Origin of the sequence: Shewanella sp. P1-14-1 (assembly GCF_001401775.1) — a bacterium.
Classification (GTDB): domain Bacteria; phylum Pseudomonadota; class Gammaproteobacteria; order Enterobacterales; family Shewanellaceae; genus Shewanella; species Shewanella japonica.
On record NZ_LKTL01000008.1, the window covers coordinates 1 to 57,671 of the forward strand.

A 57,671-nucleotide genomic window follows, 5' to 3' on the forward strand; every position below is an offset into this window, starting at 1 on the left:
TTAAACAAAATTTGTGGAGGCGCGACCCGGAGTCGAACCGAGGTCGACGGATTTGCAATCCGCAGCATAGCCATTCTGCCATCGCGCCGAAACTTGTTATTGAATTGGAGCGACATATCGGGTTCGAACCGATGACCTATACCTTGGCAAGGTATCGCTCTACCAACTGAGCTAATGTCGCCTTTCAATGCAAGTAATCAATAAGGAGTAATCTCCGTTGTTGATTTCGAAATGGATTTTACCGTTTTACGCATGACTGTCAATGCAGATTTTTTAAATAATAGCAGTTTTGAATTTGTTTGATGTTTAAATCTACGCATTGAGTGAATAATTAACAATACGAATAAAACTCAAACAATAAAAAAGCACTTCAATTGAAGTGCTTTTTTTAAAGTGTCTTTTAGATAATTAAAGACAGATTAAAAATCTTAAGCTTCTGGTAAAGATAACGTCGTTAATCCAAGCATTTTTTGCATAACACCAACAACCTGGCAGCTATAACCAAATTCGTTGTCATACCAAACATATAATATCGCACGTTTGCCATCAGCAATTGTCGCTTGTGAATCAACAACACCAGCATAGCGAGAACCGACTAAATCACTCGAAACAATTTCAGTTGAATCGGTGTAATCTACTTGGTTTTTAAGATCTGAAGTTAACGCAATATCCTTAAGATATTCATTTAATTCTTCGCGATTAGTCTCACCATTTAAATTAACACTGATAATTGCCATTGAGACATTTGGTGTCGGAACGCGAATAGCGTTGCCTGTTAATTTACCTTCCATAACGGGTAATGCTTTTGCAACAGCTTTTGCTGCGCCCGTTTCAGTAATAACCATGTTTAATGGTGCACTGCGGCCTCGACGGTCAGCACTATGGTAATTATCAATTAAGTTTTGGTCATTGGTATAAGAGTGAATCGTTTCTACGTGACCGTTTTCAATACCATACTTATCGTTAACAGCTTTCAGTACTGGCGTAATTGCATTAGTAGTACAGCTTGCTGCTGAAACAATCATGTCTTCAGGTAAAATATCGTTTTCGTTAACACCGTAAACAACATTTTTAATCGCGCCTTTAGCAGGTGCAGTTAATAATACTTTGCTTGCACCTTTGCTCTTAAGGTGAAGACCTAAACCATCTTCGTCTTTCCAAATACCTGTATTATCAACTACTAGCGCATTATTAATACCATATTGTGTGTAGTCGACTTGATCAGGTGAATTGGCATAGATGATTTGAATGTACGTACCATTGGCAATGATAGCGTTGTTCTCTTCATCAACTTCAACAGAACCGTTGAACGGCCCATGAACTGAATCACGACGTAATAAGCTCGCGCGCTTTTCTAAATCGCCTTTTTTACCACCACGTAAAACAATGGCTCGTAAACAAAGTTTATTACTCTTACCTGTTTTTTCGATCATTAATCGTGCTAATAAACGACCAATACGTCCAAAGCCATATAAAACAACGTCTTTTGATTCAACATCATCGCCAAAATTAAGACCTGCTTCCAGCTCACGAGTCATGTAAGCTTGAATTTGAGAAGCGTCTTTATTATCACGCCAGTAATTAATCGCTAGTTTACCGATATCAACTTTACAGTGTTTTACTGACAACTTACTTAATGCTTCAACAAACGGGAAGCTTTCACGTAGACGTAATTTTTCACCAATATGGCGACGAACAAGTCGATGCGCTTTAATAATTTCAATTGTAGATGCGTTTAATAGAGGTTTACCATACACTAAGACTTCAACGCCTTGATTGCGGTATAGTTTTCCTAATAAAGGCTGCATTGCTTCAGCCATTTCGAAACGTTCTTGCCAACTTTGTAGGTGTTTATCAGCGCTCATTAAAAAGATCCTTTATCTCATATTTCAGCTTTTTGTCGCAGAAAGAATTGAGTAACGAAAAGAAAAGACCAATAATCATTATTTGGTAGGGTTAACCCCTTTTGGTCGGCGACATTGTAATGAAATTTATGCGTTTTCGCCAGTAAGAAATTTTTAGTAAACCTGTAATTTTATTAGATAATTTCCTGTTTTGGAGCTAGTTTTGAACAAAAGTTTAGTAATAATTACATCATTTTCAATTTATGCTGCTTTATTCGGCTTATTTGGTTGTGATGTTGGCCGAAATAGTGGCAGCATTTGTAAAAAAAATCCTGAACTTTGTGCCGATTTACACAAGGATAGTTGGTGTTTAGTAGAAAAAGGAGACTTAATCCGTAGTCGTTATCAATTAAAGATCACTGAAAATCCGTCTGGTAAGCAACTATATGATCAATTAATTAAACTTGAATCTTATAGCAACTGCATTGAACTCGCAGCCGGCGTTAAACATATAATAAACACACATCGAACAGAAGACAGAGAACGTGCTTATGCTGTTAGCACTCAAAACTTAGCCCAATTACAAGAGTACACCAAAGACAATCCTGATATTTACCTTGCGTATTATCGTTGGACTAAATTTAATGACTTCCCCTCTCGCGATATTGTTATTAAAGCCGAACAAGCCGGTGAGCTCACTGAAACCTTTATGCTCGCTCAAGTTGCCTCTCACTATATAAAAACAGATGTCGCCAGAGCTAAATTACTTTATTTGCATTTACTCTCCCATGTTAAGGCGAGCAATATTGATTCAGATTGGCTCCTCGCTCTAGCAACCATATATAGAAGAGAACAAAATGTACAAAACGAGTATTTGTTAACTAAGGCGAATACTTTAATAAGTGATAACACTGCCTCAGAAGAAAAATTATTAGCGTTAATAGCAAACAATTCAGACTTAGCGGTGCAACTAGATGCGGAAGCGAAAGAGCTGGTAAAGGACATCAAGCAAGGAAAGTTTGCAAGCAGTCAGATAAAACATCGTTTTGAATAACCAAATGTAAAATTATTAGCTACACTAAAACACAAATCATTTACAGCACTCGCTGTATTGGACTTTCATAAAAAAGCTCAAAACCGCTTTTATTTTGAATTCTGTAAATAAAATACAGACATATTCACGATAAATGTCGCTTTTTGGGCTTTTTTACTTGACGAAATGCTCTAATTTGGTAATTTTACTACCATACGATTTACGTAACAGATTTATAATCACTTGAGGGATATGCGATGACTATCCGTGTTGCAATTAACGGCTATGGCCGTATCGGTAGAAATGTTTTACGTGCGCTTTATGAAAGCGAAAAGGATTATCCAATCGAAATCGTTGCTTTAAACGATTTGGGTGATGCTTCAATTAATGCTCACCTTACTAAATACGACTCAGTTCATGGCCGTTTCAATGCTAAAGTTGATCACGATGACGAAGCTATTTATGTCAACGGCGACAAAATCTTAACTTTCCAAGAACGTGACCCTTCTAAATTACCATGGGCAGAATTAAACGTTGATGTTGTTTATGAATGTACAGGTATTTTCACATCTAAAGACGCTGTTAAACCTCATTTAGATGCGGGTGCTAAAAAGGTCATCATTTCTGCACCAGGTAAACAAGTGGACGCTACCGTTGTTTATGGTGTTAATAATGAAGTATTAACTTCAGATATGACAGTTATCTCAAACGCTTCTTGTACTACCAACTGTCTAGCACCTTTTGCTAAGCCGTTAAACGATTCTATCGGTATTGAGTCTGGTTTAATGACAACTATTCATGCATACACAAACGATCAACGTTTATCAGATGTTTATCACACTGACTTACGTCGTGCTCGTGCCGCTGCAATGTCGATGATCCCGACTCAAACTGGTGCGGCAGCCGCTGTTGGACTTGTTGTTCCTGAACTGCAAGGTAAATTTGACGGTTTAGCCGTTCGTGTACCTACAGTAAACGTGTCATTAGTTGACCTAACGTTTGTTGCAGGTAGAGATACTAGCGTGGAAGAGATTAACGAGATCATCACTAAAGCTGCTCAAGTTGCACCATTGAGTGAAGTGCTTGCTGTCAATGAAGAACCATTAGTCTCTATTGACTTCAATCACAACCCTTACTCATCTAACTTCGATGCAACACAAACTCGTGTTAATGGTCGTTTAGTTAAAGTAATGGCTTGGTACGATAACGAATGGGGTTTCAGTAACCGCATGCTAGATAATACTGTCGCATTAATGAATGCTAAGTAATGATAGATAATAAAAAGCCCTGTTAATACAGGGCTTTTTTGTATCTGAAATAAAATTAAAGTTAGATACTAAGCATTACCTTTAACTTTCATATTCAAGGTTTTTGCAAAATCCAACATTCTATTTAATGGAATAAGCGCTTCATCACGTAGCGCGTCATCAACAAACACTTCATGCTGCGTTTTATCTTCAGCACTTAACGAAGCTTCAATTGCTTGTAAACCATTCATTGCCATCCAAGGACAATGAGCACAACTTTTACAAGTCGCTCCATTACCACCAGTCGGTGCTTCAATTAATGTTTTACCAGGCGCAGCTTGCTGCATTTTGTAGAAAATGCCGCGATCTGTAGCAACAATGAACTCTTGATTAGCCATTGTTTGCGCAGCTTTAATTAACTGGCTGGTTGACCCAACAGCATCTGCTAAAGCAACCACATTTGCTGGTGATTCAGGGTGGACAAGAATTGCTGCGTTGGGATGCTGAATTTTTAGTTCTCTTAACGCTTTTGCTTTAAATTCATCATGGACAATACAATCACCCTGCCACATTAACATGTCAGCGCCGGTTTCTTTGGCAATATAACTACCTAAGTGACGGTCAGGCCCCCAGATAATTTTTTTACCTTCGGCGTCTAAATGTTCAACGATTTCTAAGGCAATACTTGATGTCACGACCCAGTCTGCTCTTGCTTTTACAGCTGCAGATGTATTAGCGTAAACCACAACAGTATGATCAGGATGTGCGTCGCAGAACTCAGAAAATTTATCGATTGGACAGCCGATATCTAGCGAACATGTTGCTTCTAAAGTCGGCATCAAAACTGTTTTTTCAGGGCTTAAGATTTTAGACGTTTCGCCCATAAACTTAACGCCTGCTACGATGAGTTTCTTGGCAGGATGATCACGACCAAAACGAGCCATTTCAAGAGAATCAGATACACACCCTCCTGTTTCTTCTGCCAGAGCTTGTATTTCAGGATCGGTATAATAGTGTGCAACTAAAACAGCATCTTGTTCGATTAATAACTGTTTAATTCTTGCTTTGTAATCTGCTTTTTCAGCGTCTGACAACACAGCAGGTTTAGCAGGAAAAGGATATTCAATAGAGTCAATATTCGGTGCCGAGGTGATCATTATGGTTCCGAGAAGTTACAACGTCCGAGGATTATACAAAAACACTTAACAAAATTAAAGGACGCATTAGCGTCCTTTAATTTGATTATGCTGAAAACAATGATGACTACTTCATCGCTAATAGCATTTCTTGTGGTTGCTCAAGATATTGTTTCCACAAATTACAAAAACGAGCAATGGTGCCACCATCAATAACACGATGATCGCCAGACCAACTCACTTGCATAATCTTACGTGCTTCAACTTCACCTTTAGCATTAAATCGAGGCAATACCTGTAGTTTACCTAAAGCAACAATTGCGACTTCTGGTTTATTGATAATTGGCGTGGCTACTGTGCCACCTAAAGCGCCAATATTAGAAATTGAAATCGTGCCACCTTTTAAATCCGCTGGGCTGACTCGTCCACTTCTAGCGGCGTTAGTTAGTCGCGTGATTTCTGCGGCAACATCAAGAATAGATTTATCTTGTACGTCTTTGACATTTGGTACTAGCAAACCCACTTTTGAATCAACGGCCATACCAATATTATGACTTGCCTTGTATGTTAACTCGCTACAATCTGAATTAACTTGGCTGTTCATCACTGGGAATGAATTGATTGCTAAAGACATTGCCTTCATAAAGAAAGGCATCATGGTTAGTTTTACTTCATCTGATGAATAACGTTCTTTCATCTCAGTACGAAGTGCTACTAATTCTGTTAAATCAAACTCTTCACAATAAGTAAAGTGAGGAATAGTTGAAACTGACTCAACCATCATCTTAGCCATAACCGCTTTTACGCCTTTAATTGGCTCTACTGTATCTGCAGCTTGTTTGACAATAGACTGTGAAACCGTGTCGTTAACAGGTGATTGTGTCGGAGTCGTAACAGGTTGAGCCTGAGCATTCGAAGAACTGCCATTGGCAAAGTTTTCTACATCTTCTTTATATACTCGACCATTCTTACCACTGCCGGGTACATTAGCAATGTTGATATCTAACGTTCTCGCTAAGCGACGAACGGCAGGACTTGCTAATGCTTTTCCTTGTGGTACTGAAGAAGTCGCTGAAGCCACGGCTGTCGTTGCCGTTTCTACTTGCGTAGATTCAACCACTGAGCTTGTTGATTCAACTTCAATAGCAAATAAAGGTTCATGAACTTTAGCAAGTTGACCCTTTCGGTAATGCAGCTTAATAATTTTACCATTTTTAATTGCTGGTATTTGTACTAACGCTTTATCAGTCATGACATCGGCGATGGGTTGATCTTCAACGACTTGATCCCCCTCTTCTACAAGCCACTCAACTAATTCACATTCAACAATACCTTCACCTATATCCGGTAAAAGGAATTCTTCAACAGCTTTACCAGATACGGTTACTGAATCAGTCGTTGAGCTAATTTCTACATTCTGCTGTTCAGTCGATACTTGATCATCGTGATTCTGTGATGAACTTTCTTCTGTTTTCTCGGCTGACGTTGCTTCAATATCAACGGCGTATAAAGGCTCATGTACTTTAGCTATTTCACCTTTTGCATAGTATAACTTAGTCACAACGCCACCATGTGGTGCTGGAATTTGTACTAATGCTTTATCTGTCATAACGTCAGCGATAGGTTGATCTTCAACGATAACATCGCCTTCTTTGACCATCCAATCAACTAACTCACATTCAACTACACCTTCGCCAATGTCAGGCAAAATAAAATCTTTAATCATATCTTGCTCCTAATAATTGACTGAAGCTTTAATAGCTTCATAAGTTTTTAGCTCATCAGGCATGTATTCTTTTTCAAGAATCAAAGGATATGGTGTATCAAGACCACAAACACGGCTGATTGGCGACTCTAGGTGTAAAAAACATTCTTGTTGGATTTGCGCAGCAATCTCACCAGCAAATCCACCTGTTAAAGGTGCTTCGTGGTTAATCAGAAGTCTTCCTGTTTTCTTAACCGATGCAGCTACGGTATCAACATCCCATGGAGACAAAGTACGTAAATCGACAATTTCACAAGAAATACCGTCTTTTTCTGCCATTTTGGCCGCTTTTTCTAAAATTTCCATCTGAGCGCCCCAACCTAATAAGGTTATATCGCTACCTACTTTAACGACTTCAGCTTTACCGAGTTCGATAACAAAATCACCAGCAGGTACTTCGCCAACAGATGCACGATACAAACGTTTAGGTTCAAAAAAGATAACAGGGTTAGGATCGCGAATTGATGCTAACAATAACCCTTTAGCTTGTTCTGGGTTACGGGGTACTACAACCTTTAATCCTGGAGTTTGTGTGAAGTAAGCCTCAGGAGATTGTGAATGATAATGACCACCTGCAATACCACCACCGTAAGGTGTTCTAAAGGTTAAACCACCGACATTAAACTGATTGCCACTGCGGTATCTGAATTTGGCAGTTTCATTTACGATTTGATCAAAGGCTGGAAAAATGTAATCAGCAAATTGAATTTCAGCAACTGCAGTCATGCCGTTTGAGGCTAGACCATTGGCAAAACCTGCAATGCCTTGTTCTGTTAACGGTGTATTGAAACAACGTTCACGACCAAATTTTTCTTGTAAACCAGAAGTTGCACGGAAAACACCACCAAAATGGCCAACATCTTCGCCAAATACTACCATGCACTCATCATCAGTCATTGCGATTGATAACGCATCGTTGATGGCGTGTAACATATTCATTTCAGCCACGATTAAATTCTCCCTGCACTTTTTGGATATGACTTTGGATATTTCTTAATATGTTGTTTTAGCTCTGCCAATTGCTTTTCAAGGGCTGGCGTTGGCTTATCCAATACATCTGTAATCAATGAGTCAAGGTGCGGTAATGGCACTTTCTCTGCGACTTTTACTGCGTTTAACACTTCTTCTCGGTAATGTTCATACTGAGCAGCGTCGTCTTTTTCGTTTAGCCAATCTTTATTGATCATCCAAAGCTTAAAGCGTTTTACGGGATCATGTTGTTCCCACTTGGCTTCTTCTTCTTTAGAGCGATAACCTGAAGGATCATCCGATGATGAATGCGCACCAAGACGATATGTCATCGCTTCAATCAACACTGGTGCATTATGCTCAAGTGCATAAGCTCTAGCTTGTTGTGTTGCAGCTAATACTGCAAGCATGTCATTACCATCAACTCTAATAGTGTGCATACCATAACCAACACCACGACTCGCAATACCATTACCAGCAAATTGCTCTTCGGTTGGAGTTGAAATGGCGTAACCATTGTTACGGCAGAAAAAGATAGTCGGAGACTTAAGCACTGCGGCCATATTTAAGCCAGCATGAAAATCACCTTCTGAAGCTGCACCTTCACCAAAGTAGCAAATTGCTACGTTACGTTTACCTTGTAACTTGAATGCATGAGCAACACCTGTTGCTTGCGGTATTTGCGTCGCTAGAGGTGAAGAAATGGTTTGATAATTAAGTTCATTACTGCCGTAATGAATAGGCATTTGACGCCCTTTGCCTAAATCTTTCTCATTACTGAACATTTGATTCATGAACTGCTCTGTAGTGAAACCACGATAGCGTAAAGAAGCATGCTCACGGTACTGGGCAAGAATTACGTCGCCATCATCAAGCGCAGCTGTACTACCAATAATTGAGGCTTCTTCACCAGTACAGGTCATGTAAAAACTAATCCGACCTTGACGCTGCGCACTTAACATACGTTCGTCTAAAACACGGGTAAATACACAAGTGTCGTAAATACGTTCAGCTAGTGCTTGATCAATGACAGGCATCACCGCATTTTCATATGTGGTACCGTCTGCTTGCAGAATTTTTAAAATAGGAATGTGCAATGACGCTTTGTCTAAGAAGCTGACACGATGCACTGTTTCATTATTCAGCGGTGCGTTGCTCATATTATGCTCTTGTTATCTGAGGCCTTATAAAATAAAGCTTAATTTATTATATGCGAAAGCACATTACGTTAACGTAAACTTACTATCAACTAATGTGCTTTCTTGTTGGTAAATAACCTTGCAAAAAATTTGTATATCTAACTTTACAAGTTATTGAATATCTTCATTGGGCGCTGGTACTAAACATAATACCGTGCGTTGCCCAACAGGTACATTTTCATTTGGAAAAACGATAGCTTCGTAGGGCTCTATAACCTTTATCTGTTGATTATTTTCAATTGCTAAAGTCTGGCCTTGCTCAAAGCCTGTAAAGTTTTCAGTCGTCTTAGAAAATGAAAAAGCAAAATCATCAAAATGCTTATTGATTGAACGTGATACTTTATACAGGTTGAGTTTATTGCTATCGAATACTGCTAATTCTGGTTCTATTTGAGTAATTAGCGCCGCTAACATTTTGTGGGTATTTGCAAATTTATGCATATCATTTTCACCAAATGGCATAACTTTACCTAGCTCAACGGTAAACGCATCAGCTTTAAATTGCTCTGATGAAAAATAACTAAATGTTGTTGTGGGTTCGTGATGAAACAAAATCGTATCTACATCGCAGCCTGCTAAAAACATTATTTGTTTTGCACTGAATGATCTGCCTGGTCTGTAGGGATATATCGCAAACTTTTCATGCTTTGAAGGCTTGATAGCAGTGTGCAAATCGTAATGAATACGCTGCGAGTTATCATTGTCATAGAAAAAATCACTGACGTATTTTTCTAGCGCTTTAGCTCTCACTCGCTCTTTATTTATCAGCCCTTCTCCATCTGAATGAGCACCTGAAAACAAACGGTTCATGTTCTCTTCAACAAAGCGTGTTTGAGTCAATATAGAATCAGGGTTACCAATAATGAATAAAACACGATGCAGCGTTTCTATTTTACAAGTAAGTAAATCACTGATGAGTTTGTTACATATTTCTATAGGCGCGGTTTCATTACCATGAATGGCACATGATAAAACCACATCCTTTGTAGAGCCAGATGCGGGGCTAAAGCTGATTACACCATTATCTAAGATTGTGACTGTTGTTTGATTTGATAATGTGAATGCTTGGCTTTTTAAAGGCTTATCAATATTGGCCAAAGTAAAAGCGAGAAAGTCATGATCGTCCATTAATTGCTGAAACACAAAGACTCCTTGAAAGACGTTTAAACGAATAGGTTTCATAATCGTGTTGATTCTAACACATTCAATGAACGCGAACGTTAAGTGTCATTTAACAAAATGTAAATCTTTGCTTGCATTCCTGCTGTGAACAAATATACTTTTAGCCATCTAGACTTCTTTATGGGTATAACTATGACATTAGCAACATTTGGTGCAGGCTGTTTTTGGGGCGTCGAATACTTCTTTAAACAAGTAGAAGGTGTTTTAGATGCCAAATGCGGTTATATGGGCGGGAATGATCAATACCAAACTTATGCTGAAGTTAAAGCGGGTAGAACTGGCCATGCCGAAGTAGTTCAAGTTGAATTTGACGAAACCATCGTCTCATACGAAACCTTAGTCGCTGTTTTTTGGCAAAATCACAATCCGACGACCTTGAATCAACAAGGTGAAGATATTGGCACACAGTATAGAAGCACTATCTTTTTCCATGATGATCAACAAAAAGAAATAGCTGAGTCAGCAAAACAACAATTAATCGCCAGTGGCAAATGGGGAAACCGTCAAATTGTTACAGAAATTGTACCATTAAAGCGTTTTCACATTGCCGAAGAATACCACCAAAATTATCTAGAAAAGAATGACTTACCGAGCTGCCATATTTCGTTTTAACAAGTAAGCGCTGAAAATAAGTATAAAAAGGCACCACTTTGGTGTCTTTTGTGTACATAGTCGATTAAAGCAATCTATAAGTTAGACCGAACTGCGCTTTACCCGCCCCGTTAAATTCCCTACAATCCATTCAAATTGCTTAGGCATATGAATACGGAGATATAACAATGAGTCAAGCACGTCATATTAACCTACTGATATTAGGTTCTGGCCCTGCTGGTTACACGGCTGCAGTTTATGCTGCACGCGCAAATTTAAAACCAGTTATGATCACTGGTATGCAACAAGGTGGACAGCTTACGACAACGACCGAAGTTGAAAACTGGCCTGGTGACGCGAATGATCTTACTGGCCCTGCATTAATGGAAAGAATGCAGCAGCATGCTGAAAAGTTTGATACAGAGATTATCTTTGACCATATTAACGAAGTTGATTTCAGTGAGCGCCCATTTAAATTAAAAGGTGACAACGGTGAATTCACTTGTGATGCCTTAATTATCGCAACAGGTGCGTCAGCTAAATATCTAGGTTTGCCTTCTGAAGAGGCATTCATGGGACGTGGTGTTTCTGCTTGTGCAACGTGTGACGGATTCTTTTATCGAAATCAAAAAGTGGCCGTTGTAGGTGGTGGTAATACTGCCGTTGAAGAAGCACTATATTTAAGTAATATCGCATCAGAAGTTCATTTGATTCATCGTAGAGATAGTTTCCGCTCTGAAAAAATCTTAATCAACCGATTAATGGATAAAGTAGCGAGTGGCAACATTATTCTACATTTAGATCAAACTCTCGATGAAGTTGTTGGCGATAATATGGGTGTTACGGGTCTAAAGATGAAGAGTACTAAAGATGGTGCGATTTCAGATTTAGACGTTGCGGGTGTATTTATTGCTATTGGTCATAGTCCAAATACCGGTATTTTTGATGGTCAATTAACCATGAATCATGGTTATATTACTGTAAATAGTGGACTACAAGGAAATGCTACCCAAACGAGTATTGAAGGTATTTATGCTTGTGGTGACGTTATGGATCAACATTATCGTCAAGCTATTACATCTGCCGGTTCTGGTTGTATGGCAGCGTTAGATGCTGAACGTTTCTTAGACGCTCAAAAATAAATTGCTATTTTTAGAATAAAGCCAACTATTTAGTTGGCTTTATTTGTGTCTTTTGAATATAAAACAACGTCTACATCGCCTTCCACATCAGGGTGCGACAGTTTTTCAATATATTTCATACCCAGTTTTTTCATTATATTAATTGAAGCTAGGTTTTCTTCATCTGCAATGGCGGAAAAGTGCTTTATGTTTTGCTGAGTTGTAAGCAAATGCTCCATCACAGCTTTTGCACTTTCAGTCGCTATTCCTCTTCCCCATGTTGATTGTTTAAAACGCCAGCCAATTTCTAAATCAGAATATGAAGGAGACAGAGTGAAGAAATGCATAGGTCGAATGAGTATCCAACCAAGAAAAGAACTAGGATGCTCTTTAAGAGATACTTTCCAAAGTCCCCAACCTCGTTCTGGGTTGATGTATTTAGCTAACCTCGGAATATAAATGTCTTCTATTTCTTGCGCTGAAGTGACTTTGCCACCGTTTATGTATTGCATCACAGCAGGGTCTTGATCTAACTCAAACAACAAGTCGCCATCGTTGAGTGTCATTAAACTAATTTGCAATCGTTCAGTGTGTAACTGTTCCATGTAAGTACACCTATTCTCTAAAGTATTAACACAACATTTTATTCGGTGTTTTTACTATCCTATAAGAATTTTGGGCATAAAAAAAGGAACCCGAAGGCTCCTTCTTTAAGCATAATAGCTAATTACTTAGCTAAAGCTTCTTTTGCTTTTTCAACTAAAGTAGTGAAAACTACTTTGTCGAATACAGCGATGTCAGCCAAAATCTTACGATCGATTTCGATTGATGCTTTTTTAAGGCCATTAATGAAACGGCTATAAGAAAGACCATTTTGACGAGAAGCCGCATTGATACGTGCAATCCAAAGTTGACGGAATTGACGTTTCTTCTGACGACGGTCACGGTAAGCATATTGACCAGCTTTAGTTACTGCTTGAACAGCAACGCGGTAAGTACGTGAGCGAGCTCCGTAATAACCTTTGGCTAATTTAAGTACTTTCTTGTGACGAGCACGAGCGGTTACACCACGCTTAACTCTAGGCATTGTTCATATCTCCTTTAATTAAGCGTATGGTAGTTGACGTGCGATTGCTGGCACATCAGACTTTGCAACTAAACATTTAGCACGTAAGTGACGTTTACGCTTAGTGCTCTTCTTTGTCAAAATATGACGTAAGTGTGCTTGTTTACGCTTGAAACCATTAGCGGTTTTTCTGAAGCGCTTTTGAACACCCTTATCTGTTTTCATTTTAGGCATTGCTAAAACTCCGCATTGGGACATTAATAAAACGTAAGGCGAGCAAAACCCTCAAAAGGACTTTGCTACTTTTTAGTGGGTTGCCCTACTATTTCTTTTTAGGTGCGAGGACCATAACTGCTTGTCGACCTTCCATTTTAGGGAAAGATTCAACTACAGCATATGTTTCCAAATCACCTTTGATACGGTTCAAAAGATCCATACCTAGGCTTTGGTGTGCCATTTCGCGACCACGGAAACGCAGCGTAATTTTCGCTTTGTCCCCATCTTCAAGAAAACGAATCAGGTTGCGTAGTTTTACCTGATAGTCGTTTTCATCAGTGCCAGGACGGAATTTTATTTCCTTCAGCTGGACCTGTTTCTGCTTCTTCTTTTGTTCCTTTTGTGCTTTCGCTTTATCAAAAAGGAACTTACCGTAGTCCATTATGCGACAGACAGGTGGCTCAGCATTAGGGCTGATTTCAACTAGGTCTACACCTGCTTCGTCAGCTAATTCCTGTGCCTGTGAAATACTAACGATTCCAACTGCCTCACCATTGATATCCGATAAACGAACTTCTGGTACGCCAGTGATTTCATCGTTAATACGATTAGGGGCTGGCTGTCGCCCTGCTGCTCTCTTGATCTTTATGACCTATTCCTCCAACAATAATAGACTACGGCTAGAAATTTGTTCTTGTATCTTGGCAGCGAAATCATTGATTTTCATCTTACCTAAATCGATACCGTCACGTGTTCTTACCGCAACTTCCTTATTTTCCATTTCTTGATCGCCTACGACCAATAAATAAGGTACACGCTTAAGCGTATGTTCACGTATTTTAAAGCCTATTTTCTCATTCCTCAAGTCTTTAGATGCACGAATGCCACTTTCTTTGAAAGTTTTAACAATTTCGTCAACATAATCAGACTGTTTATCAGTAATATTCATAACAATTACTTGCACAGGTGCAAGCCATGTTGGGAATTTACCTGCATATTCTTCAATAAGAATACCTAAGAAACGTTCAAGAGACCCTAAAATAGCTCTATGGATCATAACTGGTGTCTGGCGAGTGTTATCTTCTGCAACGTAAGTTGCACCAAGACGCGCTGGTAATGCGTAATCTAATTGGACAGTACCACACTGCCAAGCTCGGTCTAAGCAGTCATGTAATGTAAATTCGATTTTCGGGCCGTAGAATGCACCTTCTCCTGGTAACACTTCAAATTCAATGTTATTTGCATCTAAAGCTTGCTTAAGTGCCTCTTCTGCTCTATCCCACATATCATCATCACCGATACGCTTTTCTGGGCGTGTCGATAATTTAACAACGATATTGTTGAAGCCAAAGCTACCATAAGTATCGTAAACCATTTGGATACATTCACTTACCTGCTCTTGAACTTGTTCATCAGTACAGAAAACATGTGCATCATCTTGGGTAAAGCCACGTACGCGCATTAAGCCGTGAAGTGAACCAGATGGTTCATTACGATGACAACAACCAAACTCAGCCATTTTCAATGGTAAGTCGCGGTAAGATTTTAGTCCTTGATTAAAGATTTGAACGTGACCAGGACAGTTCATTGGTTTAATCGCATACTCACGATTTTCACTGTTTGTGGTAAACATCGCGTCAGCATATTTGTCCCAGTGGCCTGAACGTTCCCATAAGTTACGATCCATCATCAACGGACCTTTAACTTCTTGGTAAGTATATTGGCCTAGCTTTTGACGAATAAACTTCTCAAGCTCTAGATATAAACTCCAACCGTCGTTATGCCAGAACACCATACCTGGTGCTTCTTCTTGCATATGGTATAGATCAAGTTGCTTACCAATCTTACGGTGATCACGTTTTGCCGCTTCTTCAAGACGGTTCAAATGCACTTTTAATGCTTTTTTGTCTGCCCAAGCTGTACCATAAACACGCTGCAACATCTTGTTATCAGAGTTACCGCGCCAGTATGCACCTGCAACACTCATTAGTTTAAAGTGATGACAGAATTTCATGTTTGGCACATGCGGACCACGACACATGTCAGTATATTCTTCATGGTGATATAAAGCAGGTGTTGAATCCTTGCTAATATTTTCATCAAGAATTGCAATTTTGTATTCTTCGCCACGTGACTCAAAAGTGTCACGAGCTTCTTGCCAAGAAACAACTTTCTTAACAACACTATAATTTGTTTTTGCTAATGCCAACATACGCTTTTCAAGCGCATCAATATCTTCTTGCGTTAGCTTGTGGTCTAAATCGATGTCGTAGTAAAAACCGTTATCGATAACAGGACCAATCGCCATTTTGGTTTCAGGCCACATTTGCTTAATAGCATGCCCTAATAAATGCGCACAAGAATGGCGAAGGATTTCAACACCTTCTTCGTCTTTAGCCGTAATGATAGACAATTCTGAGTCTGTTGTGATCAAGTCACAAGCGTCTACTAGCTCGCCATTAACGCGGCCAGCGATACAAGCTTTAGCTAAACCAGGACCAATGTCGGCTGCGACATCTAATGTTGATACAGAATCTGCAAACTCGCGTTTGCTGCCATCAGGCAATGTAATAATAGGCATTGTATTTCCTTATCCAGTGGTGACCCACACGTAGGGCCACTTGGTAATAATAAATAAAAAAGAAATGCCACCAAACTACAGACATTACAGGAGCCTGAGTTAATAGCGGCATGAGTTTGCATTCTAATTGAAAAGCCCTTTTGCAATCAAGTAATGCGGAGTAATAGAGCTTGTTATCGATAAATTAATTGATATGAACAGCATAATAGATGATCAATACAAAGAAATGCTGATAGTTAATCCCATACTAAGATTTTATATCCTTACTTAGACACTCAACTATAATTTAATTCTAAAGCGTAATTTTGACCCAATTACACAGGTTTCGGACAATGTTGAATGCTATATAAAGGAGTATGTTATGAATTTAGTCAGCAGAGTGATCAGTTGCCCACATTGTGGACATAATCAGCATGTTCATATAGATACAAGTTGCGGAGATCAAGAATATTATGACGATTGCAGAGTATGCTGTAACCCAATTCACATGACCTTATTAGTGAATGATGCCAATCGCACCATTCAACTATTTATAGATACCGATGATGAGCAACTATATTAATTAACCTACGCTAGTGCTTGGTATAACACTAAACGATGAAGGAAGCTTATCGTTTTGGTTAGACTAACCTAGCGCTTTTTTAGCTAATATACGTTCTACAGTGTCTACAATAACTTGAGTTTGGCTATCGATTTCTATATTGATTCGATCGCCAATAGTAATATCACTCAAATTAGTCAATTTTAATGTTTCGGGGATTAAGTGCAGCTTAAAGCTGTTACCACTTAATTCACCAACGGTTAAACTACAACCATTAACACCTATAAATCCTTTATAAAAAATATAGTCCATCCACCGTGCAGGTACAGTAAGTGTTATGTTGTAATGTTTATCCGTTTGACTAATTTCTGTCACTTCTGCCATTGTGTGTACGTGACCAGACAAAATATGTCCGCCAATCTCTTTACCGAACGTTAATGAGCGCTCAATATTAACTTTGTTACCTGGCTCAACAAAATTCAGGTTTGTCACTTGTAAGGTCTCTTCCATTACATCGAAATAAACACTATTATTCTCAAGTTTAGTGACAGTCAAACAAACTCCATTATTGGCAACACTTGCACCTGTCTCAAGTCCTTGTTGTAGTTCTTCTGGAATATTAACTTCAAATGTTTTTAAACCACTTTGCTCTATAATTGAAACCACTTCACAAGTGGCTTGAACGATACCAGTAAACATATTTTCACTCGTTAGTTATAAGGTTTCTTAATGAATCACACAGGCTTTCAAGCCAAAAAGTTAATCCAATTAGCTTTGCCCGTTTTAATTGCCCAAGTTACACAAACCATGATGGGCTTTATTGACACTGTAATGGCAGGTCGAGTTAGTGCTGTTGATATGGCAGCGGTTGCTATTGGTACTAGTCTTTGGTTACCAGCACTGTTATTTGTGCAAGGACTTATTCTCGCATTTACGCCTGTATTTGCCCATCATCATGGTGCAAATAATCCTAAAGCGATTCAACCTCTCATGTCACAAGCTTTCTATATTGCCATAATTGGTAGTCTGGGTGTGTTGCTGTTCCTCTCATTTGCGCAAACTATTTTCGACATGATGGAATTAGAACCAGAACTTGCTGAGTTAAGTGCTGGATATTTACATGGTTTTATGTGGGGTGTTCCAGCGTTTATTTTGTATCAGATACTCAGAGGTTGCTCTGAAGGTATTTCCTATACACTACCGACTATGATCATCGGCTTTGTTGGTTTAGCTGTGAATATTCCTGCTAACTATATTTTTATTTATGGACATTTTGGTGTTCCAGCGATGGGCGGCGCAGGTTGTGGTATTGCAACAGCACTCGTATTTTGGGCCATGATGATTGCTATGATGATTTACATGCAATTTCATCAAAAATTCGCCGAAATCGAACCTTTTAAACGCCTTAATAAACCTAACTGGAAAACCATTTGGGAAATGTTGAAGCACGGTATGCCGATCGCAATGGCATTATTTTTTGAAGTCAGTTTATTTGCCGTCATAGCATTATTGTTAGCTCCACTAGGTGCAACTGTTGTCGCTGGACATCAGATAGCGCTAAATTTTTCATCTATCGTATTTATGTTGCCATTATCTATTGGTATTGCAGTATCTATCCGCGTGGGTTATTACTTAGGACAAGACAAACTCGACATATCTAACTTAGTTACCAAGATAGGGTTATTCATTGCTTTTTCATTAGCCGTCATTACGGCCGTGATCACAGTGTTATTTAAAACCCAAATTGCCCTACTGTATAATAACAACCCTGAAGTGGTCGCGTTAGCTGGTAGCTTAATGTTCCTAGCGGCACTGTATCAGCTATCTGACTCAATCCAAGTGGTTGCTGCAGGTGCATTACGTGGTTATAAAGATACTCAAAGTGCCTTTTATATTACCCTTGTGTCTTATTGGGCTATCGGAATGACGTTAGGTTACTTATTAGCAAGAACCGATATCATTGTACCAGCCATGGGTGCACACGGTTTTTGGATTGGTCTTATTGCAGGCCTAACTAGTGCTGCAATATTATTTGCCCTGCGTCTAAGATACATACAAAAATCTGGGAAATTTAAAGCAGTCATTGAAGAACGCAGTTAATAGCGACTATCGATTTGAATTAACCAAATAAAATCTTAGTTTTACAGCGGAAATTAAATAAATCTTAGCCTTTGTGCTGTAATAAGATTCAATTTGAACAGCAATTCACCATTCAAACAATTTTTTTGTTTTTTTACTTGCATCAAGCGACGTATACCGTAATATATCGCTCGTTCCAAAGATTACATGAATATGTAGTCTTTAAACGATACAACTGTAGCTCAGCTGGTTAGAGCACCACCTTGACATGGTGGGGGTCGGTGGTTCGAATCCACTCAGTTGTACCATTTAAAAGATATTATACAACTGTAGCTCAGCTGGTTAGAGCACCACCTTGACATGGTGGGGGTCGGTGGTTCGAATCCACTCAGTTGTACCATCTTTAACTTCTAAACCAGCGAAAGCTGGTTTTTTTGTACCACAAAAAAACACCATCAATAATCAATGGTGTTTTGTTGGGGGAGATAAAAATGTTAGTTATGGATTAACTGATACGTCATCTAATAAGTAATCCACTCCTATAGGTAATCCATCAAAATACATAAATAACTCCGCTAATGTACATTCTGGTACCACTAATTCACCGGTGACTTGTTGCCAATCAAGATTATTGATCAATCCAGCACCTACGCCGTTATACAGTTCACTGTCACCTTCACAACGTGATTTAACCGTAATAGAGATATTGTGTTCAATAGTGCTCATGCTGCTGATTTTAGACCAAGCTGTGATTTGATAAGTCTGACCAGCTGTTGCCGTAGGTAATAAATCATATACGGCGCCCTGCCATTCTGCAGTCCTATTTTGAACCAATGCACTAAAATTTCCTGAATGAGCATCGATATCAGTTTGGCTAATATTTGCATCTCCCCATGTTACCCAACCTTGTGTATCCTGTTCAAAATGAGGGTTTGTGATGAGATTATTTGGGTCTTCAAGCAATTCTGTACTGATAGTCACTTCATCTAGATAGATATTTGCATCAATAACAGGTCCATCAAAGTAAACAAATACCTCTTCCAATTGGCAATTTGGTAAGGTTAACGAACCATTTATAGCTGTCCAACCATCATTAGTTGCTTGAACACTGGCTAATTGTTGATATTGCTCTGTTTCACCAGCACAGAGTGTTTTAACTGTAATGTTAACAGGATTGGATTCAATACCTTCAATGCGTGTATATCCATTAATATTAATCAATTGACCCGCTTGAACACGTGATAATAAATCAATTAACGGTCCTTGCCATGTGCCAGTCCTATTAGATAATAATGCACTTTGAGTCCCCTGATATGCCTGCGCTGAAGTAACTTGTAAATCTCCGCCCCACGCACTCCAGCTATCAAGACCATGTTCAAAATCACTATATTGTATAACCGCGTTAATGGGTTGCGTGATGGCTTCATGTAATACCACGTCATCTAAGAATATATTTACCTCAGGAGATGGCCCTTCAAAATACAATACAGCTTCAATGAAGTTACAATTAGGAATAGTGACCAAGCCGCCAAGTAAACGCCACTCAGTATTGCTGGCTGTCGTCCCTCCTACACCAATATATTGATCCCCAGTAGGACAAGTTACTCGAATGGTCGCTTTTACGGTGGCTTGAGAGGCTGAAATTAAACTCTGTGCAAATAACTGATATGAATTACCCGCTGTTACTATATTGGTTAAATCTAATGCAGGTCCTTGCCAGGTTTCTGTTCTGTCGACAGCAAGCAGGCTTTGCGACCCCGAATAGGCATTATCAGTTGTTATTGTTAAGACAGGATCACCAAATGAAAACCATTCATGATTAACCTGCTCAAAATCACTATTATCAATTAGATTAGGCCCAAATCCTTCAGTATTTGGCACTAAGCGTTTAGGTCTCAGGGTTAAGCCATCAACAAATAAGTCTATACCTGCTTGTGGGCCTTCTATATATAAAGATGCCGTTAATGAGTCGCAATCAGGTGTTGTAAAGCTTGCCGTAATTTGAGACCAACGAAATAGTCGAGGAGAGACTGTATCTAAGGATTGGTATATCGCACCTTCACTATCACACTGTGTCATTAAACTTAATGATACTTGTTGATTTCGTGCAAGTACGCGAGTCCAAACACTAGTATCGTACTCTTGAGCGGGTTTTATAACTTCACTTATATCGTAAACTGCACCATGCCAATTTTCAGTACGGTTCTTTACTCTTAATCCACCACGGCCATTTTTTGCAAAAAAAGCGGTTCGCTTAAGTTCACCAGCCCAGGTCGACCAGCCATCAAGACCGATTTCCAAATTACCATTAGCGATTAAATTGGGTAGTTGCCCTGCTTCATCAGCTTCAATTCTTAATAAACCATCTGCAACACCAAAATATGCCGGTTTACGTTGATATTCATCATCATAGATGAGTGGATCATCTTCACCAAACTCTCCATCAATCCAGGTGTATTTGTCAGTGAATCCCCAAAGCGTAAACGCATCACATTGACGTACATTCATACATGCATTCACAGCACGATGATAAACTTGTTGTTGTATCGCTAGATTGGTGACATCGTCCCAAGGAAGTGAAGATATTCTAACGTCAATCTCACTAATGTTGACTGATAAGCCAAGATCCGCAAAACGTTGTAAATTTGCTGTCATCTCTTCAGTACTAGGTGCAGAAGCGGCATCTAGGTGCATTTGAAACCCTATTCCATCAATAGGTACACCATCAGCAATTAATTCAGCCATCATGGTATAAACGGCATCTGATTTAGCATTGATGGAATCAATACCATAATCGTTGTAAAATAATTTCGCTCTTGGATCTGCAGCCCTTGCTGAAATATAGGCATCAGCAATATAAGATTTTCCTAATTTTTTGTAAAAAACAGATTGTCTATAGTTAGCATCATCACCCATAACCTCATTAACAACATCCCAGGCATAAATTTCACCTGCATAATATTGCATTGTGGTGGTGATATGATTATCAATCATTTGTGCTAGCGTTGCTGCATCAACTTGTTCATTGACAAAATTTGGTGCCTGTCTGTGCCAAACTAATGCGTGTCCTTTAACTTTTTGTTTGTTGTCTTGGGTAACCGCCAACATGGAATCAAAAGCACTAAAATCCCATTCATTGGCGCTAACGGGTTGCAAAGGTCCCCACTTTGCTACGTTCTCCGGAGTAATATAGTTAAACTCAGATGCAAGTAGTGATAAATAATCTTCTTCACCTGAAGCCATGACACCATAACTCGGTGCAGTCCCCATTTTTTTACGTGCTTTTTTACTTGCATCTGCAAGAGTTTCGACATGGCTGAAAAAATTAAACTTTTTCCAATCCGATTTTTTTTGCGGAGCAGCCTCCGCAATATTTATTGTTAACGTGGCTAATGCTAACGCGCATAACCCACCGTTTTTTACATGCTTGTTCATTAACTAATCCTTAAATAGATTCAGTTTTAAGGCAAAGAAAGCCCAAATGATTTTTTGATTGTTTTAGCTCTTATTCAGTGACTGCTTTTTAAACCGAATAACAAAAAACTAACATATGGTCTTTTTGACAACAAGCTGAATTTTTGATCTATCTATTTTAAAGAGCACAATACCGATACTGGTAATACACACAAATGATAAGCAATTGGGTTTACTAAATTATTGGCAAATAAAGGCATTACTTAATGTTAAGTAAAATTAAATGATGGCAATTTGGGCTTGATAAAGTTTAATTGTTTATTTTTTCTGATGTGATTTTTAAGCAGATAAATTCACTTAACGCAGTTTCAATAAACAATCATTTTTGAAAGATACCCTTGATGCCCATTACAAAAGGCTTCAAGGATAAAATTTAGATCATTTGTTGGCGATTTGGGGTCAACTTATAAATCAGTTGTCATGTATCTATTCACAATAATTCAGATAGTTACTAAAAATATTGTTTGGTCAAATATTGCGTAACTTAAAACTAGCTACACAATACTAGATTTAGCCCGCTATTGAATTTTCGGTATGTTCAAGATTGAAGTTAGAGCAGGTTTATAGCTTAAATCGCGATTCCATAACAATGGATAGTTAGTTCTTTGTGGAATAGGATAATCATTTTTCCAAGACATCGTGTCATGTACTCCCCAAAACGTGACTCGGTCAATTTTATCCTTCTTACGGTAAAACAATTCGAACAAAGCCTGATATCTTTTAGTAAGTTGCACTTGAACCGAATTAGGTAAACCATCACGATATGGGTCTAAATATGCTTTAAACTCTGACAGTTGAAATTGTGGGTGTGAGAAAGCCTGTCCAATGACTTGCCCATGCTTGGTAAATGGTAGTACGTCTATATCTAATTCTGTAATCATTACCTTTAACCCGAGCGCTGCATATGCATCAATTGCTGCTTCAATTTGCTCAATTTCAGGATAATTAAGTCCCCAATGTGCTTGAATACCGATACCATCAATTCTAATGCCTTCATCCTGTAGTAACTTGACCATTCGGATGATGCCATCACGTTTATTTGGCCTCCATGCATTAAAATCGTTGTAATATAGTTCTGTATTGGGTGCATATTCAGCAGCAAACTGATATGCATATTTCACGAGTTTATCCCCATCACCCACGGCCTTAACCCAATTCGTTTGGCGATAATATCCATCCTCACCAATCACTTCATTAACAACATCCCATGCATCGACTTTGCCAGCATATCTTCCTGCAACAAGTTTAATGTGCTGTTTCATTCTGTCTAATTGCTGCTCAGAAGAATTTGCTGAGTTGTCAGGTTGTAAGAAAAACCAATCAGGTGTTTGGTTATGCCAAACTAATGTATGCCCAATAATGAACATCTTATGTTGTAAACCGAACTCAACAAAATTGTCAGCTTCAGTGAATTCATAATATGAACGTGTAGGATTAACAACATCAGCTTTCATGGCATTTTCTAACGTTATGCTATTGAACTGAGTCGTTACAATATCGGTCAATTTAGGCGAATTACCGTTGAGGATTGATTCATTTATCGCAACTCCAACTTTAAAGTGGCCATTATAGTGATTTTTTAAAGTCTCTAAAGTTAGGGTTTGTTCATTATTCGCCACCGTATACCCTGAAAAGAAACACAGACTTGTAAAAATACAGATAATTATTGGCTTAAGATAAACACCATATAGTGAACTGGTAATATTCTTGTATCTTTTTCCCTTGGAACACCTTTGACTATTCAATTTACCCCTCCTTTTGTAATTAGCTTTTCCTCATGAGTGATTTAATTATCCTCACTTTTTTAAGCATATATAACGACGCAACTAAATGTCAATTTGACTATTAGATGCGAGGTAATTATGATGTTAAGCAATCATTAACAGGGAATATTGGGAAAAGGATCAAATGGGCAGCAAACATCTTTGTTTCATAAATATGGTTTTTCTTTTTAGCATGAGCTTTTATTTTACTCCTTCTGTTTTCGCTAATCCTGTTCAGCCTCATAAGGCCACTCAACAAGATTTCATTCAAAGCTCAAGTGATACAAGGTCAATCAACTCTTATTCAAACAACAAGGCAAACGCTGCGATAGATACAAAAGCACAATGTCATTCAGATATTCCACCTTTGCCTGTTAATCCCACACCAAAATTGATTACTAAAGATCTAGGATTTCTCGAAGGACCAACCTGGTCATCAGTGAAACAACAGTTTTATTTTTCAGAAATGGATTTTGACGGGCCTCAGACATCAGGACCTATTTCAACAATTTATACATGGAGTCATCAAAACGGTGTCAATAAACTAATCAATGATGTTGGTACGAATGGGTTATACGCTAAAGGTAATGAGTTATACCTGCTTGATCATGCTAACCGTGGTATCAGCAAGATGAATTTGTCGTCATTAAATCAACACGTCATTACTAACCAGTTTCAAGGCCAACATTTTAATTCTCCTAATGATGCCGTCATGGATAAAGATGAAATACTGTATTTTACTGATCCTGATTGGCAGCTAGGGCCACGAGAGCAGCAAACTCCTTATACTGGTGTTTATACGTTAAACAAGCAAGGTCATGTCCAACTTATTAATAAGTCACTTAATAAACCTAATGGAATCGCTTTATCTAGGGATGAAAAGCATATTTATATCGGGGATTACTCGCATCATATTTATGTTTATCGCTTAACAACGGGTAAAACATTAGCAGAAATTACGCAAAAAATTAGTATAGATACACCTGATGGAATGGCTATTGATTGTGCTGGCAATTTATATGCTACAAGTCATAACGAGGGTTTTATAAAAATTTATAATAAAAAAGGAAATTTGATTCAGTCAGTGTTCATTGCACCCAAATTGACTAATGTCGCTTTTGGTGGAAAAGATATGAAAACACTGCTCATTACAACAGGTAATGGGCTATTCAAACTGACAACAAAAGTTCCTGGTTAAATAATACTTTACTGACGATAACCAAGGCCTGTTGCCGCCCAATAAATGCCCCCGTATAAATGGGCTAAAAACAACGGGTCTTGATACACTGCACCCAGATGACCTAAGCCTGTATAAAATGAGCGACCACCATCAAAATATTGAAACCACGCAATGGGGTGAAAATCTCCCATCCCATCACCCTGTTTGTTTCCCCAATCAGATTGCGTTTGATAAGTCTGTTCGTCTACGGTTAATAAGTATTGCAAAGATGGTGTATTGGCCTCACTAAAGTCGTACCACTCGTCTGTAAACCAAAAAGAAGCAGGCAATTGTTCAGATCCGACAAAATCAATGGCAGTTTTATTAACGAGCGCAGTTTGCACTGTTGGATGAATGATAAACGTATGGCCAATTAATTTATGGTACCACTCCCAACTGTATTCAGTATCAGCAGCGCTGTGAATACCTACAAAACCTTTACCGCTTTGAACATATGTTTCGAGTGCTTGCTTTTGCTTTTCATTTAAAATGTCGCCACTTGTTGCCAAGAAAATAACCACATCCACATCTGCAAGGTACTGGGTATTAATATAATGTGCTTCCTGATGCCAGATAACATTGAAGAAATGTCTCTCGGCCAATTCTTCTATTGCCTTCACTCCATTTAATATAGATTTATGATGCCAACCAGAGGTTTTACTAAAAACTAATACATTAAATTGCTTTTTAGGCAACGTATCAAACCCCGTGGCATTAACTTGTTTAATCGTACAACACCAAGCTGAAATAAATAATAGAAGCAAAAAACCAAGTAATTTGGATTGATAAAAACTAGATACAAAAACACGAGATAACTGATAATTTTTACTGATCATAATCTGTTATTCCTAATAGAATTATTTAAAAGTTAGCAGTTAACTATCAGCTACTAGCAAGCTTATAAAAATTTAGCCCTACTGTTTTATCAAAGCCACGTTAAATAACAAATGGCAGAAGTTTAAAATTAACTTAGCTCATTTCAGCAGAGCGGCAATAATTTTGAATAAAATCCACATGATTAGGTAAGCTGTTTACCCTTCTCTGAATTGTTGATTTTATGGTATTTAGAAAACCCGCTAACTCCTCGTCAGACATGTTATCGACGATTGGATGATATTCTTTGGGCATGAGTCCTTGTCCAATCATCACTTGTAACCACGACGCTTCGCCAAACAATTCTTGATCTGTTTTATATACTTGTGCACTTTGTACAAACAAATCAATTCTATCTTGTAAGCTTTTTGGTATTTCCATCGATTTACAATAGCGCCAAAACTCACTGTCATCTCGCTGAGTTACATGATAGTGCAGCACAATAAAGTCGCGAACATTTTCGATTTCAAGTCGCATCTTTCGATTAAAATCATCAACTACAGCTGGTTCCATTTCTGTAGAAGGTAAGCTTTGCATCAATCTAACGACACTTTGTTGAATTAAATGGATACTCGTGGATTCTAGTGGCTCAATAAAGCCACTAGCAAGACCAATTGCTACACAGTTTTTGTTCCAGTGTTTACGGCGAGTACCAGTTTTAAACTTCAGGACTCTAGGTTCATTGAGCTTGTCACCTTCAATGTTTTCAAGCAGCAGGTCTTTTGCTTGCTGGTCTGTCATGTATTTACTACAAAACACTAAGCCATTACCCATTCTATATTGAAGTGGTATTTGCCATTGCCAACCCGATGGATGCGCTATTGAGCGTGTGTACGGCACTAACGGTTTAGTTTGTCTTGTTTGCACTGCAATAGCGCTATCACAAGGTAACCAGTGACGCCAATCTTCGTAACCAGTATGAAGTGCTTCTTCAATGAGTAATCCTTTAAATCCTGTGCAATCAATAAATAAATCGCCGTTGATCTGTTGACCATCAGCTAAGGTCAGCGATTTTATAAAACCGTTTGAATGATTAAGGTTAACTTTTGAAATAGTACCTTCAACCCGTTTGGCACCATGTTGTTCAGAAATGGCACGTAAAAACTTTGCATATAAACCGGCATCGGTATGAAAAGCATGGTTGCGGTCTTGATTAGGTAAAGCGGCGAATTTACCTAATCGACTGGCTAAATGTTCAGGGCAATAGTCACCAATGTCACTCGCTATCCCCTGTTGATAACCTTTGAGCCAAAAATGCTGGAAACCTGCAGCCCAGCAACTTTGGCCAATATAGCCAAACGAGTGCATATAATCTTCATTCACTTGTTTCCAGTTCTCAAAAGAAATCCCAAGCTTGAATGTCGCATTCGTTGCCGCCATAAAATCTGACTCTTTAATTTTTAACAGGTCATGGAATAAATGAAGCGTGGGGATTGTCGCTTCACCAACACCAACGGTAGGAATGTTATCAGATTCAATTAAAGTGACTGAAATAAGCTTTCCTAATAATTTTGAGAAAGCCGCAGCAGCCATCCAACCAGCCGTTCCGCCACCAGCTATAACTACATTTTTAATTTTATTTGACATTGTAATCCCCACTTGTACCTAGATTATTAGGTTATTGTTTTTATTCTATATTAAAACTTTAGCGCCTTAACTGATTTTGAATTTGCGCACGTAATTTTCTTGCCGTTATTTCATTTAATGGAGATCGCAAAACACCTTGTGCAGATGGTTGGATATGTTCAAAATTACTGTATTCATCGTTAAAAACATAATGATCGAACAATTTTTTCCAAGCATCTTTTTGCACTTTAGGTAAGTCACGGAGACTTAAAATACCGTGCATTAAAGCGTTACTCGGTTGTCCTAAATGCCCCAAGCCTGATGTAAACCAGTAGTTAATTAACACATTAAATGGTGCTAAGGCTTCAACTTGATGCCACCACATGCTAGGAATAATCAACGCATCACCCACTTCTAATTCGACAACTTGAGAAGCGTTAAATGCATGTTTAAGCTTTGGATATCGCTCAAAATCAGGATTTGTTAAATCAGCTAAGCTTATTGGCTGACCTCCAGGAGCAAGATCTATTGGACCAATATAAAGGTTATCTATTTGTTCAGGCGGAAATAAAGTAAAACGACGCCTTCCAACGACTGAACATGCTAGGTTTTGCGCAACATCATAATGCGCTGATATATTTGTTTGATTACCCATCCAGATATTCGTTAATGCATCATCTGGCATGGTATCGATTGTAATTTCTTCCAATAATTCAGGGAAATAGTGCTTAATGCTCGTTGAACCTACGTAAATGGTATCGGGATGCGGCTTTGAGATTTGGTCAATGAGTTGTGCTAACACATCATTTAAAGGCAACTGCACAGGATCAAAATTAAATCCTGACAAATCTTTATTATAAAAAACTCGCCCTTGATGGTCGTTGTGTAGATAACAAGCATTAACACTATCACCATCAAATTTTTTACGTAAATAATCCATGGCTTTAAGTAATGACTTTTTACCATGGTGAACAAGTGTCCAATCACTAGCAAAGTTTTTTAATATGACTGGTTGCTCTGAATATAACAGTGTTCTGTCGATATTCTGGGGCGTGACACCAGTATATTCACTAATTACTAATTTTTTATTGGCCATATCATTCTCTTCAATCAACTCTGTGAGGGGGTAAGTCAACCTTTGCTGTTAACACTCTGAAGTTAATTGTTTAGCTGTTTATTTTTTCGTTCAATCAGCTTATTAATGTGAGCTTGAGACGCGATAATCATGTAAATGACTTCTAAATAACCTGCATGGTGAAGTCCTAGGAGTTCTGCATCTTCTAATTTGGCTAGTCGTTCTTCATTAATGATATAAAATCCAATTAATTGATGATGAGAGCTATCATTTAATTTAATGTCCATTGACACTGATTCTAATAAATCACAATGGATTAACGCTGCTATAAATTGCTGATTTTCTTGTAAACCTAGGTGTAGGGTTTCAAGCACACTGCCAATATGTTCTAGATAATCACTGTTACCACCTAGCGGAAGAAACAAAGCTGTTCCTTGGTTACTACTCACTCTCGGAGAGTCTGTATCTAAAGTAATGACACGTTGCATATCAGTAACACCGTCTTGCGCTGTTTTTTGATAGCCAATATAAAAAGGCATCCTTTGAACTGATAGTGGGATATAAATCGCATCCCAGCCGTTTTCAGTTAAAAATAGATTTTCTTGGTTTTTAAAACCGAATAAGGTGACAGGGCTAAACTCGCCAGTATCAGAATGCTTCTGAAATAAGATGGGATAATGGGCTTGCGCAGTTTTGATCTCTGCTAAAAAAGTTGCAGCAAACCATAAATCATCGCCAAGTTCTGCTGAACGCTGAGTATTGATACGTAATTCTTTGTGTTCTACATTGTTGAGTAATACATGATTCATCTTATTCTCCCGACAAGATTGCCCTTACCCACAATCTCATATTATTTTGTTTATCTTGGTTAGTTTGTTTTAGTTAGATAGCAGAAAAGCCTTGTTGCCTAACAAGATCTAACAGTTCCCGATTAGATTTCATTCGTTGAGATAATGTTTGTCGCTTACTCATCACATCTTCTAAAAAGGCGATATAACGAGGAGTGATGCCTAAGTTTGGACTCAATAAATTAACCTTTGGATCAGGTGTATTAGCTGTTGTCGTCTCCTTCATCCCCATATAAACATATTGGTAACTCGCACTAGGAAAGAGAGGATTCACGTGAGTAATATCCGCTGCACTTGGTAATTGGTGTTGCCACAGATTGAGTAATGTTTTTAGTGAATCAGGTACTGAGCTTAATGTTTGATGTTCGCACCAATATTGGCTATCGCGTCGCTTGGATAAGACATAGTGCAATTTTAAAAATTCGATAATTTGCTGCCAATGTAACTTCATGCGCTTATTAAAACGCTCAGTAACGATTGGAAGAATTGCCAAATCTGTTGGAAATTGTTGTGCAATTTCAATTGCAGACTGTTCAACAAGCGCAATGGCAGACGCTTCAAGTGGTTCTATAAATCCCGCAGACATCCCTACTGCGACACAGTTTTTATGCCAGAATTGGCGACGAAAACCTGGTGAAAAACCAAGATGTTTAAATGACAAAGTTTCTAGTTGCTGCTCAGACAAATTAGGCGTACTTGTCGCGATATAGCGCTTAATTTCGGTTAAGGCCTCATCCTTTGTTTGATGAGAAGAGGAATATACATGACCTACACCTCTTCTTGTTTGTAGCCCAATATCCCAAATCCACCCCGCACTTACAGCTGTTGATAACGTACTTGAGTTTATACTGGCTGCAGTGTCGTTAGGGATTTGAACCGCTATCGCACTGTCATTAAATAATATTGATTTTTGACACGCTAATGGGATCTTGTAATGCTGGCCTAATAACAATGAATGCTGACCGCTGCAGTCAATGAACAAATCACCTTGAATCTTTCTATCCCTGTTACTTGAATCTTTAATCGTCACTGATTCAATATGCCCATGGCGGCAAGTAACGCTATTATTTTCAGAATACTCGGTATCTGATATTTGAACATCAACGCCTTGGTTTACGTTATTTATACCAACCACATTAGCAGCGATATGACTCACCTTAAGTCTATTCACGCAATGTTGTTTTAATAAGTTTGCAAATTTTGCCGCATCTAAATGGTATCCATAATTACAAACGAATTGGTACTCTGGTGTTGATATCTGCTTAGGTGCGAGATTTTGCTGACATAACTGGGTTTGATACCCCATAGCATCGGCAAACTTGATATCAAACGGTAAATTATTTTTTATCGTTTGATATTGCTTGAAAGCATCGGTAAAGGGGAAGCTAATCAGTGAAAATGGATGGTAATAACTATGAGTGACAGAATTATCACTACAACTAGTATCACTCACATTCCAATTAATAAACTTTGAGGCTTGTTTGAAACTGGCATCGCACTCAGTTAAAAACTCAGCCTCACTAATACCTATATCTTGTAAAGTTTGACGCATTGAAGGCCACGTCCCTTCACCGACACCGATCGTCGCGATATCAGGTGATTCGATTAAGGTAATAGTGACAGCATCATGAGTTATTTTAGAAGCCAAAATTGCAGCGGTTAACCACCCCGCAGTTCCGCCCCCAACAATAACGATATTTTTAATGGCTGTTGAAGTCATGTTGTGATCCACCAGATACACATTCAAATTAATCGTACTGGCTCATCTACCGAAATAGATGAGCCAGTGACGCATTGTTAGAATGTATATCTAACTCCTAAGCCATAACGTGCTCCTGTTTGAGTTATTTTATACACTAACTGATCAACACGACCGTATTCTTTAACGTACTCTTCAGTCACGTTAATACCTTCTAAGAATACTGTTAGGCCTTCTACAGCAGGGATGTCATAACTTACGTTGAAATCTATCTGATAATACTCGTCGGTATAAATAGGCGCAGTTAAATCACCATTTACACGACGCTCATTTAAAAATGCATCACGCCAGTTATAAGCAACGCGCGCTTGTAAACCATAATTATCGTAGAATAAAACTAAGTTGGCCGTATCACTTAACCCAACTAATGCTTCAGTGTCTTCTAGCGAATTATTATCGTATTCAAGATCTGAGTTAACCATGGTGTAGTTAACGATACCGCCAAAGCCAGTTTCGCCAAATAAATGCTGAACATTAAATTCGAAGCCATCAATGGTATGTTCTTCATCGCCATTAACAGGAACATTCAAGTTAAATGTAACTTCGTCGTCGGTAGCAGGATCACCAATAATTGTTCCGCCATCTAAGTTACCGTCTGCATCATAGTTTGGTTGAACATTCGGATCATTTTCATAATTTTCGAAAATATACTCACGAATTTCTTCGTTCGTTGCACCAGCACCCAATGCAGCCACCGCTGAATCAAACTTTTGTCCACTTAATGGATTTGATAAATTGAAAATATTAGAGGTGGTTGTTCCGGTACGGATCCAATTCGAAACATCTTTTCTAAAGTAACCAACAGAGGCATAGCTGCCTTCATCGTAATACCACTCACCGGTGAAGTCGTAGTTAATTGATTCTAAAGGTTCAAGTCCTGGATTTCCTGAACTACCAGAGTAACCACTTAAACTGCCACCAGTATTAATTGAAGTTCCACCTAGCAAATCATTGTAACTTGCACGTGAAATGGTTTTACTTGCAGCAGCACGCACCATAACATCATCAGTGACTGATAAATTGAAGTTTAAATTAGGCAAGAATTGGTCGTAATCAGCTGATTGACTCAAAGATTCAATACCTGTAATACCTGTTACCGAAGTTGAGGTTGCTTCGGTCCATTCAACACGGCTATAACCTGGAGCAGACGCTTGTGAGAACACATCTGTTTGTTCATAGCGTAATCCTACGTGAACACTAAAAGGCATATCCGAGATTTCGCCAAAGTAGTTGGCTTGCAAATAAGCAGCTGTAGTTTTCTCTTCTGTAAAGCGGTTTGTTCCTGCATCCCATTGCGTTGAAGCACAGAATTGACCTTCACCATTAGGGCCTGATGCCGCGCCTGGGGCAGCCTGACAATCACCGTATAAACCATCAACATTCGCTTCAGGATCAGCAAGTTCTGCAGCATTAACAATCTGGTCGAAATCGGCATAAAAGATTTTGTTGAATAGATCATAATCTTCTTGCGTAGGCGTCCCTTCGAAATTGCCAGGTGTACCAGAAAATTTATCTAAGATAGTGTCTTCAGTCCAATCAATACCAGCGAAGTCACCCACCTCACCAACACCACCCCAATCTGGGCGCTGAACTTGAGTATGACGATAATGGTTATTCACTTTATTGTAAGCGACACCAAAATCGATATTTAAATCTTCATTTAAATGATATTTACCACTTAATTGAGTTTGCTCAATATCAGAAGAATATTTGTCATTAGCAAACCAACTACCCGATAAACGCATCGTGCTAGGATTAAAGTTTTCGATATTACCAGTCGCAATCCCCGGAAGACTGCCGGTTAAGTCGAGACCTGTACGGCTACGGGTATAAGAAGGAAGTTGTACGTTATTACGTGTTCCGTGCCTAGGATCACTCGCTTCCATCGCCGCTGAGGAGTTATGATAGTCTAACGTTAAAGACAAATCGTCAGTCACATCCCAATCTAAATTGATACCAATAGAATCTGTTGTTTCTTCACGGCCCCAAGCACCGACAGTTAATGACGTATCTTGTAAATCTGCAGGACTATTGATGTTATATATTTCAGAGTAAATCTCAGGCCACGCGTTAGGTTCTCCGCTCCAAACAGATTCACTTCTATCACCAGCATAGTTGAACCATACAGATGCATCAGTATGCTGTTCTTCGATGTTATTTCTAAACGTAGTGTAATCGACTGTTGCAGTGAAGTTTTCAACTGGGCGATATTGCAGAGTTACTTGACCGTTTATGCGTTCGCGTTGACGTTCTTCAAAGATATAACGAGGTTGTTGTGCATTTGAGTAAATACCGGAAGTTGGACGATTTGTACCACCTTCAGCACCTGCAGGAACACCACCCCAGCCAGTATTAGTATAGTCACTTGCACGATAGCCTTGATCTTGAAGGAATTGCTGCATGCCACTTTCACGTTCCTGATAACTGCCTGAAATGGCAATACCAAATTTATCATCAGCAAAAGTTTGTGAATAAAGACCACTTAGCTCTGGTGTTGTACTGGCTTTATCTGATGACTTATCTTCAATTGCTTTACCACTGATAGTGGCTTTTAATCCTGGATTATCAAGTGGTTTAAAAGTAGTAAGATTAATCGTTGCACCAATACCACCTGATGTAACACTGGCATTAGAGGTTTTATAAACTTGTACCCCATTAACACTTTCAGCTGCAACATTGGCAAAATCAAACGTTCTGTCGCCTGTTGTATTTGGTAATTGACGGCCATTTAAAGTTATTAAGTTATTCGCTGCGCCAAAACCACGTACAGTGACACGACTGCCTTCCCCACTAGCTCGGTCAATAGATACACCAGTAATACGCTGTAATGATTCTGCTAAGTTGGTATCTGGAAATTTACCGATATCCTCTGCAGAAATTGCATCAACAACACCTTCTGATTCACGTTTAATATCCATGGCTCTTTCTAAGCCTCCACGAATACCGGTAACGGTAATGACTTCAACTTCTTCATCAGCGTAGCTGTTATTAGCAGCCATTGAACTTAATGCTGCTAGAATCGAAGTTGTTATAATCGTTTTGTTAAACATCTAACTCTCCCCTTTTCTTCATTATTGCCAAATCGGCAATGACTCCTTTTTGGTTTACACAAGCCAATAAAAAACTTGAAAACCTAATTATCATTATCAATAAAGAGTGCTAACAAAGACTGCTATCGGTTTAGATGTTATTAAATAGTTAAAAACATTAACTATCAAGTCCTTACCGATACTCTGTACATTTATTGCTTCATAAGCTGTAAAAAATTGACTACAGCTTTATTTCTCGTTGACATCTTCTGTATTGACTTAACAATTAATGTCAACTTGACCATAACTAAAATAAGCAAAAAAATTTGCTCTAATGCTAGTCATACGCGGTTATTGGCAAAATCTTGCCATTTATATCGTGTATTAATTCTGTTTTCTTTACGCATCTCAGATGGGTTTTACCTGATGACAAACTAGAATCATGATAGAACAACCACCATTTTTCTTGATGAAATACAATTGAATGATGATTCGTCCATCCTAAAACTGGATTTAAAATCACACCTTGATAAACAAATGGCCCATAAGGGTTATCTGCTATGCCATAAGCAATTTTATGGGTATCACCTGTCGAATATGAAAAGTAATACTTGCCTTGATATTTATGTAGCCACGATGCTTCAAAAAAGCGCCTCTCGTTATCACCTGTTGTGATTGGAGCGCCTGATTCATCAACAATCACAATATCTTTTACAGGCTCAGCAAGCGTTAACATATCGTCTGATAATTTAGCCATTTTTGCTGGTAACGCAGGCTCATTATCAGCTGGGTAGCTATCTTGAATACTAAATTTACCATCACGCCAGTTTTGTAACTGACCGCCCCATAAACCACCAAAATAAAGGTAATAACTGCCATCATCATCTTTAAACACGGCGGGATCGATACTGAAGCTCCCTTCGATATAGCTTTCCTGTGCTTTAAAAGGTCCAGATGGCGTGTCACTAATCGCAACACCAATTCTAAAAATACCGTCATAATCACGAGCTGGAAAATAGAAATAAAATTGACCCGATTTTTCAGCTGCATCAGGTGCCCATAATTGTTTTGAAGCCCATTTAATGTCTTCTAAACTTAATGCCACGCCGTGATCTGTCACTTCTTCACTATGGTTATCTATCGAAAGAACATGATAATCACGCATAGCAAAATGGTCGCCATCATCATTTATCGCACTGTCGGTTTCGATATCATGTGAAGGGTAAATATAAATTTTTTCATTAAATACATGAGCCGAAGGATCTGCTGTATAAATATTGGTGACTAATGGCGGATTCTTTGGCTTAAAAGATCTCGCTTTCTTTAAGTCAAGTTGTTGTTTACGCTCAGCATCACTCATTTCAGCTTCTGGTTTCTTTTCCGATTCCATGTTGTTTACATCTCATCCATTATTAAACGTTGGCAAACTTGTTATAGAAACAATCCTTACCGTCTATATTCTGTAGCGATTAACAAGTCTTTGCCTTATTGCTGCTCAGTCCCTATCAATTTGAGTTGAATTTTTTTAACTTCAACTTCTGTTAGCTTGTATTTCGCAATTACAATTAAACAAATGACAGTGCAAATCACAGGTATGCCGGCAAAGGCTAATAATATGCCAGACAAGGTTTCATCTGTTTGTTGTTGATTAGGTATATAGTTATAAGCCGACAGCAACCATCCTGCTAATGCTCCACCTATTGCGAAACCAAATTTGATAGCTAATAAATGGCCCGAAAAAGTAATTGCAGTCAGGCGTCTACCTATCTTTTCAACACCATAGTCAACGGTGTCTGCAACCATTGAGAACATAATGGGCGTAATAATCATGTGTGCAAAATTAGCAATAAAATAGATGATAAATATCAGCAGTATTTGATCGTTAGCAATCACGTAAAATAAGCTATGAGAGATAATGACAACAACTAAAGCAACCTGAAACAACACCTTTTTTTCAAAGTATTTAGATAAGAAATTTGTTGAAATTGCACCTAGAACAGACCCAATAGCTGCTACTGTTAAAAAGTTTGATAGAAGGCTCTCGTCACCCACATAATATTTAATGTAATGCGGTGCGACAGATGCACGGATCCCTATGAGTGTTAACGTCGCTAAGCTTATAATGGCTATCACTAACCATTGGTCATTCTTAAATAATTCGAAGAAGTCTTTATAAATGTGTCTAAAGCTTTTTCTCTCTGTTACCTGAATAGTTTCTTTCGTCATTTTAAAACATAACAAGAAGCAGCTTGCAGCTAAGGCTCCCATGAACACCATTGCTAATGGATAGCCTTTGGTATCAGAACCTTGACCAAAAAACTCAACTAATCTCGGAATTGCCCACACGATAATCACTAACGCAGCCATAGCCATTGCAAATCGGTAAGACTGTAATGACGTTCTTTCCTTAGGATCATTAACCATGACACCACCAAGTGCGCCATAAGGAATATTGATTGCGGTATAACAGGTCATCAATAGTCCATAAGTGATATAGGCATAGATAAGTTTTCCAGTGGTATCAAAATCAGGAGTAATGAAGGCTAAACACGCTAAAACACCATAAGGAATCGCAAGAAACAAAATATAAGGACGATACGATCCCCAACGGGTTCTCGTTCTATCGGCAATGCCGCCCATGACTGGATCAGTAAAACCATCAAATAACCTGACCGACAGCAATAAGGTACCCGCTGCAGCTGCAGACAGGCCATAAACATCGGTATAGAAAATCAACATGAAATTAGCGACCATTTGAAACACGATATTACTGGCAGTATCACCTAACCCATACCCCATTTTTTCTTTGATGGTCAGCTTTGCGTTTTCCATTTATTCCCCAGTCAAATGTAATTAACTCGTTATAGTCAAAAATACTATATGGTTAAAATTAGATTGTAAATACCCTTTAATGAAAATTTAACCATTTAGTAACAACAAGCTTGATGTGGAGTAATATAAAGAGAAATTAACGGCTAACTAGAATGTGTTCAGCGTTATTGACTAGTCACGACAATGATAAAAGACATTGATAAGAAGACATTCATTTCTTCGCGTTCAAGATTTGAAGCGGCTGACTGAGAATGGTTAACTTAGTAAAGTTTAACGTAACCGTATAAGGACATTATTATGAGTAAAAGCATTCAAGGGTCTGATTTAACGGTACCTGATAAAATAGGCGTTTATAACGCAATAAAAAAGGCGATGTATTCATCGCCCTTATAATTAGAAACTTATTCTTTGTCGTAGCCATTTGGATTGGCAGATTGCCAACGCCATGTATCATCCATCATTTGTTGCAATGTACGAGTGGCTTTCCAATTAAGCTGTTTATTGGCTTTCTCAGCATTGGCCCAGAAAGCCGGTAAATCACCAGCACGTCTTGGACTAACTTCATAAGGAATGGCTTTTTTTACCGCTAATTCGAAAGCGCTAACAATTTCAAATACTGAAACGCCATTTCCTGTACCTAAATTGAACGCTTCAACCCCGGTAAATGCTGGATGACGAGTTAACCAATTCATCGCTGCTACATGACCTTCAGCAAGATCCATTACGTGTAAATAATCTCTCTCACAAGTACCATCTTTAGTCGGATAATCATCGCCGAAGACACTTAACTTTTCTCTTTTCCCAACCATAACTTGTGCGACATATGGCAGTAAATTGTTTGGTATTCCTTTAGGCGATTCGCCGATCTGACCACTCTCATGTGCGCCGATCGGGTTAAAGTACCTGAGTGACACCCCTCTAAAATCAGGATTTGATGCAGCGGTATCGGCCATAATGCGCTCAACCATTACTTTAGTGGCACCGTACGGACTTGAAGGCGTACCTAATTTCATCGTTTCAACATACGGAACATCGTTTTCTTCTCCGTAAACTGTAGCCGATGAACTAAAAATAAAATTATGCACATTATGTTCAGCCATCACTTCCAGTAAGCAAACAGAACCATGCACATTATTTTGATAATAAGCCAATGGAATTTGTCCTGATTCACCAACTGCTTTTAATGCAGCAAAGTGAATGACTGTATCAATATTATTTTGACTAAATAATGATTTAAGCTGCGACTTATCTCTGATATCACCTTGAATAAAATGAACAGACTTTCCAGTTAGGTTTTCAACTCGCTTAATCGATTCTAGGTTTGAGTTAAATAAATTATCAAAAACAATTACATTACAATCATTTTCGAGTAACGATAAAACCGTATGCGAACCAATATAACCCGCACCACCAGTGACTAAAACGTTCATTTCTATTCCTTGTGAAATACTTTTACTTAAATGTGCTATTTGCTGAGCGTAATTTTGAACGTTAATGACAAAATTAGCTAATGAAATTAAGTCTATCGTAAAAATGTACCTTTATACAGATTGTTTTTTGTTAACGATATGCAGTATTCACCAATGAATGATTAACAATGACATGCTGACTGAGGCCTACCCACCCTCGTCACGAGTAACAAAATGGTTACAAAGTGAACTGTATAAACCTTTGAACTACACCTTAAATATGAATTTAGACGTACTTAACAAACCTGAGAAATTATAATAATCAAGTTTAAATGATTGATTATTAAAAACAATAAGTGATCTAAAACGCAGCATATTATGTATACCTAATTGACACAAAAAATTACACATTGAAACAGTCACCTTTTAACAAAGCGTGTAACATACTCGTATAATATCTATAACCATAATATTTAAGCGGGCATTTGGCCTGTATAAGCTTCAACAAGAGGAAGTGTCGTGGCTACAGCAAAACAAATTTTATTCCCAATAGGGATCATTGGTGTAGGTCTTTTGATTTCAGGCGTGTTTATTTCAATGCAAAAACCACCTGAAGAAAAGCCACCAATTGATAATACGCCTCTCGTATCAATTGAAAAAATACAATACCAACCAATGACGTTTACCGTCAGTTCTTACGGGGTTGTCAATGCGAAATACCATACTGAAATAGTCGCTCAAGTCAGTGGTGAAATTACCTATCTATCAGATAACTTTGTTAAAGGCGGCTTCATCAAAAAAGGAGATGTTCTAGCCAGAATTGATCCAAGTGACTATGAATCAGCGCTGTTAGATGCACAAGCCAATCTTGCATCAGCAAAAGCGACATTAGTACAAGAAAAAGCAAACGCTCAAGTAGCCGAACGTGAATGGGCAGAAATTACTGATAGCAAACCCAGTGACTTAAGTCTTCGTAAACCACAACTGGCACAAGAGATTGCTAAACTGAAAAGCGCTGAAGCTGGACTATTACGGGCTAAACGCAACCTTGAACGTGCCATTATTAAAGCCCCATACGATGCGCTTATTGGCAGTCGTAACATAGGTCTTGGTACTTATGTCAGTAATGGCGCTTCAATTGGGTTGGTTTATAGCACAGACAAAGCGGAAGTGAGATTACCTCTCGCAGATAAAGAAATGCAATATCTTGACCGTAAAGGTGCCAATGCAGAAGTTAAACTTGTTGGTAATTTTGCCGGTGAAAAGCAAGAGTGGATAGGCACTATTGTCCGCAGTGAAGGCATTATTGATAGTAAAAGTAGAATGACTTACCTCGTGGCTGAAGTCGACGATCCTTATGGTCTTAAAGGGGATCATAAAGAGTTACGTTACGGCACTTATGTCACAGCACATATTGGTGGAACCCATGCTGGTGAAGTTGCTGTGGTTCCAAGGCACCTTATAGTAAATGGTCTTGTCGCTACCATGGATAAAGAAAATAAGTTGCGTTATTTACCCGTTAATATCATTCGACAAGATGGCAGTAACGTCATTATTTCGAGTGGATTAGAAAATGGTATGAACATTATCACTTCAGCCCTAGATTATCCTGTTGAAGGGATGTCAGTTGCTTTACCACAGGATAAGGTTTTACAAACTGAGCCAAAAATTGGGGTGAATTCTGATACCGCTGTTGCCATGGAAGACAAGGAATAATTCATGGAAGATACAAATAAAGGCTTAATTGCTTGGTTTGCTCGTAACAGTGTTGCAGCAAACTTACTAATGATCATTATTTTACTTGGTGGTTTACTGACTGCTAATACGATTCGTAAGCAGTTCTTCCCTGCCGTTGAAATTAACTGGATTGAATTTAGTGCAGTTTATCCTGGCGCAGCACCACAAGAAGTTGAAGAAGGTATAACAGTAAAAATTGAACAAGCACTTGAAACCGTTCAAGGTTTACAACGTGTCATCACCTACTCTAACCGCAACCAAGCAAACGGCTACTTCAGGATTGAAGACTCTTATGACCCACAGATTGTTTTAGATGAAGTAAAGTCTGAAATTGGTTCTGTATCAACCTTTCCTGCGGGGATGGAATTTCCAAAAGTTGAGCGAATCAAAATTCGTCAAGAAGTCATGTATTTAAGTTTGTATGGCGATCTATCTCAGCGACAACTAAAAGATTTAGGCGAAAAAATCCATAAAGAGATCATGCAATTACCGAATGTGAATATTTCGGAGTTTTATGGTGGTTTAAATTACGAAATCAGTGTCGAGGTAAGTAAAGACCGTTTGCGTGAATTTGGTCTTAACTTTAATGATGTTGCAGAAGCTGTGCGTGGCTACTCACGTAATATGTCTGCTGGACAAATCAAAGCTGAAAACGGCTATATTAACTTACGTGTTGAAAACCAAGCTTATGTTGGTTATGAATTTGAAGATTTGCCACTGTTAACCTTAGATGATGGTACTAACCTTTTATTAGGCGATGTTGCCACGGTTAATGATGGATTTGAAGAAGGTATTCAATACTCAAAATTTAATGGACAAAATGCCGTCACATTTTTTGTCGGAGCAGCAAAAAATCAAAGCATCACCGATGTTGCTGACACAATGAAGGAATACATTGCTAAGAAACAAGCGCTGTTACCAGAAGGTGTAACATTAGAGCCGTGGGTAGATATGACCTATTACCTAGATGGTCGGTTAGATTTGATGCTAGATAGTATGAAAACAGGTGCTGTTCTTGTGTTTTTCATGTTAGCGCTATTTTTACGTGTCAGGCTAGCTTTTTGGGTAATGATGGGATTACCTGTTTGTTTCCTTGGTACCCTTTTATTTATGCCAATGGGTTTTATTGACGTGACAATCAACGTCATTAGTTTATTCGCATTTATTCTCGTCCTCGGTATCGTGGTAGATGATGCCATCGTCATGGGCGAAAGTGCTCACACAGAATGTGAAGAAAATGGCCAAAACATAGATAGTGTTATTAGAGGGGTAAAACGAGTTGCTATGCCTGCAACCTTCGGCGTACTGACCACCATTGCCGCGTTTTTACCTATTACTTTAGATGACGGTCCTTCATCCGCCTTTGGCCAAGCAATCGGCTATGTCGTCATATTGTGTCTATTATTTTCTTTAGTTGAATCAAAGCTGATTTTACCTTCTCACTTAGCCCATATGAACAAACCCAAAGTCGTTCAACCAGGTTCAAAGAATCCGTTGGATTGGCTGCGAAATGGGGTCAATTTCATTCAGAAGAAAATCGAAACTAATCTGACTTGGTTCATAAAAAACGTTTATAAACCAAGCCTTACTGTTGCGGTTAAATACCGTTATGCGGTTATTGCAACCTTTGTGATGTTAATTGTTATATGCGCATCATTATATATCAGTGGATTAGTTAGGTTTATTGGCCAACCTAAGATCCCACATGATTTCCCTCGCATCAGCTTGGAAATGAATGTCGATGCTGCGGAAACAGCAACTTTAGATGCAGCTCACTCAATCGAGAAAGCCTTACGTACCGTTGAAAAGCAGCTAGAGGATCAATATGGTCAAGGCATGATTGCAGAGCTACAAGTTGAATTACAAGGTCGTACTCGTGCGGAAGTAAGAACTAAGCTTGTTGATCCATCTTTACGTCCTATCAATACATTTGAAGTCGCAGAAATGTGGCGCCAAGCAATGCCTAAAATCCCAGGAGTCAAATCGTTCACTGTTCAAGATAGTTTATTTGGCGGTGGACGTGATGACGGTGATATTAGCTTTAGGTTGGAAGGAAATGATGAACAACAACTGTTAGCTGCTTCTCAAGCATTAAAAGACAAACTAAACACCTTAAAAGGTGTCAGTGACGTCAATGACAGCCGCCAATCTTCAGCCAAAGAAGTTCAATTTGATTTAAAGCCGTTAGCCCATAGCTTAGGTCTTACCTTAGCCAACATTGCATCGCAAGTTGGTAACAGTTTTTATGGTCTTGAGGCGCAACGTATTATTCGCAACGGTGAAGAAATTAAAGTGATGCTTCGTTACCCTGAGGAACAACGTAATTCTATCGCCTTGGTTCAAGATGTTTTGATCAAAACCCCACAAGGCGCAGAACTGCCTTTATCTGAAGTAGCTAACATTACTGTAGTACAAGGTGTGAGTAGTATTCGTCGTGAAAATGGTAATCGCACCATCAATGTATGGGCTTCAGTTGATGCAGAGCAAGCAGAGCCTTTCAAACTGGCTAAAGATATTCGCGATAACTTTATGCCAGAATTGTTAGCCAAATATCCTCGTGTAAAAAGTGAAGTCTCAGGCAGTATTCAAGAGCAGCTTGATAGTGCTGATACGCAAATGCGTGATTTTATTATTTCAATGCTAGTGATATATAGCTTGTTAGCGATTCCGCTTAAATCCTATGTGCAACCTTTTATGATCATGTCAGTGATCCCGTTTGGTGTGATTGGCTCTATGTTAGGACATATCATATTAGGCATTGATTTAAGTGCCCTATCGGTATTCGGGATCATCGCCGCTGCAGGTGTTGTAGTCAATGACTCCCTCGTTATGGTCGATTATGTCAATAATTCCCGTAAACAAGGCATTAGACTGAATGAAGCTGTTATTAATGCAGGTTGTCGCCGCTTTAGAGCGATAATGTTAACGTCATTAACCACATTTATTGGGCTTGTACCTATTATGACGGAAACAAGCATGCAAGCTCAGATGGTTATTCCCATGGCAGTCTCATTAGCGTTTGGCGTGTTGTTTGCGACTGTGGTTACCTTATGTTTAATCCCATGTTTGTATATTGCGATAGAAGATATGCGACGTATTGCACGTAAGATTTATCATCTTTATGTACCACAAACAAAGGAACAAGCATTAGCAGAGCTTAATTCGTTAACGAATAGTTCAAGCTAGCAAGGGATTAACTTCTGAATTGGCCTGACAAAGAATTAACGGCTAATGATTAAAAAAGCGAAACTTAGGTTTCGCTTTTTTATTACTTTTAAACCTGTCTTTGTCGATTTGTCATATAACTAAGTTATATTAACTCGCGTAAAGCATTATTAGTGTTAACGAAAACGAAGATTTAATCTCAGCAGTGCTTCACTTCTTTCAAAGGAAAATTATCACAATGCAAGCAAGTGTACCCTTCAAAAATAGGTTGTTCATAGTCGTACTTTTAACCTGGTGCGTATTACTTTCCGCCAATGTTAACGCAGACAGTCAAAAAGCAGCTAAACAGCAAAATGTTCTATTAATCTCTATTGACGGTTATCGATACGATTACAATCAGCTACATAACCCTCAAGCACTTAATCAATTTGCTAAGGATGCCGCAACGGTTGAGTTATTCACTCCGGCTTTTCCTACAGTAACTTTTCCTAATCACTTAACTTTAGTGACCGGTCTGTATCCGGCAAATCACGGTATTGTGTCGAATCGTTTTTATAATCCAGTATTAAAACGTGATTATGCAATGAATATTCATGAAGCAGTCACCGATGGCCAGTTCTATCAAGGTGTGCCTTTATGGTCTTTGGCGCGTCAACAAGGATTAAAATCTGCCACTTATTTCTGGCCAGGGTCTGAAGCTGAAATTGCTGGTTTTAGACCTAATTACTGGCTTAAATATGATGGCCGAACCCCAAATGAGCAACGCATTCAACAAGTTGTTGAGTGGTTTTCATTACCAGAAAGCGAAAGACCACAATTCGTTACCTTATATTTTTCGGATGTTGATAGCGCAGGCCATCATCACGGTCCAGAGTCAACACAGACATACAACGCAGTGCAATACATTGATAAACTTATTGCGAGTTTACTTAAACAAATAAATGACTTACCGATTGATATCAATGTCATCATCACTTCAGATCACGGCATGGCTAAAGTAGATGAATTTGATAGAATTTACACTGATAAATTAGTGGGTAAAGTCGCTAATTTAAAGGATAAGTTTATCTTTAATAATGATGCTGCCTTCTCATTAGTCACAGCCATAGGTGAAAATAAAAAGCAAGATTTAGCTAGGCTGAAAGCGCTTGTGGAAGAGGTAGAAGGTTTAGCGTTTTATTTACAAGCTGAAATGCCAGAACGCCTCCATTTTAGTGGAAACCCCTCAATTGGTAATGCCGTTATTATTAGTAACAATCACTATATTACTTCCACAGATGCAAAACCTGGCGTAATCGGAAAGCATGGCTATGATCCACAAACTATTCACGATATGAATACAGTTTTATACGCCAAAGGGCCTGCATTTAATCAGGCAACAATTGCTCAAGCAGATAATATTCATCTCTACCCTTTGATTGCCAATATTTTAGGTCTAACGATACCCGATGATATTGATGGTGAGTTACGTTTTTTGTCGCCTTTGCTGCGCAAACCGTAATCCTATGACTTAACGGATCCCCTATTTGGTGATAAAAAAGCCTGTTGTCATTAACAGGCTTTATAACAACCAAGGAGTAGACAATATAGCGATAGTTACTTAGCTTCAGATTCCATTATTTTATGATAAAGCGCATCTTTCATTTCAACGCGTTGTTGTTTTAAATCATGGATTGCATCATCGGCAATTGGCGAGTCTTTGAGCTCTAAATCACGTATTTGTTTATCGAGTTCATCATAACGCTTTAAAATCTCAGCAAAGTTCGCATCACTACTGTTTAGTGCAGTGATTGTGTCTAAATGATCTGGAAATTCATTTCTAAGAGAGTGATTTTCACCTAACATAAAAGCCTCATTTGATTATTAAATAAACCATGTTCGTTCTTTATAAATTTACAAGAATAAATCTAACGTATTTAGAATGTAGATCACACAGTTTAAAATTCAATCAAATAATGCCACTTTTGACGCTAAGGTTTACAAGAAAGTGTTTTCAATTAAATACAGTAATTCAAAAGAACTTATTTTTTGCCTATAAAGCAGACGTTTGCAAGGCAATTTTTAGCGCTATTTCTGGATTACTGTTAAGCTTACTGGTAAATATTTCTCTTTTTCTCATCCATCGTTATGGTTCTAACATGCAATTAATTGAGTCGCCACATTTTGGCCAAGTGACAATTATTGGCAATGCCAACGGAGATTGGCAAGCATCTAAAAATGGCTACTCGATAATTTTTAATGGAACTGTTGCTGAAGGAGAGCATATCATTAATATTTGTAATGGCCCTTTTGCAGGTTCGACAGAAGATTTTGTCGTTACCGGCCACCATAATAAATGGTTAAGCACTCAACTTTCCGCTATTGCTCATGAACTTCAAAGCAGATTGAATTGCTGGCCTTCCTCTGGACTGGCATGTTTTATCTTATTTAGTCGATTAACGATTCCCCTTTCATTAACAAGAATGTCGTTATTGCCTAATTTAGCCCGTAATAACACAATGGCAAAAAACGAGCACCTGCCTTGCGTTGTTCATAACTGGCTTGGAGAAAGAAGAATCGCACTAAGCCAAATTAAAGAGTCACCAAGATCACAGATTAATTGGCCTGCTTTATTGTTATCATCAGATAACAATAAAGCCCTCTATCGTGCAGTAGACGTCACATCAGAGCAAAGCATTAACGACTCTCCTTTTGCCCTACTAGCTAAAATTGCCAACTTACAATCAAGCACACCTGAAGGTGTTATAGCGCTAGAGAAACTAGCGAATTTACCGTTATCGCACTGGTTAGCATGTTCTACACAATCCAACTTATTAGACGTAGAACCCCTTTTCTTTAACCTACAACCTGAAAAAAACGCAGGAATATGGTATTTGTCTGACAATCAGGCATCACAATATCTTGACTCAATTCGCTTATCGTTAGCACTCTGTCAGCAAGCATTATTGAAATAAACAGCGTTACAACACCATTATCTTATTTATCATTTTAAGGATCTCTGTTAAACATATCTAAGTAAGTATCAATATTGAGTACACACTTCGACCACTATGTTGAAAAGGATATCAAATGAAATGGACGCCAATCGTTGCCGCTTTATCAGTTTGTCTTGTAAATCAGGTTGATGCTAAAGAGCCTAAATTAATCTTACAGATCACTGTTGACCAATTACGCGCTGATTTACTCAACCGCTATCAACATCACTTTACCGATGAAGGATTCAACTACCTTATTGATGAAGGCGTGTATTATACCGAAGCCCATCACCAACATGCCATTACAGAAACAGTTGTTGGCCACACCACTTTGGCGACAGGCGCACATCCTTCGAGTCATGGTATGGTGAGTAATTTATGGTTTGATAAACAATTACAGCAGCCCATCTATAACGTTCAAGATAAAACTCACCCTTTGATCAGTGCCAATGCCGCTGTTGATGCTGAAAATGAAATAGACCCCACGCAAAAAGCCAGTAAAGTTGAAGGCCGTTCACCTAAAAATATCTTAGCGACCACCTTTAGTGATGAGCTCACTGCCAGTAACAATGGTAAATCCAAAGTATTTGCAGTGTCAGTAAAAGACAGAGCTGCAATTACACTTGCAGGTCACACAGGAAAAGCTTTTTGGTTCTCTAAATCAGCGGGTGAGTTTGTCAGCAGTCAATATTATTTTGATCAATATCCACAATGGGTTAATGAATTCAATCAACAAAATGATATTGCAAAATATGCAGATACGTCTTGGACGTTATCAAAAGAATCAACTGAATATTTGTTTGGTGATAATGCGGCTCATGACTGGAAAACTAAATTACCAGGTTACGGTATTACATTCCCACATCAATTTGGAAAGCGAGACAATCCGTATTTCAGTACGTTTTTAACTGTCAGCCCAGTCGGTGACGAAATGACGGCCAATTTTGCTAAATCAGTCATAGAACATAATCAATTAGGTCAAAACAAAGTCACTGATTATTTATCTGTTAGTTTTTCGTCTACGGATTATGTTGGCCATATTTTTGGGCCATCTAGTTTAGAAGCAGAAGATAATTTACTTCGTCTTGATAGAACGCTAGCCAGTTTATTTTCTTATGTCGATGACAAAGTAGGTTTAGATAATACGTTAATTGTATTATCAGCAGATCATGGCGCACCTGAAGCACCTGGCTATTTAACCCAATTTGGCACCAAAGCCACTCATTTTGATTTAGCCTCTCTAGAAAAACAACAAGATATCGTTAAACTAAAAAAAGGCTGGAAGATTAGCGGTAATTTGTTTTCCAATGCTTGGCAACCTTATGTCAATTTAGATCACGATGCCCTTAAAAAAAGTGGAATTAAATTGAAAGATGCAACGTCTGTAGTCGCTAACGTTCTAAATAATGTTGCAGGCATACATCGTGCCTACAGTTATCATCATTTACTAGAAGGTGCAGTGCCTAAAGATGAGATAACTCAAAAGGTCATTAATAGTTTTTACCCCAGCCGCTCAGGTGATATCTACATCGTATTTGAGCCAAATGTATTCGTAGCAGATTTCGATGGCCTCAATGTCGCATCTGTACATGGTTCCCCATGGCGTTATGACACTCACGTTCCAATAATCTTTGCTGGATTTAAACTCGATGGGCAACAGATTGAACGACCTGTCGCCACCGTCGATGTAGCCACTACCTTAAGTGCCATTCTTGGTATTAATGCGCCATCGAGTGCTGCTGGTTTTCCATTAAAAGAAGTGATTAAACAATTTAATGATTAATCACTTTTACAAAATAACGACGTTTCGTGGTTATATCTATTGCAAACAAAAAGCCAAACTTATGTTTGGCTTTTTCAATTAGTCATCAGTTAGTGTTGGTAAAATGTAAAATTGGCTTTACTATAAAAGTCCTTTTGATAAATAGCCGTTTTAATATGAAATTCAATCAGCTAGTTTTGTATGCCAGCATTCTTATTACTTCTTATTGTTACCACTCAATAACACAAGCCGCTGAGTTCGTCGGAACGGATCAATGTATAGATTGCCATCAAACTGAATATAAAGACTGGCAAGGTTCACATCATGATATGTCAATGCGTCATGCAAATGCCGAATCGGTATTAGGGAATTTCGACAATTCCTCTCTCACAGTCAAAGGTGAAGTATATCGATTATTTAAAATAGATGACCAATACTGGGTGAATACAAAAGGGCCTGACGGAAAGTTTAATGATTATCAAATCAGCTACACGTTTGGCTACCATCCATTACAACAATATATGGTTGAGTTCCCTGATGGTAGGCTACAACTTATTCCATTAGCATGGGATGCCCGAGATCAAGAGCAAGGTGGGCAAAGATGGTTTCACCTTTACCCAGATATGGAACCCTATGATGAATTCTTCTGGACTAATAATGGCCAGAACTGGAATTACATGTGTGCTGATTGTCATTCTACAAACATCAGCAAAAATTATGATGCTGAAAAAAATCAATACAATACGACTTGGTCCGAGATTAATGTAGGTTGCGAGGCTTGCCATGGCCCCGCCAGCGATCACTTGTATTGGGCAAGCCAGCAACCTAACACCTCAAATGTAAAAGCTAAAATCAAAGGCAATAGCCAAGCGACGCACCAAGATGATAGTAAAACGAAAATAAATGAAGCGACTTTCGGCTTTGAGCGTACTTTATCGCCGAAAGTAGGAAAATGGGTCTATAAAAAAGGTCAGAAAATATTAACCCCAACAGAAGTTAAGGGATCTGATCAATTAGCCACGTGTGGTCAATGTCATAGCCGTAGAGCGCAAATAAGTGACCAAAATGATCACATTAAAGGCAACTTTTATGATAAATACATTTTGAATGCTGTCACTGCAGATCTGTATTATCCAGATGGTCAAATTTATGATGAAGTGTTTGTTTTAGGTTCATTTAAACAATCCAAAATGCATCAAGCTGGGGTAGTCTGCAGTGATTGCCATAACCCTCATAGTAATAAACTTAATGCGCCAATCGAGTCGATTTGTTTTAAATGCCACTTACCTAGTGAATATACCGCTGACACTCATAGCCAACATAAATCAGGCACAGACGCAGCGCAGTGTGTGACCTGTCATATGCCTAAAACGACGTATATGGACGTTGACCCTCGAGCCGATCATAGTTTTAAAGTTCCTAGACCAGATATCAGTTTAAAAATCGGCACTCCTAACGTTTGCACATCTTGTCATACCGATAAAGACAACCAATGGGCTGATAATGCAATTAAGCAACGTTACCCACAATCAAATTATCGACAAACTGACTCTTTTGCTACAGTGTTTGCTCAAGCTGCTGTAGGCGTACCGACGAGCGGAGATAGCTTATCGTATATTGCTCAAAATAATGCTAACCCAGATATCATAAGAGCATCAGCATTAAGTAGATTAAGTGATTACCCTGGACAAAATGCTTTAGTTGCAATCATGCGTGGTGTTAAACAAGAAGATCCACAAATCAGGCTGGGTGCTATTGCTGGTGTGACCTCATATCCATTTTCTGACCGTTGGCAAATCATAAGTCCGTTACTTGATGACCCTGTACTTGCAGTAAGAACAGAAACGGCAAGTTCTCTCATTAATGACTGGGCAAGTATGACTCATACCCAACAAGAAAAACTTCGCTCCGCTTTGGATGAGTATCTAGCAATTCAATCCTTTAATGCAGATCGAGGTTTTGGTTTGATGAATACAGCTAACGTATATTTAGCCCAAGGAAAAATACAACAAGCAGAGAAGAGCTATTTAAAAGCAATTGAAATTGAACCTATTTTTGCCACAAGTTATGCCAATTTAGCTGATTTATATCGACAAACCGGTGATGATGACAAGTCCTTAGCTATTTTAAAACAAGGAATAACTAATCAACCTAAAGCGGGGTTACTAAGGTATAGCGCAGGACTTAATTTATATCGACAACAGCAACTTGCAGAAGCAATTGACTACTTCGAACAAGCAACGAAAGTAGAACCAAGAAATCCTCAATACTGGTATGTATTCGGACTCGCGCAAGAGAAAATAGATATAAAAAAAGCAATGAACTCAATCGAGCAAGCTTATAAAGTGGGTAATAACCCACAACATTTGTATGCGTTATGCGAGTTTAAAATAAAACATCGTGACCCAACAACGAATGCTTGTATTAATCGACTGTCAAAAATTGTTCCTCCACAGGTAATTAAGCAATTAACTGGACGTTAAGCATGAATGACTATTTTTAGATTAAGGTACGCGCCTTACAGTGCACTCAAGGTTACAATAAACTCTGTAATCTTGAGTCACTAGTCTGTGTGAGCGCTTTTATCTGAAAAGGTTAATTATATATATCAAATTAAGAACAACCTCCAGCAATCCAACCCCCCCCTTCTAAAACAGATATCCAAAAATTGCATTTCCTATAAATGGAAACGCAATTATATTTATTGCAATTCGCTCTGTTTTTACAAGGAAAAAGGGTTTTATTCTGCGAATTCTCTCTTAAACCTTAGCAACCTAAATTAGCATCAATTGATTAAAATCAAATCAAACCTCATTGTTCGCAAATTAAATCAATCAAGTGTTTTAAAGTTGATTTATATCAATATGCCTCAGTTCAAGCCTCTTTATATTGTGTCCATATAGTTTGATCCTTCACCACGGAATAAGGTTGATTCATGGATACACACTCAGCTCTCTATAACCGCTGCAAGACACGATTGGCACAACTTCGTGAAATTGCACCTCGCCAAACCGTTACCCTAGAAGAAAAATTAAAGGAAAATGGCATCACTCGTCGTGAATTTATGACTTGGAGTGCGTCAGTAACGGCTTTATTAGCACTGCCCTTGCCTTTTACGAGTTTAGTTTCTGAAGCTGCAGAACTGGCCGATCGTGTGCCACTTATATGGCTACATATGGCTGAGTGCACTGGTTGTTCAGAATCACTTATACGAACTGATACACCTAACTTAGACAGTTTAATATTTGATCATATCTCCCTTGAATATCATGAAACCCTTATGGCTGCATCAGGCTGGCAAGCTGAAGAAAATTTAGAACATGCACTGGAAGCTTATAAAGGTAACTATTTACTCGCAGTTGAAGGGGCTATTCCGACCGCAAATAATGGCGCCTATTTAACCGTTGGCTGTAAAGGACATACAGGGCTTCATATCGTTAAAGAAGCAGCTGAAGGTGCTGCTGCAATTATTTCAGTTGGCACTTGTGCTGCCTTTGGTGGTGTTCAAGCAGCAGCGCCAAATCCAACTGGTGCTAAAGGGGTACAAGATGTCATTAACAAACCTGTTATTAACTTAGGAGGCTGCCCACCAAGTGAAAAAAACATCGTCGGCACTCTGATGTATTTCATTATGTTTGGCAAACTTCCCGCTTTAGATATGTTTAACCGTCCTAAGTGGGCATATGGCGCACGCGTTCACGACAATTGTGAAAGACGTGGTCGCTTTGATGCCGGTGAGTTTGTTGAAACCTTTGGTGACCAAGGTGCAAAAGATGGCTACTGCTTGTATAAAGTCGGCTGTAAAGGCCCATACACCTACAACAATTGCCCAACTGAACGATTTAACCACCACACCAGTTGGCCTGTGCTTGCAGGGCACGGCTGTATTGGCTGCTCAGAACCGAACTTCTGGGATGACATGGCTGATTTTGAAAAACCACTCGGGAGGCAATTACTTCACGGAGTTGATGCAACAGCAGACACTATCGGCGCAGTTATTTTAGGCGCAACCGTTGTAGGAATCGGTGCACATGCCGTCGCTAGCCTTTTTGCCAAGCCTTTAGAGGAATAACTCATGAACAAACGTGTCGTAATCGATCCTATTACTCGTATTGAAGGTCACCTTCGTGTTGAAGTCGAAGTTGATGAAAATAATGTCATTCAAAAAGCATGGTCTTCTTCAACTTTATGGCGTGGCATAGAAGTCATTTTAAAAGGCAGAACTCCAATGGATGTTGGCCTGATTGTGCAACGGATCTGTGGTGTGTGTACCTATTCTCATTACCGTTGCGGAACCGAGGCTGTTGAAAATGCGCTTGGCGTTAAAATACCACTGAATGCAAAGTATTTACGCTCATTAATGCAAACCTCGCTCTATATGCATGATCACATTGTTCACTTCTATCATTTACACGGTTTGGATTGGGTTGATGTGGTTTCAGCATTATCAGCTGATCCCGCGCTCGCTGCACAAGAGGCATTAAAATATACGGCAAATCCCATTGCAGCTGGTGAAGGTGACTTACGTGCCGCTCAAGAGCGTGTTAAAGGCTTAGTTGATACCGGTAAACTAGGTCCGTTTGCCAATGCTTACTGGGGAAATAAAACCTATAAATTTACGCCAGAACAAAATCTAATAGCCCTATCTCACTATCTCAAAGCATTAGAAGTACAACGAGTAGCAGCTGAAATGCTGGCGATATTCGGGGGTAAATCCCCTCACCCGCAATCATTAGTAGTTGGTGGAGTGACAGCGGTTCGAGATATGTTAAGCCCTGCTCGCTTACAAGAATGGAAACAAAAACACGCAATCGTACAGGATTTTATATTACGTGCTTATAAAGCCGATATCGTCATGGCAGCGGCAGCATTTGGTTCAGAACCAAGTGTGTTAGGCGGCGTTAATGTCAAAAACTTTATGGCCACCAATGATTTTGTATTAGCTGATGGTCAATACATGTTTGACCAAGGCGTCATTATGAATGGTGATTTAGCAGGCGTAACTGATATCGATCCTGATTCAATTAAAGAAGATGTGACGCATGCTTGGTATGAAGCAGATAATGCGCAACATCCATACGAAGGCACTACTGTCCCTAACTATACCGGTTTTGTTGAACGAGACACGGTTTACGGCAAATTACCAACGGTAGATGGTGATGGTAAATACTCTTGGGTTAAATCACCACGATACAAAGATGAACCCGTTGAGGTTGGACCGCTCGCATCATTACTTGTGAGTTATGCCCGTGGTAATAAGGTCGTTGTTAATTCAGTTAATGGTTTACTTGAAGCAACTGGATTACCCATTGAAGCTTTATTTACCACATTAGGACGCACAGCGGCTCGCATGCTTCAAACCGTAATTGTTGCAGAAGAAGGATTAAAAACCTTTGATGCGATGCTAGTCAATATGCAATCAGACGAAAGCACCTTTGTTACACCAGAAATAGATTCTTCTAAGGATTATGTTGGTCACGCAATGATTGAAGCCCCTAGAGGAATGCTAAGTCATTGGATCCGCATTAAAGGCGGAAAAATTGAAAACTATCAGGCGATTGTACCAACGACTTGGAATGCTGGCCCCGTAGATGTAAACGGTAAAGTAGGCCCCTATGAAGCGTCTTTAATTGGGCTTGAACTTGAAGATCCTAGTAAACCTTTAGAAGTGATTCGTATCATCCACTCGTTTGATCCTTGCATGGCATGTGCTGTACATGTGATGGACTTTAAAGGTACCAGTTTAGGCGAGTTTCGTATCGACCCTAATGGACTCTAATGGACTATAACGAGACGACTGTCGAAGAGGATTGAATTATGACTCAGGTTGCTACGCATCACAGAGAACTCATATTTTCACCAGCAATAAGGATATTTCATTGGCTTAGAGCATTAGCCATTGTTGTGTTAGTTGTGACAGGCTTTTACATTTCTTGGCCTTTTTTAGTGGCACCAGAGTCATCTGATGTATTGGTACAAGGCTGGATCAGGTTTGCTCACATTGTTTTTGGCTTTGTATTAACTAGTGTCACGCTTATTCGTTTTTATTTGTTCTTTTTTGGAAAAAGCAGTATCGAAAGACGTTCTATGAAAGATGTACTCAGTGTTAAAAGCTGGATTGTTCAAATTAAATCCTACATTTGGATGGGACACCTTGATAAAGCGGGTGTTTACGGGCCACTTCAGTTTGTCACTTATGTTGCCATTTCATTGGTAGCGTTATTCATGTGCATTACTGGCTTGGTACTTTACGCCAACGTTTATCATGAAGGTTTAGGTGGCTTACTGTGGGATGTGTCTGCATGGTTCACTGCGATAATGGGGGGTTTAGCACAAGTCAGAATATGGCATCACATTCTGACTTGGGTATTTATCGTCTTTGTGGTCATTCATGTCTATATGGCCGTGTGGTCTGGTATTCGCTTCAAACATAACGCTGTGGACTCTATCGTGTCAGGTTATGACTACCATAAGGATCATTAAGCCTTGACCTCTACCTTACTTATAGGAATAGGAAACGTATTGTACGCCGATGAAGGTATCGGCGTACATTTCGTTAATTATATCCAAGAGAAATATCAATTTTATCATCCTAATATCACACTCGATTTATTAGATGGCGGTACCCTAGCCCAAGGGTTAATTCCAATATTATGCCGTTACGATAATTTGATTGTCGTCGATACCGTCAACAGTCCTGGGGTTCAACCAGGCGAAGTTTACTCGTTTAACTTTGATCAAGCTCCACCAGAAATTGATTGGCAAGGTAGTGCTCATGAAGTTGAAATGCTGCAAACCTTAATCATGATGGAAATGGTGGGCGACCGTCCAAATACCCATGTTATTGGTGTAACACCAACTGTGATTGAACCAATGACATTAGGTTTAACCCCTCAAATACAGGCCGCAGTGCCAGTGATGGAACAAGCCTTACTTAAGCATCTCAGTTTTCAGGGCTTTAGCTCAAAATGTATTGCAGAGGTCGACATCAATTCATTAATCCCTGATTCTTATAAGCGTGGAGCAAACATGTATGCCTAAAATCAGGTTTAACTTTTATTGCCATCAACCAATCGCGCTGTACGCAAAGTTGTGTAATCAGTACATCAATGATAATCGGTATTTTTTCACTACAATCCACCAGCTGCATCGGGAGCAACAATTTGATGTGTTGCACCAATATTGTATTGAAGTTGAAGCTGAAGAAAATCAGCTAACCGTAATTGCAGACGAGATAGCCGAGCGTTTTTTATATTCAGTTTGGCTTGAACGAGCCGAAGTTATTCGTATTACAGAAAGAATCGGCTCACAGGAGCAAATCCAACATTCAAAGCTCAATCAATATTTTTGTCATGCTTGCAGTAAGCCCATAGCACACCATACAATTCCAGCTGATATCTCATTCGCTTGCCAACAATGCCATGGTGAAAATAATCTTAAACCTTATGAGATAGGCTATAGTCATCATGATATTGCTCAACTTACGACAAAACTGATTAAGGGCGACACGGTTGAGCTAACTTCTGATCTGAAAGCAAGCAGTATAGATCAAGCCAATGGCATCAGGTTATCTTTACTTCCTTTAGCAGCCCAGCAGCTTGACAAAAAAGCATGGCGTCAACAAATTTGTCCACATATCTTAGTGACAAACCCTGAGCGTATCAGTCGTTATTTCCATATTGCGCCACATCAAGTCCATGCTTTATCAAGCCTTGAAAAACCATCAATAACATTACTTCCTAACAAGCAGCCTTCAGAGGCTGAATCGAGATTAAGTGAAACCCATTATCAAGTGTGTTTTGCAGATTCACGGCTACTATTGCAACTATCAACACACTTGCGACTACAAGGCATTGATTGGCTTTATATTGATAAACAACAAGATGACCTCGCATTAAGCTGGGTAAACCTTGCCTGGGTCGCAAACAAAACTAATGCTGCAGAGGTTAACATCCCTGCTCCTATGCCAAGACATGATATTCAAACTTATGATCAATATGAGGCTACAAATTTAAAAGAGACGATTACTTGTAAATCAACGCTATTACCAAGCGGTATAACAAGCAGTCCACATGTAAAAATACCAGATACAGTTACTCCGATAGCAAAGGTATTTTCAGGGTTTGAGGCCGCGAGCTGTGCATTACATGCTGGGATACTGGCGAATTCTTTCTCAGCATCTCAATATAAAGCCACTAGACGTCAAATAAACAAACAAAAAGCAACGAGTGCAGCCTGTATCTACTTATCAAACCAACACCCTAGTTGTGTGATCACTCAAGATACATCAGCAAAGCATGATTGCTTTTTAATGATGCCCGATATTGCTAAATCAGGCGTAAGCATTCTCGCTGAACTAGATAAAAACAAGCATCAAATTAGCGATAAGTTTCAACAAAAATCTAGTCAACGTTGCCAAATCATTAAATCTGTTTCTTTTAGCTCACACAATACTAGCAATAGCTTAGAGCGATTTATCGCAGTAGTGGCCTTGTTTGTATTATCTGAAGCGGACATACGGGCAATTACGCCGTGTAACTTAACGACTGATGCAGAAACTCAACCGCTAACTTGTAAGCACATCGCCCAGTTAGCCGCTAAATTTCATCAATTAGCCCAATTATACAATGGAAACAATGCCCCACGTATCGACTTCCCGTTATGTGCATATAACGGAGAAAACACTTCTGATTCACAAAAACGTTCGATTAACTGGCAGCAAACGCTTTCATCAGTAATGAGTTTTATGCTTGCTGATGCCAACCCTGCAATAGTGGCCTTTGGTTTTTTTGACTCTTTAGCTGACTATTTAAGTAACTGGATGGATCATCTTGACCAGGAAATGGGTCTTGATGCTGTTGTCTTAGCCGGAAGTGATTTCAGGTACTCAGTGTTAGCAGATAGGCTGTGTTTGCGCTTAGGGAAAAATTATCCAATTGTCGTCAATCGACTACTTGATTTAGACGGTGCAAACCTCGCAGTGGGTGGTTTATTCCTAGCTAAACGTCGACGTTACTAAGGAGTCTTTTATGACCATACACCAAGGTTACCGTCAACAAGTCAGACTTAACATCAATGGAATTGTTCAAGGGGTTGGATTTAGACCCTTTGTTTACCGGTTAGCGACTGAATTGAATCTCGTCGGTTCAGTATTGAATAATCAGCAAGGCGTTTGTATTCATTTACAAGGGTTAAACACCGATATTAACCGTGTTGTGCATCAATTAAAGGTGAACCCGCCTCCTCTAGCTAGAATTGATAAATTGATGATCAAAGAAGAAGCGATTGATCGCGATTTAACACAATTTGAAATAAAAACCAGTCACAGTGAAGACGTCGCAGTCGTTTCAATATCCGCAGACAAAAGCACTTGTGGAGATTGTTTACTGGAAATGCGCGATCCTAATAACAGACATTATTTGTATCCTTTTACCAACTGCACCAATTGTGGGCCACGCTATAGTATCGTTAAACAATTGCCATATGATCGCGTTAATACCTCAATGGCAACGTTTGAAATGTGTGATGATTGCGCACATGCCTATCATGACCCATTAAATCGACGTTACCATGCTCAACCTGTGAGTTGTCCTAATTGCGGTCCGCAAATACGCT

The 57,671-nt window shown here is 38.9% G+C and carries 43 protein-coding genes and 4 tRNA genes (1 of these 47 running past the window's edge); 21 read left to right on the plus strand and 26 right to left on the minus strand.

Going from position 1 to position 57,671, the window contains the following annotated elements; translation table 11 throughout:
* Positions 1 to 14: 14 nt before the first annotated feature.
* From AN944_RS07240 to AN944_RS07250, 3 genes are all read right to left on the minus strand, one after another.
* Positions 15 to 88 (minus strand) — tRNA-Cys (locus tag AN944_RS07240).
* A gap of 17 nt (positions 89 to 105) precedes the next feature.
* Positions 106 to 181: transfer RNA gene (locus AN944_RS07245), tRNA-Gly, on the minus strand.
* A 247-nt stretch (positions 182 to 428) separates the two neighbouring features.
* On the minus strand, positions 429 to 1,865 hold the full coding sequence (locus tag AN944_RS07250; RefSeq protein ID WP_055023938.1) for a glyceraldehyde-3-phosphate dehydrogenase: 1,437 nt from the start codon (positions 1,863 to 1,865) through the stop codon (positions 429 to 431).
* A gap of 202 nt (positions 1,866 to 2,067) precedes the next feature.
* Between AN944_RS07250 and AN944_RS07255 the strand changes: the two genes are divergently transcribed.
* Complete coding sequence (locus AN944_RS07255) at positions 2,068 to 2,898, plus strand: DUF2989 domain-containing protein (RefSeq protein ID WP_055023939.1); 831 nt, start codon at positions 2,068 to 2,070, stop codon at positions 2,896 to 2,898.
* 236 nt (positions 2,899 to 3,134) lie between these two features.
* A complete protein-coding gene (gene gap, locus AN944_RS07260) occupies positions 3,135 to 4,145 on the plus strand; it encodes a type I glyceraldehyde-3-phosphate dehydrogenase (protein WP_055023940.1) in 1,011 nt (336 codons plus the stop codon).
* Between the two features lie 68 nt (positions 4,146 to 4,213).
* Here the strand turns inward: gap and nadA are convergent, their stop codons facing one another.
* The 5 genes from nadA to astE all read right to left on the minus strand — a co-directional run bounded on the left by nadA (position 4,214) and on the right by astE (position 10,336).
* Complete coding sequence (gene nadA / locus AN944_RS07265) at positions 4,214 to 5,281, minus strand: quinolinate synthase NadA (RefSeq protein ID WP_055023941.1); 1,068 nt, start codon at positions 5,279 to 5,281, stop codon at positions 4,214 to 4,216.
* Positions 5,282 to 5,387: 106 nt separating this feature from the next.
* Positions 5,388 to 6,986 carry a dihydrolipoyllysine-residue acetyltransferase gene (locus AN944_RS07270; RefSeq protein ID WP_055023942.1) on the minus strand — a complete coding sequence of 533 codons (1,599 nt, stop codon included), beginning with the start codon at positions 6,984 to 6,986 and terminating at the stop codon, positions 5,388 to 5,390.
* 9 nt (positions 6,987 to 6,995) lie between these two features.
* A complete protein-coding gene (locus AN944_RS07275) occupies positions 6,996 to 7,973 on the minus strand; it encodes an alpha-ketoacid dehydrogenase subunit beta (protein ID WP_055023943.1) in 978 nt (325 codons plus the stop codon).
* A 2-nt stretch (positions 7,974 to 7,975) separates the two neighbouring features.
* The gene (locus tag AN944_RS07280) at positions 7,976 to 9,154 is read right to left on the minus strand and encodes a thiamine pyrophosphate-dependent dehydrogenase E1 component subunit alpha (RefSeq protein WP_055023944.1); all 1,179 of its coding nucleotides are present in this window, start codon (positions 9,152 to 9,154) and stop codon (positions 7,976 to 7,978) included.
* A 150-nt stretch (positions 9,155 to 9,304) separates the two neighbouring features.
* Entirely contained in the window at positions 9,305 to 10,336 is a 1,032-nt protein-coding gene (gene astE, locus AN944_RS07285) for a succinylglutamate desuccinylase (RefSeq protein WP_055023945.1), read from the minus strand.
* Between the two features lie 171 nt (positions 10,337 to 10,507).
* On the opposite strand from astE, the gene msrA reads away from it, so the two are divergent.
* Together msrA and trxB are read left to right on the plus strand one after the other, a co-directional pair.
* A complete protein-coding gene (gene msrA, locus AN944_RS07290; protein ID WP_055023946.1) occupies positions 10,508 to 10,987 on the plus strand; it encodes a peptide-methionine (S)-S-oxide reductase MsrA in 480 nt (159 codons plus the stop codon).
* A gap of 167 nt (positions 10,988 to 11,154) precedes the next feature.
* Positions 11,155 to 12,108: a thioredoxin-disulfide reductase gene (gene trxB / locus AN944_RS07295; RefSeq protein WP_055023947.1), complete on the plus strand. Its 954-nt coding sequence runs from the start codon at positions 11,155 to 11,157 to the stop codon at positions 12,106 to 12,108.
* A gap of 29 nt (positions 12,109 to 12,137) precedes the next feature.
* On the opposite strand, the gene AN944_RS07300 is transcribed toward trxB, so the two are convergent.
* The 5 genes from AN944_RS07300 to thrS form a co-directional block, all read right to left on the minus strand.
* Positions 12,138 to 12,692, minus strand: coding sequence for a GNAT family N-acetyltransferase (locus tag AN944_RS07300; protein WP_055023948.1), 555 nt, complete (start codon positions 12,690 to 12,692; stop codon positions 12,138 to 12,140).
* A 122-nt stretch (positions 12,693 to 12,814) separates the two neighbouring features.
* Positions 12,815 to 13,174 (minus strand): 50S ribosomal protein L20, encoded by a 360-nt coding sequence (gene rplT, locus AN944_RS07305; RefSeq protein WP_012325107.1) that lies wholly within the window; start codon positions 13,172 to 13,174, stop codon positions 12,815 to 12,817.
* Positions 13,175 to 13,192: 18 nt separating this feature from the next.
* Entirely contained in the window at positions 13,193 to 13,387 is a 195-nt protein-coding gene (gene rpmI, locus AN944_RS07310; protein ID WP_055023949.1) for a 50S ribosomal protein L35, read from the minus strand.
* Between the two features lie 88 nt (positions 13,388 to 13,475).
* On the minus strand, positions 13,476 to 14,018 hold the full coding sequence (infC, locus tag AN944_RS21365) for a translation initiation factor IF-3 (protein ID WP_080915702.1): 543 nt from the start codon (positions 14,016 to 14,018) through the stop codon (positions 13,476 to 13,478).
* A 3-nt stretch (positions 14,019 to 14,021) separates the two neighbouring features.
* Positions 14,022 to 15,950, minus strand: coding sequence for a threonine--tRNA ligase (gene thrS / locus AN944_RS07320; RefSeq protein ID WP_055023951.1), 1,929 nt, complete (start codon positions 15,948 to 15,950; stop codon positions 14,022 to 14,024).
* Between the two features lie 361 nt (positions 15,951 to 16,311).
* Between thrS and AN944_RS07325 the strand changes: the two genes are divergently transcribed.
* Positions 16,312 to 16,512, plus strand: a complete 201-nt coding sequence (locus tag AN944_RS07325; RefSeq protein WP_055023952.1) for a CPXCG motif-containing cysteine-rich protein — start codon at positions 16,312 to 16,314, stop codon at positions 16,510 to 16,512.
* Between the two features lie 63 nt (positions 16,513 to 16,575).
* Here AN944_RS07325 and AN944_RS07330 read toward each other — a convergent pair whose 3' ends face one another.
* The gene (locus AN944_RS07330; RefSeq protein ID WP_055023953.1) at positions 16,576 to 17,190 is read right to left on the minus strand and encodes a riboflavin synthase; all 615 of its coding nucleotides are present in this window, start codon (positions 17,188 to 17,190) and stop codon (positions 16,576 to 16,578) included.
* A gap of 30 nt (positions 17,191 to 17,220) precedes the next feature.
* Here AN944_RS07330 and AN944_RS07335 point away from each other — a divergent pair, with 30 nt between their 5' ends.
* The 3 genes from AN944_RS07335 to AN944_RS07345 all read left to right on the plus strand — a co-directional run bounded on the left by AN944_RS07335 (position 17,221) and on the right by AN944_RS07345 (position 18,970).
* Positions 17,221 to 18,591 carry an MATE family efflux transporter gene (locus AN944_RS07335; RefSeq protein WP_055023954.1) on the plus strand — a complete coding sequence of 457 codons (1,371 nt, stop codon included), beginning with the start codon at positions 17,221 to 17,223 and terminating at the stop codon, positions 18,589 to 18,591.
* A gap of 210 nt (positions 18,592 to 18,801) precedes the next feature.
* Positions 18,802 to 18,878, plus strand: a tRNA-Val gene (locus tag AN944_RS07340).
* A gap of 15 nt (positions 18,879 to 18,893) precedes the next feature.
* A tRNA-Val gene (locus AN944_RS07345) sits at positions 18,894 to 18,970 on the plus strand.
* A 98-nt stretch (positions 18,971 to 19,068) separates the two neighbouring features.
* On the opposite strand, the gene AN944_RS07350 is transcribed toward AN944_RS07345, so the two are convergent.
* Positions 19,069 to 22,005: an endo-1,4-beta-xylanase gene (locus AN944_RS07350; RefSeq protein ID WP_055023955.1), complete on the minus strand. Its 2,937-nt coding sequence runs from the start codon at positions 22,003 to 22,005 to the stop codon at positions 19,069 to 19,071.
* 557 nt (positions 22,006 to 22,562) lie between these two features.
* Positions 22,563 to 23,663, minus strand: a complete 1,101-nt coding sequence (locus AN944_RS07355; RefSeq protein ID WP_235530867.1) for an endo-1,4-beta-xylanase — start codon at positions 23,661 to 23,663, stop codon at positions 22,563 to 22,565.
* 289 nt (positions 23,664 to 23,952) lie between these two features.
* Here AN944_RS07355 and AN944_RS07360 point away from each other — a divergent pair, with 289 nt between their 5' ends.
* The gene (locus AN944_RS07360; RefSeq protein ID WP_082419947.1) at positions 23,953 to 25,005 is read left to right on the plus strand and encodes an SMP-30/gluconolactonase/LRE family protein; all 1,053 of its coding nucleotides are present in this window, start codon (positions 23,953 to 23,955) and stop codon (positions 25,003 to 25,005) included.
* 8 nt (positions 25,006 to 25,013) lie between these two features.
* Here the strand turns inward: AN944_RS07360 and AN944_RS07365 are convergent, their stop codons facing one another.
* The 9 genes from AN944_RS07365 to galE all read right to left on the minus strand — a co-directional run bounded on the left by AN944_RS07365 (position 25,014) and on the right by galE (position 38,438).
* On the minus strand, positions 25,014 to 25,862 hold the full coding sequence (locus AN944_RS07365; RefSeq protein WP_055023957.1) for a ThuA domain-containing protein: 849 nt from the start codon (positions 25,860 to 25,862) through the stop codon (positions 25,014 to 25,016).
* A gap of 133 nt (positions 25,863 to 25,995) precedes the next feature.
* Positions 25,996 to 27,486, minus strand: a complete 1,491-nt coding sequence (locus AN944_RS07370) for a tryptophan halogenase family protein (RefSeq protein ID WP_055023958.1) — start codon at positions 27,484 to 27,486, stop codon at positions 25,996 to 25,998.
* Between the two features lie 58 nt (positions 27,487 to 27,544).
* On the minus strand, positions 27,545 to 28,561 hold the full coding sequence (locus AN944_RS07375; RefSeq protein ID WP_055023959.1) for a cupin-like domain-containing protein: 1,017 nt from the start codon (positions 28,559 to 28,561) through the stop codon (positions 27,545 to 27,547).
* A 62-nt stretch (positions 28,562 to 28,623) separates the two neighbouring features.
* The gene (locus AN944_RS07380) at positions 28,624 to 29,349 is read right to left on the minus strand and encodes a SapC family protein (RefSeq protein ID WP_055023960.1); all 726 of its coding nucleotides are present in this window, start codon (positions 29,347 to 29,349) and stop codon (positions 28,624 to 28,626) included.
* A 73-nt stretch (positions 29,350 to 29,422) separates the two neighbouring features.
* Positions 29,423 to 31,108 (minus strand): tryptophan halogenase family protein, encoded by a 1,686-nt coding sequence (locus AN944_RS07385; protein ID WP_055023961.1) that lies wholly within the window; start codon positions 31,106 to 31,108, stop codon positions 29,423 to 29,425.
* Between the two features lie 77 nt (positions 31,109 to 31,185).
* Complete coding sequence (locus tag AN944_RS07390; RefSeq protein WP_055023962.1) at positions 31,186 to 34,197, minus strand: TonB-dependent receptor; 3,012 nt, start codon at positions 34,195 to 34,197, stop codon at positions 31,186 to 31,188.
* A gap of 316 nt (positions 34,198 to 34,513) precedes the next feature.
* A complete protein-coding gene (locus AN944_RS07395) occupies positions 34,514 to 35,566 on the minus strand; it encodes a glycoside hydrolase family 43 protein (RefSeq protein ID WP_055023963.1) in 1,053 nt (350 codons plus the stop codon).
* A 95-nt stretch (positions 35,567 to 35,661) separates the two neighbouring features.
* Positions 35,662 to 37,008 carry an MFS transporter gene (locus AN944_RS07400; protein ID WP_055023964.1) on the minus strand — a complete coding sequence of 449 codons (1,347 nt, stop codon included), beginning with the start codon at positions 37,006 to 37,008 and terminating at the stop codon, positions 35,662 to 35,664.
* A gap of 401 nt (positions 37,009 to 37,409) precedes the next feature.
* Positions 37,410 to 38,438 carry a UDP-glucose 4-epimerase GalE gene (gene galE / locus AN944_RS07405; protein WP_055023965.1) on the minus strand — a complete coding sequence of 343 codons (1,029 nt, stop codon included), beginning with the start codon at positions 38,436 to 38,438 and terminating at the stop codon, positions 37,410 to 37,412.
* Positions 38,439 to 38,936: 498 nt separating this feature from the next.
* Between galE and AN944_RS07410 the strand changes: the two genes are divergently transcribed.
* The 3 genes from AN944_RS07410 to AN944_RS07420 all read left to right on the plus strand — a co-directional run bounded on the left by AN944_RS07410 (position 38,937) and on the right by AN944_RS07420 (position 44,820).
* Positions 38,937 to 40,133: an efflux RND transporter periplasmic adaptor subunit gene (locus AN944_RS07410; RefSeq protein ID WP_055023966.1), complete on the plus strand. Its 1,197-nt coding sequence runs from the start codon at positions 38,937 to 38,939 to the stop codon at positions 40,131 to 40,133.
* A 3-nt stretch (positions 40,134 to 40,136) separates the two neighbouring features.
* On the plus strand, positions 40,137 to 43,340 hold the full coding sequence (locus AN944_RS07415) for an efflux RND transporter permease subunit (RefSeq protein ID WP_055023967.1): 3,204 nt from the start codon (positions 40,137 to 40,139) through the stop codon (positions 43,338 to 43,340).
* A gap of 217 nt (positions 43,341 to 43,557) precedes the next feature.
* Positions 43,558 to 44,820, plus strand: coding sequence for an ectonucleotide pyrophosphatase/phosphodiesterase (locus AN944_RS07420; protein WP_055023968.1), 1,263 nt, complete (start codon positions 43,558 to 43,560; stop codon positions 44,818 to 44,820).
* Between the two features lie 95 nt (positions 44,821 to 44,915).
* On the opposite strand, the gene AN944_RS07425 is transcribed toward AN944_RS07420, so the two are convergent.
* Positions 44,916 to 45,164 carry a YdcH family protein gene (locus tag AN944_RS07425; protein ID WP_055023969.1) on the minus strand — a complete coding sequence of 83 codons (249 nt, stop codon included), beginning with the start codon at positions 45,162 to 45,164 and terminating at the stop codon, positions 44,916 to 44,918.
* Between the two features lie 293 nt (positions 45,165 to 45,457).
* On the opposite strand from AN944_RS07425, the gene AN944_RS07430 reads away from it, so the two are divergent.
* The 9 genes from AN944_RS07430 to hypF form a co-directional block, all read left to right on the plus strand.
* On the plus strand, positions 45,458 to 46,273 hold the full coding sequence (locus tag AN944_RS07430; protein ID WP_055023970.1) for a hypothetical protein: 816 nt from the start codon (positions 45,458 to 45,460) through the stop codon (positions 46,271 to 46,273).
* A gap of 115 nt (positions 46,274 to 46,388) precedes the next feature.
* The gene (locus tag AN944_RS07435) at positions 46,389 to 48,077 is read left to right on the plus strand and encodes an alkaline phosphatase family protein (RefSeq protein WP_055023971.1); all 1,689 of its coding nucleotides are present in this window, start codon (positions 46,389 to 46,391) and stop codon (positions 48,075 to 48,077) included.
* 155 nt (positions 48,078 to 48,232) lie between these two features.
* Entirely contained in the window at positions 48,233 to 50,539 is a 2,307-nt protein-coding gene (locus AN944_RS07440; protein WP_055024060.1) for a tetratricopeptide repeat protein, read from the plus strand.
* A 452-nt stretch (positions 50,540 to 50,991) separates the two neighbouring features.
* Complete coding sequence (gene hyaA / locus AN944_RS07445; protein ID WP_055023972.1) at positions 50,992 to 52,128, plus strand: nickel-dependent hydrogenase small subunit; 1,137 nt, start codon at positions 50,992 to 50,994, stop codon at positions 52,126 to 52,128.
* A 3-nt stretch (positions 52,129 to 52,131) separates the two neighbouring features.
* Positions 52,132 to 53,835 (plus strand): nickel-dependent hydrogenase large subunit, encoded by a 1,704-nt coding sequence (gene hyaB, locus AN944_RS07450; protein WP_055023973.1) that lies wholly within the window; start codon positions 52,132 to 52,134, stop codon positions 53,833 to 53,835.
* 38 nt (positions 53,836 to 53,873) lie between these two features.
* Positions 53,874 to 54,539 carry a Ni/Fe-hydrogenase, b-type cytochrome subunit gene (gene cybH, locus AN944_RS07455; RefSeq protein WP_055023974.1) on the plus strand — a complete coding sequence of 222 codons (666 nt, stop codon included), beginning with the start codon at positions 53,874 to 53,876 and terminating at the stop codon, positions 54,537 to 54,539.
* A 3-nt stretch (positions 54,540 to 54,542) separates the two neighbouring features.
* Positions 54,543 to 55,097 carry a HyaD/HybD family hydrogenase maturation endopeptidase gene (locus AN944_RS07460; RefSeq protein ID WP_055023975.1) on the plus strand — a complete coding sequence of 185 codons (555 nt, stop codon included), beginning with the start codon at positions 54,543 to 54,545 and terminating at the stop codon, positions 55,095 to 55,097.
* Positions 55,090 to 57,075 (plus strand): hypothetical protein, encoded by a 1,986-nt coding sequence (locus AN944_RS07465; RefSeq protein ID WP_055023976.1) that lies wholly within the window; start codon positions 55,090 to 55,092, stop codon positions 57,073 to 57,075. The genes AN944_RS07460 and AN944_RS07465 overlap by 8 nt, the downstream gene beginning before the upstream one ends.
* Positions 57,076 to 57,085: 10 nt before the next feature.
* On the plus strand, positions 57,086 to 57,671 hold the beginning of the coding sequence (hypF, locus tag AN944_RS07470; protein WP_055023977.1) for a carbamoyltransferase HypF. 1,943 nt of this gene lie beyond the right edge of the window; only the first 586 of its 2,529 coding nucleotides appear in the window; its start codon is at positions 57,086 to 57,088; the stop codon falls past the right edge of the window.

Bases quoted from the DNA above. Each gene is read 5' to 3' on its own strand.
- AN944_RS07425 (WP_055023969.1), bottom strand. From the start codon at position 45,164: ATGTTAGGTGAAAATCACTCTCTTAGAAATGAATTTCCAGATCATTTA.
- msrA (WP_055023946.1), top strand. From the start codon at position 10,508: ATGACATTAGCAACATTTGGTGCAGGCTGTTTTTGGGGCGTCGAATAC.
- AN944_RS07250 (WP_055023938.1), bottom strand. From the start codon at position 1,865: ATGAGCGCTGATAAACACCTACAAAGTTGGCAAGAACGTTTCGAAATG.
- AN944_RS07390 (WP_055023962.1), bottom strand. From the start codon at position 34,197: ATGTTTAACAAAACGATTATAACAACTTCGATTCTAGCAGCATTAAGT.
- AN944_RS07465 (WP_055023976.1), top strand. From the start codon at position 55,090: ATGCCTAAAATCAGGTTTAACTTTTATTGCCATCAACCAATCGCGCTG.
- AN944_RS07360 (WP_082419947.1), top strand. From the start codon at position 23,953: ATGGGCAGCAAACATCTTTGTTTCATAAATATGGTTTTTCTTTTTAGC.
- hyaA (WP_055023972.1), top strand. From the start codon at position 50,992: ATGGATACACACTCAGCTCTCTATAACCGCTGCAAGACACGATTGGCA.
- AN944_RS07370 (WP_055023958.1), bottom strand. From the start codon at position 27,486: ATGTCAAATAAAATTAAAAATGTAGTTATAGCTGGTGGCGGAACGGCT.
- AN944_RS07300 (WP_055023948.1), bottom strand. From the start codon at position 12,692: ATGGAACAGTTACACACTGAACGATTGCAAATTAGTTTAATGACACTC.
- hyaB (WP_055023973.1), top strand. From the start codon at position 52,132: ATGAACAAACGTGTCGTAATCGATCCTATTACTCGTATTGAAGGTCAC.
- AN944_RS07385 (WP_055023961.1), bottom strand. From the start codon at position 31,108: ATGACTTCAACAGCCATTAAAAATATCGTTATTGTTGGGGGCGGAACT.
- cybH (WP_055023974.1), top strand. From the start codon at position 53,874: ATGACTCAGGTTGCTACGCATCACAGAGAACTCATATTTTCACCAGCA.
- trxB (WP_055023947.1), top strand. From the start codon at position 11,155: ATGAGTCAAGCACGTCATATTAACCTACTGATATTAGGTTCTGGCCCT.
- rpmI (WP_055023949.1), bottom strand. From the start codon at position 13,387: ATGCCTAAAATGAAAACAGATAAGGGTGTTCAAAAGCGCTTCAGAAAA.
- AN944_RS07280 (WP_055023944.1), bottom strand. From the start codon at position 9,154: ATGAGCAACGCACCGCTGAATAATGAAACAGTGCATCGTGTCAGCTTC.
- AN944_RS07270 (WP_055023942.1), bottom strand. From the start codon at position 6,986: ATGATTAAAGATTTTATTTTGCCTGACATTGGCGAAGGTGTAGTTGAA.
- nadA (WP_055023941.1), bottom strand. From the start codon at position 5,281: ATGATCACCTCGGCACCGAATATTGACTCTATTGAATATCCTTTTCCT.
- AN944_RS07350 (WP_055023955.1), bottom strand. From the start codon at position 22,005: ATGAACAAGCATGTAAAAAACGGTGGGTTATGCGCGTTAGCATTAGCC.
- AN944_RS07380 (WP_055023960.1), bottom strand. From the start codon at position 29,349: ATGAATCATGTATTACTCAACAATGTAGAACACAAAGAATTACGTATC.
- AN944_RS07325 (WP_055023952.1), top strand. From the start codon at position 16,312: ATGAATTTAGTCAGCAGAGTGATCAGTTGCCCACATTGTGGACATAAT.
- AN944_RS07335 (WP_055023954.1), top strand. From the start codon at position 17,221: ATGAATCACACAGGCTTTCAAGCCAAAAAGTTAATCCAATTAGCTTTG.
- AN944_RS07330 (WP_055023953.1), bottom strand. From the start codon at position 17,190: ATGTTTACTGGTATCGTTCAAGCCACTTGTGAAGTGGTTTCAATTATA.
- AN944_RS07395 (WP_055023963.1), bottom strand. From the start codon at position 35,566: ATGGAATCGGAAAAGAAACCAGAAGCTGAAATGAGTGATGCTGAGCGT.
- galE (WP_055023965.1), bottom strand. From the start codon at position 38,438: ATGAACGTTTTAGTCACTGGTGGTGCGGGTTATATTGGTTCGCATACG.
- gap (WP_055023940.1), top strand. From the start codon at position 3,135: ATGACTATCCGTGTTGCAATTAACGGCTATGGCCGTATCGGTAGAAAT.
- AN944_RS07430 (WP_055023970.1), top strand. From the start codon at position 45,458: ATGCAATTAATTGAGTCGCCACATTTTGGCCAAGTGACAATTATTGGC.
- AN944_RS07440 (WP_055024060.1), top strand. From the start codon at position 48,233: ATGAAATTCAATCAGCTAGTTTTGTATGCCAGCATTCTTATTACTTCT.
- AN944_RS07415 (WP_055023967.1), top strand. From the start codon at position 40,137: ATGGAAGATACAAATAAAGGCTTAATTGCTTGGTTTGCTCGTAACAGT.
- AN944_RS07435 (WP_055023971.1), top strand. From the start codon at position 46,389: ATGAAATGGACGCCAATCGTTGCCGCTTTATCAGTTTGTCTTGTAAAT.
- thrS (WP_055023951.1), bottom strand. From the start codon at position 15,950: ATGCCTATTATTACATTGCCTGATGGCAGCAAACGCGAGTTTGCAGAT.
- AN944_RS07365 (WP_055023957.1), bottom strand. From the start codon at position 25,862: ATGATCAGTAAAAATTATCAGTTATCTCGTGTTTTTGTATCTAGTTTT.
- AN944_RS07375 (WP_055023959.1), bottom strand. From the start codon at position 28,561: ATGGCCAATAAAAAATTAGTAATTAGTGAATATACTGGTGTCACGCCC.
- AN944_RS07420 (WP_055023968.1), top strand. From the start codon at position 43,558: ATGCAAGCAAGTGTACCCTTCAAAAATAGGTTGTTCATAGTCGTACTT.
- AN944_RS07400 (WP_055023964.1), bottom strand. From the start codon at position 37,008: ATGGAAAACGCAAAGCTGACCATCAAAGAAAAAATGGGGTATGGGTTA.
- rplT (WP_012325107.1), bottom strand. From the start codon at position 13,174: ATGCCTAGAGTTAAGCGTGGTGTAACCGCTCGTGCTCGTCACAAGAAA.